47 protein-coding genes and 1 pseudogene (1 of these 48 only partly in view) are annotated in these 56,594 nt (G+C 70.5%); 15 read left to right on the top strand and 33 right to left on the bottom strand.

The window, feature by feature from the left end:
- Positions 1-309: 309 nt before the first annotated feature.
- Entirely contained in the window at positions 310-2,115 is a 1,806-nt protein-coding gene (gene lepA / locus ACO2Q3_RS14380; protein ID WP_423307619.1) for a translation elongation factor 4, read from the bottom strand.
- A gap of 550 nt (positions 2,116-2,665) precedes the next feature.
- Between lepA and ACO2Q3_RS14375 the strand changes: the two are divergent.
- A pseudogene (locus tag ACO2Q3_RS14375) lies at positions 2,666-3,154 on the top strand (DUF1134 domain-containing protein); the annotation flags it as partial.
- Between the two features lie 185 nt (positions 3,155-3,339).
- Here ACO2Q3_RS14375 and ACO2Q3_RS14370 read toward each other — a convergent pair.
- The 3 genes from ACO2Q3_RS14370 to ACO2Q3_RS14360 form a co-directional block, all read right to left on the bottom strand.
- Positions 3,340-3,912, bottom strand: coding sequence for a TIGR00645 family protein (locus tag ACO2Q3_RS14370; protein ID WP_423307617.1), 573 nt, complete (start codon positions 3,910-3,912; stop codon positions 3,340-3,342).
- Between the two features lie 100 nt (positions 3,913-4,012).
- A complete protein-coding gene (locus ACO2Q3_RS14365; protein ID WP_423307615.1) occupies positions 4,013-5,635 on the bottom strand; it encodes a DUF4139 domain-containing protein in 1,623 nt (540 codons plus the stop codon).
- Positions 5,635-6,987 carry a DUF4139 domain-containing protein gene (locus ACO2Q3_RS14360; RefSeq protein WP_423307613.1) on the bottom strand — a complete coding sequence of 451 codons (1,353 nt, stop codon included), beginning with the start codon at positions 6,985-6,987 and terminating at the stop codon, positions 5,635-5,637. The genes ACO2Q3_RS14365 and ACO2Q3_RS14360 overlap by 1 nt, the downstream gene beginning before the upstream one ends.
- Before the next feature lie 247 nt (positions 6,988-7,234).
- Here ACO2Q3_RS14360 and ACO2Q3_RS14355 point away from each other — a divergent pair, with 247 nt between their 5' ends.
- Positions 7,235-7,990 carry a PIG-L deacetylase family protein gene (locus tag ACO2Q3_RS14355; protein WP_423307611.1) on the top strand — a complete coding sequence of 252 codons (756 nt, stop codon included), beginning with the start codon at positions 7,235-7,237 and terminating at the stop codon, positions 7,988-7,990.
- 92 nt (positions 7,991-8,082) lie between these two features.
- On the top strand, positions 8,083-8,952 hold the full coding sequence (locus ACO2Q3_RS14350; protein WP_423307609.1) for a dienelactone hydrolase family protein: 870 nt from the start codon (positions 8,083-8,085) through the stop codon (positions 8,950-8,952).
- 9 nt (positions 8,953-8,961) lie between these two features.
- Here the strand turns inward: ACO2Q3_RS14350 and ACO2Q3_RS14345 are convergent, their stop codons facing one another.
- The 15 genes from ACO2Q3_RS14345 to ACO2Q3_RS14275 form a co-directional block, all read right to left on the bottom strand.
- Positions 8,962-9,402 (bottom strand): DMP19 family protein, encoded by a 441-nt coding sequence (locus ACO2Q3_RS14345; RefSeq protein WP_423307607.1) that lies wholly within the window; start codon positions 9,400-9,402, stop codon positions 8,962-8,964.
- Positions 9,403-9,482: 80 nt separating this feature from the next.
- On the bottom strand, positions 9,483-10,157 hold the full coding sequence (locus ACO2Q3_RS14340; RefSeq protein WP_423307605.1) for a spermidine synthase: 675 nt from the start codon (positions 10,155-10,157) through the stop codon (positions 9,483-9,485).
- 52 nt (positions 10,158-10,209) lie between these two features.
- A complete protein-coding gene (locus ACO2Q3_RS14335) occupies positions 10,210-10,536 on the bottom strand; it encodes a hypothetical protein (protein WP_423307603.1) in 327 nt (108 codons plus the stop codon).
- A 1-nt stretch (position 10,537) separates the two neighbouring features.
- Complete coding sequence (gene pheT, locus ACO2Q3_RS14330; RefSeq protein ID WP_423307601.1) at positions 10,538-12,925, bottom strand: phenylalanine--tRNA ligase subunit beta; 2,388 nt, start codon at positions 12,923-12,925, stop codon at positions 10,538-10,540.
- Positions 12,926-13,178: 253 nt separating this feature from the next.
- Entirely contained in the window at positions 13,179-14,291 is a 1,113-nt protein-coding gene (gene pheS, locus ACO2Q3_RS14325) for a phenylalanine--tRNA ligase subunit alpha (RefSeq protein ID WP_423307599.1), read from the bottom strand.
- A gap of 118 nt (positions 14,292-14,409) precedes the next feature.
- Positions 14,410-14,766 (bottom strand): 50S ribosomal protein L20, encoded by a 357-nt coding sequence (gene rplT, locus ACO2Q3_RS14320; RefSeq protein WP_423307597.1) that lies wholly within the window; start codon positions 14,764-14,766, stop codon positions 14,410-14,412.
- A 17-nt stretch (positions 14,767-14,783) separates the two neighbouring features.
- A complete protein-coding gene (gene rpmI / locus ACO2Q3_RS14315; RefSeq protein ID WP_423307595.1) occupies positions 14,784-14,984 on the bottom strand; it encodes a 50S ribosomal protein L35 in 201 nt (66 codons plus the stop codon).
- Between the two features lie 289 nt (positions 14,985-15,273).
- A complete protein-coding gene (locus tag ACO2Q3_RS14310; protein ID WP_423307593.1) occupies positions 15,274-15,792 on the bottom strand; it encodes a hypothetical protein in 519 nt (172 codons plus the stop codon).
- Positions 15,793-15,846: 54 nt separating this feature from the next.
- Positions 15,847-17,103: an MFS transporter gene (locus ACO2Q3_RS14305; RefSeq protein ID WP_423307591.1), complete on the bottom strand. Its 1,257-nt coding sequence runs from the start codon at positions 17,101-17,103 to the stop codon at positions 15,847-15,849.
- Positions 17,104-17,195: 92 nt separating this feature from the next.
- Positions 17,196-19,145 carry an alpha/beta hydrolase family protein gene (locus tag ACO2Q3_RS14300; protein ID WP_423307589.1) on the bottom strand — a complete coding sequence of 650 codons (1,950 nt, stop codon included), beginning with the start codon at positions 19,143-19,145 and terminating at the stop codon, positions 17,196-17,198.
- A gap of 88 nt (positions 19,146-19,233) precedes the next feature.
- The gene (infC, locus tag ACO2Q3_RS14295) at positions 19,234-19,755 is read right to left on the bottom strand and encodes a translation initiation factor IF-3 (protein WP_423307587.1); all 522 of its coding nucleotides are present in this window, start codon (positions 19,753-19,755) and stop codon (positions 19,234-19,236) included.
- Positions 19,756-19,850: 95 nt separating this feature from the next.
- Positions 19,851-20,834 (bottom strand): glycosyltransferase family 9 protein, encoded by a 984-nt coding sequence (locus ACO2Q3_RS14290; protein ID WP_423307585.1) that lies wholly within the window; start codon positions 20,832-20,834, stop codon positions 19,851-19,853.
- Complete coding sequence (locus ACO2Q3_RS14285; protein ID WP_423307583.1) at positions 20,831-22,006, bottom strand: glycosyltransferase family 4 protein; 1,176 nt, start codon at positions 22,004-22,006, stop codon at positions 20,831-20,833. Before ACO2Q3_RS14285 ends, ACO2Q3_RS14290 begins: the two co-directional genes overlap by 4 nt.
- Positions 22,007-22,263: 257 nt before the next feature.
- Positions 22,264-23,715, bottom strand: coding sequence for a bifunctional glutamate N-acetyltransferase/amino-acid acetyltransferase ArgJ (gene argJ, locus ACO2Q3_RS14280; protein ID WP_423307581.1), 1,452 nt, complete (start codon positions 23,713-23,715; stop codon positions 22,264-22,266).
- A complete protein-coding gene (locus tag ACO2Q3_RS14275; protein ID WP_423307579.1) occupies positions 23,712-24,734 on the bottom strand; it encodes a peptidylprolyl isomerase in 1,023 nt (340 codons plus the stop codon). The genes argJ and ACO2Q3_RS14275 overlap by 4 nt, the downstream gene beginning before the upstream one ends.
- A gap of 83 nt (positions 24,735-24,817) precedes the next feature.
- Between ACO2Q3_RS14275 and ACO2Q3_RS14270 the strand changes: the two genes are divergently transcribed.
- Together ACO2Q3_RS14270 and secA are read left to right on the top strand one after the other, a co-directional pair.
- Positions 24,818-25,432 carry a glutathione S-transferase family protein gene (locus ACO2Q3_RS14270; protein WP_423307577.1) on the top strand — a complete coding sequence of 205 codons (615 nt, stop codon included), beginning with the start codon at positions 24,818-24,820 and terminating at the stop codon, positions 25,430-25,432.
- Between the two features lie 350 nt (positions 25,433-25,782).
- Positions 25,783-28,566 (top strand): preprotein translocase subunit SecA, encoded by a 2,784-nt coding sequence (gene secA / locus ACO2Q3_RS14265; protein WP_423307575.1) that lies wholly within the window; start codon positions 25,783-25,785, stop codon positions 28,564-28,566.
- A 151-nt stretch (positions 28,567-28,717) separates the two neighbouring features.
- Here the strand turns inward: secA and ACO2Q3_RS14260 are convergent, their stop codons facing one another.
- The 3 genes from ACO2Q3_RS14260 to ACO2Q3_RS14250 all read right to left on the bottom strand — a co-directional run bounded on the left by ACO2Q3_RS14260 (position 28,718) and on the right by ACO2Q3_RS14250 (position 31,856).
- The gene (locus ACO2Q3_RS14260; protein WP_423307573.1) at positions 28,718-30,382 is read right to left on the bottom strand and encodes a methyl-accepting chemotaxis protein; all 1,665 of its coding nucleotides are present in this window, start codon (positions 30,380-30,382) and stop codon (positions 28,718-28,720) included.
- A gap of 3 nt (positions 30,383-30,385) precedes the next feature.
- Positions 30,386-30,724 (bottom strand): hypothetical protein, encoded by a 339-nt coding sequence (locus ACO2Q3_RS14255; RefSeq protein ID WP_423307571.1) that lies wholly within the window; start codon positions 30,722-30,724, stop codon positions 30,386-30,388.
- Positions 30,725-30,806: 82 nt separating this feature from the next.
- Entirely contained in the window at positions 30,807-31,856 is a 1,050-nt protein-coding gene (locus ACO2Q3_RS14250; RefSeq protein ID WP_423307569.1) for a phosphotransferase, read from the bottom strand.
- A 90-nt stretch (positions 31,857-31,946) separates the two neighbouring features.
- Here ACO2Q3_RS14250 and ACO2Q3_RS14245 point away from each other — a divergent pair, with 90 nt between their 5' ends.
- Positions 31,947-32,753 carry an enoyl-CoA hydratase/isomerase family protein gene (locus ACO2Q3_RS14245; protein WP_423307567.1) on the top strand — a complete coding sequence of 269 codons (807 nt, stop codon included), beginning with the start codon at positions 31,947-31,949 and terminating at the stop codon, positions 32,751-32,753.
- Between the two features lie 41 nt (positions 32,754-32,794).
- On the opposite strand, the gene ACO2Q3_RS14240 is transcribed toward ACO2Q3_RS14245, so the two are convergent.
- The 6 genes from ACO2Q3_RS14240 to ACO2Q3_RS14215 all read right to left on the bottom strand — a co-directional run bounded on the left by ACO2Q3_RS14240 (position 32,795) and on the right by ACO2Q3_RS14215 (position 38,911).
- Entirely contained in the window at positions 32,795-33,256 is a 462-nt protein-coding gene (locus ACO2Q3_RS14240) for a copper chaperone PCu(A)C (RefSeq protein WP_423307565.1), read from the bottom strand.
- Between the two features lie 26 nt (positions 33,257-33,282).
- Positions 33,283-33,864 (bottom strand): YcnI family protein, encoded by a 582-nt coding sequence (locus ACO2Q3_RS14235; RefSeq protein ID WP_423307563.1) that lies wholly within the window; start codon positions 33,862-33,864, stop codon positions 33,283-33,285.
- Positions 33,865-33,872: 8 nt separating this feature from the next.
- On the bottom strand, positions 33,873-36,167 hold the full coding sequence (locus tag ACO2Q3_RS14230; RefSeq protein WP_423307561.1) for a TonB-dependent receptor: 2,295 nt from the start codon (positions 36,165-36,167) through the stop codon (positions 33,873-33,875).
- Positions 36,168-36,257: 90 nt separating this feature from the next.
- Positions 36,258-36,602 carry a hypothetical protein gene (locus ACO2Q3_RS14225; protein ID WP_423307559.1) on the bottom strand — a complete coding sequence of 115 codons (345 nt, stop codon included), beginning with the start codon at positions 36,600-36,602 and terminating at the stop codon, positions 36,258-36,260.
- A 120-nt stretch (positions 36,603-36,722) separates the two neighbouring features.
- Positions 36,723-38,168: a protein adenylyltransferase SelO gene (locus tag ACO2Q3_RS14220; RefSeq protein WP_423307557.1), complete on the bottom strand. Its 1,446-nt coding sequence runs from the start codon at positions 38,166-38,168 to the stop codon at positions 36,723-36,725.
- A 269-nt stretch (positions 38,169-38,437) separates the two neighbouring features.
- On the bottom strand, positions 38,438-38,911 hold the full coding sequence (locus ACO2Q3_RS14215; RefSeq protein WP_423307555.1) for a MarR family winged helix-turn-helix transcriptional regulator: 474 nt from the start codon (positions 38,909-38,911) through the stop codon (positions 38,438-38,440).
- A 97-nt stretch (positions 38,912-39,008) separates the two neighbouring features.
- On the opposite strand from ACO2Q3_RS14215, the gene ACO2Q3_RS14210 reads away from it, so the two are divergent.
- Positions 39,009-39,896: a branched-chain amino acid aminotransferase gene (locus ACO2Q3_RS14210; RefSeq protein WP_423307553.1), complete on the top strand. Its 888-nt coding sequence runs from the start codon at positions 39,009-39,011 to the stop codon at positions 39,894-39,896.
- A gap of 34 nt (positions 39,897-39,930) precedes the next feature.
- On the opposite strand, the gene ACO2Q3_RS14205 is transcribed toward ACO2Q3_RS14210, so the two are convergent.
- The 3 genes from ACO2Q3_RS14205 to ACO2Q3_RS14195 form a co-directional block, all read right to left on the bottom strand.
- Complete coding sequence (locus ACO2Q3_RS14205; protein ID WP_423307551.1) at positions 39,931-40,362, bottom strand: DUF4870 family protein; 432 nt, start codon at positions 40,360-40,362, stop codon at positions 39,931-39,933.
- 70 nt (positions 40,363-40,432) lie between these two features.
- Positions 40,433-40,849, bottom strand: coding sequence for a dihydroneopterin aldolase (gene folB, locus ACO2Q3_RS14200; RefSeq protein WP_423307549.1), 417 nt, complete (start codon positions 40,847-40,849; stop codon positions 40,433-40,435).
- A 1-nt stretch (position 40,850) separates the two neighbouring features.
- Positions 40,851-41,609, bottom strand: coding sequence for an SDR family oxidoreductase (locus tag ACO2Q3_RS14195; protein WP_423307547.1), 759 nt, complete (start codon positions 41,607-41,609; stop codon positions 40,851-40,853).
- Positions 41,610-42,095: 486 nt separating this feature from the next.
- Between ACO2Q3_RS14195 and ACO2Q3_RS14190 the strand changes: the two genes are divergently transcribed.
- From ACO2Q3_RS14190 to ACO2Q3_RS14165, 6 genes are all read left to right on the top strand, one after another.
- A complete protein-coding gene (locus ACO2Q3_RS14190; protein WP_423307545.1) occupies positions 42,096-42,554 on the top strand; it encodes an NUDIX domain-containing protein in 459 nt (152 codons plus the stop codon).
- A gap of 139 nt (positions 42,555-42,693) precedes the next feature.
- Positions 42,694-44,133 carry an aldehyde dehydrogenase family protein gene (locus ACO2Q3_RS14185; protein ID WP_423307543.1) on the top strand — a complete coding sequence of 480 codons (1,440 nt, stop codon included), beginning with the start codon at positions 42,694-42,696 and terminating at the stop codon, positions 44,131-44,133.
- A gap of 110 nt (positions 44,134-44,243) precedes the next feature.
- A complete protein-coding gene (locus tag ACO2Q3_RS14180) occupies positions 44,244-45,791 on the top strand; it encodes a long-chain-fatty-acid--CoA ligase (RefSeq protein ID WP_423307541.1) in 1,548 nt (515 codons plus the stop codon).
- A 25-nt stretch (positions 45,792-45,816) separates the two neighbouring features.
- Positions 45,817-46,230: a GxxExxY protein gene (locus ACO2Q3_RS14175; protein WP_423307539.1), complete on the top strand. Its 414-nt coding sequence runs from the start codon at positions 45,817-45,819 to the stop codon at positions 46,228-46,230.
- A 77-nt stretch (positions 46,231-46,307) separates the two neighbouring features.
- Positions 46,308-47,246: an alpha/beta hydrolase gene (locus tag ACO2Q3_RS14170; RefSeq protein WP_423307537.1), complete on the top strand. Its 939-nt coding sequence runs from the start codon at positions 46,308-46,310 to the stop codon at positions 47,244-47,246.
- A 389-nt stretch (positions 47,247-47,635) separates the two neighbouring features.
- Positions 47,636-52,543, top strand: a complete 4,908-nt coding sequence (locus tag ACO2Q3_RS14165; protein WP_423307535.1) for a beta strand repeat-containing protein — start codon at positions 47,636-47,638, stop codon at positions 52,541-52,543.
- A 55-nt stretch (positions 52,544-52,598) separates the two neighbouring features.
- Here the strand turns inward: ACO2Q3_RS14165 and ACO2Q3_RS14160 are convergent, their stop codons facing one another.
- A complete protein-coding gene (locus tag ACO2Q3_RS14160) occupies positions 52,599-53,900 on the bottom strand; it encodes an adenosylmethionine--8-amino-7-oxononanoate transaminase (RefSeq protein WP_423307533.1) in 1,302 nt (433 codons plus the stop codon).
- A gap of 109 nt (positions 53,901-54,009) precedes the next feature.
- Here ACO2Q3_RS14160 and bioF point away from each other — a divergent pair, with 109 nt between their 5' ends.
- Both bioF and bioD read left to right on the top strand, forming a co-directional pair.
- Complete coding sequence (bioF, locus tag ACO2Q3_RS14155) at positions 54,010-55,179, top strand: 8-amino-7-oxononanoate synthase (RefSeq protein WP_423307531.1); 1,170 nt, start codon at positions 54,010-54,012, stop codon at positions 55,177-55,179.
- Between the two features lie 26 nt (positions 55,180-55,205).
- Complete coding sequence (gene bioD, locus ACO2Q3_RS14150; protein ID WP_423308007.1) at positions 55,206-55,898, top strand: dethiobiotin synthase; 693 nt, start codon at positions 55,206-55,208, stop codon at positions 55,896-55,898.
- On the opposite strand, the gene proC is transcribed toward bioD, so the two are convergent.
- Positions 55,895-56,594 carry the 3' portion of a pyrroline-5-carboxylate reductase gene (gene proC, locus ACO2Q3_RS14145; protein WP_423307529.1) on the bottom strand. 95 nt of this gene lie beyond the right edge of the window, so only the last 700 of its 795 coding nucleotides appear in the window; the start codon falls outside the window, past its right edge — the gene reads right to left on this strand; the stop codon is at positions 55,895-55,897. The two genes, bioD and proC, sit on opposite strands and share 4 nt — an antisense overlap.

The following is a 56,594-nucleotide window of genomic DNA, read 5'->3' as shown; positions in this document are numbered from 1 at the left end:
TATCGCGCCGATGGCCGTAAGGGCGCGATGGGGGAGGCGCGGCGGGGGATAAGCGGGGCGTAAGGGCGGGGCTGGGCGTGCGGCTGGCGTCGTATCTGAACCACGAACCACACGAACGAACTCACCCCCACCCTGTCATCCCGGTGGAGGCCGGGATCCAGGCAAGACTCACCTCCGGCAGGATGTTTGTCCGGGCAGGTTGGACTCAGATCCCGTGAGTTGAAGCTTTTGCCTGGGTCCCGGCCTTCGCCGGGATGAGCAGGATTTGGGGGTGTTCGTGGGGTTCGTGGTTCAAAAAGAACCTGCCCCTCAATCCCCATCCATCTTCAACGCCGCAATAAACGCTTCCTGCGGGATCTCGACCTTGCCGAACTGGCGCATGCGCTTCTTGCCCTCCTTCTGCTTGTCGAGGAGCTTGCGCTTGCGGGTGGCGTCGCCGCCGTAGCACTTGGCGGTGACGTCCTTGCGCAGGGCGCGGACGGTCTCGCGGGCGATGACCTTGCCGCCGATCGCCGCCTGGATCGGGATCTGGAACAGGTGCGGCGGGATCAGGTCCTTCATCTTCTCGACCATGCCGCGGCCGCGGGTCTCGGCGCGGGCGCGGTGCACCAGCATCGACAGGGCGTCCACCGGCTCGGCGTTGACCAGGATCGACATCTTCACCAGGTCGCCGACCTTGTAGTCGGTGATCTGGTAGTCGAACGAGGCGTAGCCCTTCGAGATCGACTTCAGCCGGTCATAGAAGTCGAACACCACCTCGTTCAGCGGCAGGTCGTAGACCACCATGGCGCGCGAGCCGACGTAGCTGAGCTCCTTCTGCTCGCCGCGGCGGTCCTGGCACAGCTTGATCACCGCGCCGAGGTACTCGTCGGGCGTGAAGATGGTGGCGCGGATCCAGGGCTCGGCGATGGTGTCGATCTTCACCGGGTCCGGCAGGTCGGCCGGGTTGTGCAGGTCGATGACCTCGCCGTTGGTCAGGGTGATCTTGTAGACCACGCTGGGGGCGGTCGCGATCAGGTCGAGGTTGAACTCGCGGCTGAGCCGCTCCTGGATGATCTCCAGGTGCAGCAGGCCTAGGAACCCGCAGCGGAAGCCGAAGCCGAGGGCGGCGCTGGTCTCCATCTCGTAGGTGAACGAAGAGTCGTTCAGCCGCAGCTTGCCCACCGCGGCGCGCAGGTCCTCGAAGTCGGCGGCGTCCACCGGGAACAGGCCGCAGAACACCACCGGCTGCACCGGCTTGAACCCGGGCATGGCCTCGGCTGTCGGGCGGCGCTCGTCGGTGATGGTGTCGCCGATGGCGGCGTCGGCCACGTCCTTCATCTGGGCGGTCATGAAGCCCATCTCGCCGGGGCCAAGCTCGCCCATTTCGGTCTGCTTGGGGCGGAACACCCCCAGCCGGTCGATCTTGTAGCTGGCGCCGGTCTGCATCATGCGCACCTGCTGGCCCAGCTTGATCACCCCGTCGAACACCCGGATCAGCACCACGACGCCCAGGTAGGGGTCGTACCAGGCGTCGACCAGCAGCGCCTTCAGCGGGGCGTTGCGGTCGCCCTTGGGGGGCGGCAGGCGGTGGACGATGGCTTCCAGCACCTCGTGGATGCCCTGGCCGGTCTTGGCCGAGGCCTCGATGGCGTCGGAGGCGTCGATGCCGATGACATCTTCGATCTGCTGGCGCACCCGGTCCGGCTCGGCGGCCGGCAGGTCGACCTTGTTCAGGACGGGGACGATCTCGTGGTTGTTGTCGATGGCCTGGTAGACGTTGGCCAGGGTCTGGGCCTCGACGCCCTGCGAGGCGTCCACCACCAGGATCGAGCCCTCGCACGCGGCCAGGGAGCGCGAGACCTCGTAGGCGAAGTCGACGTGCCCGGGGGTGTCCATCAGGTTCAGCACATAGTCCAGCCCGTCGTCGGCCCGGTAGTGCAGCCGCACGGTCTGCGCCTTGATGGTGATGCCGCGCTCGCGCTCGATCTCCATGTTGTCGAGCACCTGCTCCTTCATCTCCCGCGCCGTCAGGGCGCCGGTTTCCTGGATCAGGCGGTCGGACAGGGTCGACTTGCCGTGGTCGATGTGCGCCACGATGGAGAAGTTGCGGATACGGGAAAGCTCAGTCGTCATGGCGCGGGCTGTATAGGGTTTTTCGGTCCGAGGCGAGTTGGCGCGGTGGCGCGGCCGGTTCTCCGCTGGAGCCCCCTACCCCCGCTTCGCGGGTACTTCCCCCAGAGGGGGAAGAGAGCCGAAGGTGCGGCCGCAATTCTCTTCCCCCTCTGGGGGAAGTACGGCCGAAGGCCGGGATGGGGGCTCCGGCAGGCGCGGCCCCCCCGCCGATTCACCCCCGGTTCATGCGCCTGGCCGCAAAGCGGCCTAAGGTCCGGCTTACGATTCGCCGGTCGGTTGTCTGGAGCATGCCATGGATCGTCGTACGCTTATCGTCTCGGGCCTGATCGGCATGGTGGGATCGCCTGCCCTGGGGCAGTCCAGCGACGACCAGCCCTACCATCCGTCGAACGGCGGCCAGGGCTATCCGCAGGACAACGGATCCCGGGACGGCGGCTATCGCGACGGCGGCGGTCGCGACAACGGCGGCTATCGCGACAAAACCTACGACCATCCGGACGACAACGGCTATCCGGTGCGCGACGACCGCAACGGCCGCCCGCAGGGCAGCCGCGCGGAGACCTACAGCCACGACGAGATGGTCAACAAGGTCTCTGACTTCATGGGGGTGACCGCCGAGGCGGCCGGCGGCGCCATCGAGCACATCTTCAAGGACAACGGCCGGCCCACCGGCTACATCGCCGGCGAGGAAGGGGCGGGCGCCATCGCCGTCGGCCTGCGCTACGGCCGCGGTCTGCTGTACATGAAGCAGCGGCCCACCCAGGAGGTGTTCTGGCAGGGTCCGACCATCGGCTTCGACGCCGGCGGCAACGCCAGCCGGGTGTTCACCCTGTGCTATAACCTGCAGTACCCGGACGCCGTCTATCGCCGCTTCCCAGGGGTCGAGGGCTCGGCCTACCTGATCGGCGGCCTGGGCATCCAGTACCAGCGCGCCGACGACATCACCCTGGCCCCGATCCGCGCCGGCGTGGGCCTGAGGTTCGGCGCCAATCTGGGCTACCTGAGCTACAGCCGAAAGCGGCGCGTGCTGCCGTTCTAGGGGGGGCGCACGTTTCGCATCCTCCTTACTGTCATCCCGGAATTCGCGAAGCGGATATCCGGGACCGCGGCAGACGCCGGCGTCCGCTACGGCTGGCCATCTTCAGCGCTTTCGGCGGTCCCGGATAAGCCGCTCGCGCGGCTTTCCGGGATGACAGTGAAATGAGGGCGCGGCGAGCGCTCCCCTCAGTGCCGGTGCGCTTCGGCCTCGATCTTCTCGGCCAGGCAGTGCAGCCAGTCCATCAGCGCCAGCAGCACGCCGGAGACTACGAAGGTCAGGTGGATCACCACCTGCCAGAGCAGGGTGTCGCGCGGCACGGGCGCCTCGCCCAGCAGCATGAAGGTCTTCAGCAGCGAGATCGCCGAGATGGCGACGATCGAGGCCAGCAGCTTCAGCTTCAGGCCGGAGAAGTCGACCTTGCCCATCCAGTCGGGGCGATCGGCGTGGTCGCCGGTGTCGATCTTGGAGACGAAGCTCTCGTAGCCTGAGAACACCACGATCAGCACCAGGTTTGCCGCCAGGCTCAGGTCCACCAGCGACAGCACCAGCAGGATGGCGTCCTCCGGCTTGCCGTCGTCGGCGAACACCCTGGGCGCGGCGTGGACGATGTCCTTGCCGAACGCCCACAGCAGGATCGGCAAGGCCACGATCAGGCCGACGTAGAACGGCGCCATCAGCCAGCGGCTGCCGAACAGCCCCGCCTCCAGCCAGCGTTCGAGGCGGGGGCCGCCTGGGCTGGGCGCGGCGGTATCGGGCATGGGAGCTCCTCGAAGCATATTGCAGGATTGCAAAAATTGGCGCGCGCGGCGGCGAGCGCAAGAGCGGCGGCCGGCATTTTCACCCCGGCGCGGGGCGGGTCTAGTTCAGGCGTTCCAGGGTATAGCGCAGCGGCGCCTCGGCGTGCGCGGGGACCGGCAGTCGCCAGATGGGGTCGCCCGCGCGGCTGCCATGAGGCTGGCTCTCGGCGACGATCCGGGCGCCGCGCCATCCCGAGATCGGCAGCCGCACCTCGGCGGTCACGGGCGCGCGGCTGGCGTTGCTGGCCGTGAGCTCCAGCGAGGCGCGCACGCCGCGTCGCCCGGCGCGCGAAAACGCCTCGCTCTTCACCACCCGCCAGGCCAGGCGCACGTCGGACGCCTCGCCCAGCTTCAGTTCGAAGGGGGCCCCCACCGCGACATCGTCAAGCGATGCCTCGCCGATCAGCCGCTCGGCGCCGCCCTGGCTCTGCCGCAGCGAGATGTCGCCAGCGGGCAGGGCGCGCCCCAGCCCGGTCACGGGCTTGTTCTCCAGGCGCAGGACGATCTCGCTCGCGCCTTCGCCGGGCGGCTGCTGGTCGGCCACCGGCGAGAGCTCGAACACATAGTCGGTGTCGAAGTCGACCTTGGCCTGCTGCAGGAACATCACCTGCTTGGTCTGCCGCGCGGCGACCGTGGTCGGCTCGGCGAGGGTGTAGAGCTTGTAGTCGCCCAGGTCGCTTTGCTTCGGCGGCGGCGGCGGTGGTGGCGGCGCAAAGGCGGTGACCGCGGTCGGCACATTCTGAAGTCTCTCGGATCTGCGTTCGGCGGTCACCACCACCTCGCCCAGCCTCTCGGACAGGTCCTCGGCCTCGGCCAGGTACAGCCGCTCGCCGCGCGGATGGTGCGAGTTCCCCATCGGCCAGCAACCGGGGGCGCGGCGCGCGACCAGGCCTTGGGCCAGGATCACCGCCTGGCGGGCCAGGTTTCCGGCGACCACCGAGGTCTCGGCGTCCGGGAAGCTGGCGCCGTCGTGGTTGGCCAGGGTGATCCAGCCGGTGAGGTCCAGCGTGCGGCCGTCCGGCGCGATGCGGGCGACATAGTCCGTCTTCCAGGCCAGGCCCACGGTCAGATAGGCCAGGGTCAGGCGATAGCGGCCGGCCTGGGTCACGCGCACGCGGGTGGACAGGGCGGCGAGGCCGGTCAGACCGGACGGGACCTGATCGAACACCAGCCGCTCGGGCGGGCCGCCGCACTGCAGCGCCTCGACCCGGTCGCCGAAGTCCAGCACCGCGCCGTCCGGTCCCGACTTCAGGACGGCGTCCTCGGCCGTCTCCCTGCCGGTCCTGGGATTGGTGCGCACCACCTGCACCCGGCCGCCGACCGAGCGCTGGATCAGCGAGCCGGGGCTCAGCAGGTCGAAGTCGAAGTTCTGCTCGACGATGCGGCCGGGCAGGTCCTTCAGGGCGGCGGTCTGCGGCAGGGTTCCGTCGGCGACGCCCTGGAAGACGATGCGCGAGTCCCCGGCAGGCAGGTCGACGGTGCGGGTCTCGCGGATCATGGCCAGGCCGTAGCCGCCCCAGGTCGCCGCCGCGGGCTCGGGCACCCCGTCGTCGCGGTAGACCGTCACCGCCACGGCCTCGGCGCGCGGCGAGACCACCTCCGCCGCGAGGACGCGCGCGCTGGTGAACGCCGCCGCAAGCGCGGCGGCCAGCAGCAACGCCAGGCCCGGCGGGCGGGCGGCCATCACCAGCCGGTCTCGACCTGGGCGGTGAGGATGGTCTCGCCGTTCGCGGCCACCGGCACGGACCAGCCCAGGGTGAAGGCGTCGATCTTGCGGCTGGCCAGGCTTTCCTTGAGCACCGTGGTGTTTCGGCCCCAAAGCCCGCCCTGGCGCAGCTCCACCGTCACCGGCGCGCCGCGCGCGTTGTGCAGCCGATAGCTCATCGTGTAGCGGGTGCGGTGCTTGCCGGCCGCCTCCGTGGCCACCAGGGTCGGCTGCACGGTCACGTCGAAGGCGTCGCCGATCTTCACCGCCAGCTCCGAGCCCTGTGGCGTGTGGCCGATCTGGTTCTCGCCGACGAACTTGGCGTCGCCGCCGACATCACGCTGGTAGACCCGGATGACACCGGCCGGCAGGCCCGCGCCCAGGCCGCCGGCCTGGCTGTTGGCGAAGTCCACGACCACGGCGGCGCTGGAGGGCTGTTCGGCGCTGGCGAAGCCGGCCAGGTTGAACTGATAGACCTTGTGCGCGGTGACCCCGGCGGCGTCCAGGAAACTGACCTGCTTGGTCTGGTTCTGGGCGATCGTGGTCCGCTCGGGCAGGCTGTAGATGTAGAAGTCGCCCAGCGCCTCGCCCGGGCCGGTGTGCGCCTCGGTCCCCGCCTGCACGAGCCGGCCCGTGTCGTCGTCGCCGCCCGCATACTGCCACTGGCCATTCAGCCGCACCGCCCCGGCCACCAGCTGGGTGCGCGCGTCGGTGAAGCTGGTGCCGGACTGGTTGGTCAGGGTGATCCAGCCCTGCAGGTCCAGCTTGCCCGCCTTCTCGTCGAACAGCGCCACATAGTCGGCCCGCCAGGCCAGGCCCGTGGTCAGGTAGCTGAGGTCGGCGACGCGGGCGCCGGCGTGGGCGCTCTGCACCGTCACCGACAGGGTCGGCCGGGCGCGCAGGTTCTCGGGCACCTTGTCGAAGATCACCCGGGTGGGCACGCCGTCGTCGCGCAGCACTTCGATGCGGTCGCCGATCTTCAGCACCACGCCCTCGTTGGCGGCGAGCACGGTGGCGGTCTCGGTCACCTCCTGGCCGGTGCCGGGGTTGGTGCGCACGATCTTCACCTGCTGACCCACAGCCTTTTCCATCAGCTTGGACGGGGTCAGCAGGTCGTAGTCGAAGTTCTGCTCGACGATGGCCGCGCCCTCGACGTTGAGGCTGACGGTCTCGGGGCGGATGGCCGAGGAGACGTCCTTGAACTCCAGCCGCTGGCGGCCTGCGCCGATGTCCATCGTGCGGGCGTCGTCCACCAAGGCCTGGTTGTTGTTGTAGATCGTCACCGACAGGCCGGGGGCGTCCGCGGCGCGGGCGGCGGAGGCGGCGGTCATGAGCGACGCCGCGAAAAGAAGCTTCCTGAACATCACGCCTCCGGTTGTTTGCCGGACAGGGTGTCACGGCCGCCGCGGCGAAGCGAGGTCGCTTCGCCGGCGTGCGGACCGCGGCGCGCCGCCGGGTCTGCCGAGGGATACGGAGCGTGCGACGCCACAGGGTCGAGGCGAGAAGAATATTCTGCGCCGGAACGGTTACGGCGCGCGCGGCCAGCCCTATAGCTGGGCCGCCGCGCCGGAGCCCGCCATGACCTCGATCCTCGCCATCCATGCCCATCCCGACGACGTCGAGACCCTGGGAGCGGGGACCCTGGCGATCCTGGCGGCCAAGGGCCACCGCATCGTCATCGCCACCCTGACGGCGGGCGACTGCGGCTCGGCGGAAGCCGGGCCGGAGGAGACCGCGGCGGTGCGGCGGGGCGAGGCGGCCAGGGCGGCGGGGATGATCGGCGCGGAATATATGTGCGTCGGCCTGCCGGACCTCGGCGTGTTCAACGACGACCCCACGCGGCGCAGGGTCACCGAGGCGGTGCGGTCGGCGCGCCCGGACCTGGTGATCACTTCTGCGCCCGCGGACTACCATCCCGACCACGAGGCGACGAGCATCCTGGTGCGCGACGCCTGCTTCGCCGCCTCGGCCCCCAACTACCGCACCGGTCCGGCCGCTCCGCTGGGGGCGATCCCGCTGCTGTACTTCATGGACCCGATCGGCGGGCGCGACCGCGAGGGCCGCGCCGTGCCGCCGGAGTTCGGCGTCGACATCGGCTCCACCTTCGAGACCAAGCGGGCGATGCTGGCCGCGCACGAGAGCCAGGCCGGCTGGCTGCTCAAGCAGCACGGCATCACCGACTACGTCGGCTCCATGGTCGGCTGGACGAAGCGCCGCGGCCGCGACCTGGGCGTCGACTACGCCGAGGGCTTCCGCCAGTACCGCCACACGCCCTATCCCAAGGACCCGGTGCTGCAGGGACTGGTGGGCGAGGCGCTGATCGCGGTGGGCTGAGGCCGGCCGCTCATTCCGAGTGGCGCCGGCTTGGCTTGGGCGCACGGCGCTCTAGGGTGGGACCGGCCACCGGAGGGCGTGGAATGCGAGCGATGCGTGTAGTGCTGGCCGCCATGGCGCTTGCGGGCCTCGCCGCGACGGCCCTGGCCCGATCCGTGGCCGGTGACGGCGACGTGCAGCGCGTGAGCTTCGCCAGCGCCGACGGGCACACCCAGCTGGTGGGCTATCTCGTCGAGCCCGAGGGCCGCAGCGCGCCGGAGCCGGCGATCGTGCTGATGCACGGGCGGTCGGGCGCCTATTCCAAGGGCGCGGACGGCGACTATTCGGCCCGCACCCTGCGCCGGCGCGACATCGGCTGGGCGCGGTTCTGGCGCGACCGCGGCTATGCGGTGCTGCTGGTCGACAGCTTCGGCCCGCGCGGCTTTCCCCAGGGCTTCGCCGCCGGCACGCACGACGAGCGGCCGGCCTCGGTGGACGAGGTGACCGTGCGCCCGTTCGACGCCTACGGCGCGCTCACCTATCTGCGCCGCCGCCCGGAAGTCGCGGGGGACCGGGTCGGGCTGATGGGCTGGTCCAACGGGGCCAGCGCGACCCTGGCGACGATGGCGGTCGACGGCGCGGCCTCGGGGGGCCGGGCGGGCGGCCGTGGCTTTCGCGCTGCGGCGGCCTTCTATCCGGGTTGCGGGCTGAATGACGCCTTCGCCGGCGGCTATCGGCCCTACGCGCCGGTGAAGCTGTTCATCGGCACGGCCGACGAGGAAGTCTCGCCGGAGGCCTGCCGCAAGCTGGCGGCGCGCAACGCCCGCCTCGGCGGTGGGGTCGAAATCACCGTCTATCCGGACGCCACCCATGATTTCGACGACCCGGCCAACCATCGCCAGGACAATCCGGCCAATGTGTCGGCGCGCGCCGATGCGACCAGCCAGATGGAAGCCTTCTTCCAGGCCCGCCTGCGGCCGTGAGCTCGGCCTTCAGGCGGAGGCCAGCGCCTCGCGGGTGAAGGCCTGGGGATTGGCGTCGGCGAAGGCGGCGAGCCGGTCGGCCAGGGGCTCGGCGCTGGCGTGCAGGCGGTCGTCCAGCGCCTCCAGCTCGTCCTCGATGTCCTCGTCGAGGTCACCCATGTGATCCTGGCGCTGCTCGTCGTCGCTCCAGTCCAGGTGCGGGGCGTCAGCCGCGCCCACCGCCTCGGCGACGATCTCGGCGGCATCCTCAGCCCCGATCGCCCGTAGCGCCGCCGCCGCCTCCCGGCCCCCGGCGCTGTTCATGAAATACTGGTGCAGGCTGCCCGCGCTGACCTCGGCGTCCAGCTCCCAGGCGATGGCGAAGGTGCGCTGCGCGGGCGTCAGCGCATCCGCGGGCTTAAGCATCAACGCCTCGGCGATACGCTGCAGGCGCTCGTTGGAACTGGACATGGCCGCTGTCTACCACCGGCGACGGCGAAGCGCCGCCGTCCACACCCTTCGCGGGAGCGCGGACCCGCGGCGGTAGTCCTCTAGCGGCTTCGGGTCGCCAGCCAGACTACGTGCCGCGCGCCCTTGGCGCCCCGAGCCCGCGGCCGGGTCTCTTCCACCGCGAAGCCGGCGTGCTGCAGACGCCGGGCGAAGGCCGGGTGCGGGGCGGAGGACCACACCGACAGCACGCCGCCGGGCTTCAGCGCCGCATGCGCCTCGCGCAGGCCGTAGCTGTCGTAGAGGTCATCGTTGGCCCGGCGCATCAGGCCTTCCGGCCCGTTGTCGACGTCCAGCAGGATGGCGTCGTAGCGTTCCCGCACCGGATTGATCAGCTTGGCCACGTCGCCCTCGAACACGGTGACCCGGGGATCGTCCAGGCTGTCGCCGTGGATGTGCGCCAGCGGGCCCCGGGCCCAGGCCACGACCGCCGGAACCAGCTCGGCCAGGGTGACGGTCGCCCCGGGACCCAGGGAGGCGAGGGCGGCGCGCAAGGTGAAGCCCATGCCGAGGCCGCCGATCAGCAGGTGCGGCTTCGCCCGCCCGGCCAGCTTCTGGCAGGTCAGCAGGGCCAGCGCCTCCTCCGAGCCGCTGAGCCGGCTGCCCATCAGCTCGATCGCCCCGGCCATGATCGAGAACTCGTCGCCGCGCTGCATCAGTCGCAGCACGCCGCCGTCGCCGGGAACCTGAGCGACGTCGAGCTCGACCCAGGGCCTCATGGGGTGAAGCGCCCATTTGGCTTCGCAGCCCTAGCCTCAACGCTCCCGGTGGTCACGCTTCGCCCTCGGCCGCATAGCAAAACAGTTCGCCCCACGCGGTCCGCCTGCCAGCTTTGAGCGTCCGCATGTTCGCTGCCAGATGTTCGTCAACCCCAGAAACCTCATCTGCATCGACGACCGGCTGCAGGTCTTCGACATCCATCAGCCGAAGTCCCACGGCGCTCATGTCGGCCTCGATCCGCTTGCGTGCGGCGTCTTCATCTGGCGCAAGGGCGGCGACCCACCCGCATGCGCCAAGCGCCCAATCGGGAAGGATCTCCTGATCCCGGTTCAGCCGCTCGATCGTCACCATCGCGATCCACCACGGATCGGCCGTCATCCTAACCTCTCAGCACCGCGCCGACCTTGCCCGCCGCGGCGATGATCCTGGAGGACAGGGCCTCGATCTCGGCGTCGGTGAGGGTCTTTTCGCGCGGCTGGATCAGGACCTCGACGGCGACGGATTTCTTGCCTTCCGGCACGCCGGGGCCTTCGTAGACGTCGAACACCCTGGCGCCGGCAATCAGCACCTTGTCGGCGCCCTGCACCGCGCGCACCAGGTCGCCGGCCGCCTGGGCGCGGTCGACCACGAAGGCGAAGTCGCGCGACAGCGGCATCAGCGGCGACAGGCTGAGCGCCGGCCTGGTCTTGGTCGCCTTCTTCTTCGGCTCCGGGATGGCCTCCAGCCAGAGCTCGAAGGCGTAGACCGGGCCGTCGACATCGAGCGCCTTCAGGGTCGCCGGGTGGATCTCGCCGAACTCGGCCAGCACCGCCTTGGGGCCGAGCTGCAGGCGCGCGGAGCGGCCGGGATGCCACCAAGGTGGCATTGGGGGCGAGGCCTGGCCCTGGGCCACCTGCAGGTTGGCCACCGGGGCGCCCAGTTCGTCCAGCAGGGCCATCAGGTCGGCCTTGAGGGTGTAAAGATCTTCGCCCGCCGTCTTGCTCCAATGGCGCGGCGCGTGCGGGGCCAGCACGGCGGTCACCGCGGTGCGCTGGTCGCCGGGTTCGTCGCCGGCGAACACCGGGCCGATCTCGTAGAGGGCGCAGTCGGGGAAGCCGCGCTTGGCGTTGCGGCCCACCGCCTCGATCAGCGGCGGCAGCGCCGAGGGGCGCATGCAGTCGAGATCGGCGGCGATCGGGTTGGACAGCACCAGCCGCGCGTCGCCGCCACCGAACAGCTGCGCCGCCTTGCGGGCGATGAACGACCAGCAGATCGTCTCCTCGTAGCCGGCCGCGGCCAGGGCGCGGCGGGCGATCCGCACGCGGTTCTGGCGCACGGTCAGCACCCCGCCGGCCGGCGTCGGTACGTGCGGCAGGGGGTCGGCGGGCAGGGCGCCATAGCCCTCGATGCGCGCCACCTCTTCCACCAGGTCGGCCTTGCCCTCGACGTCGCGTCGCCAGGACGGGGCCTGGACCTTCGATCCGTCACGCTCGAAGCCGAGCGCCTCGAGGATCGACCACACCCTGGCCTCGCCAACATCCAGCCCGGACAGCTTCTTCACATAGGCCGGGTCGAAGTCGAACGCCGGGCGGCGGCCGGGGATCTCGCCGGCCAGGGTCACCTCCGACGGCTCGCCGCCGCAGAGGTCCAGGATCAGCTTCGTCGCCAGCTCCAGGCCGGGGACCACGAACTCGGGGTCCACGCCGCGGGCGAAGCGGTACTGGGCGTCGGAGACGATGGTCAGGGTGCGGCCGGTCTGGGCGGTGCGGATCGGGTCGAACCAGGCGCTCTCGACGAACACGTCGACGGTGTCGTCGGAGCAGCCGGTGCTCTCGCCGCCCATCACCCCGCCCAGGCCGATGGCGCCGGAGCCGTCGGCGATCACGCAGACCTCCGGCGTGGCGGCATAGGTCTTGCCGTCCAGGGCCTCGACCGTCTCGCCCTCGCGGCCCAGGCGCGCCTCGAGGAAGCCGCCGGTCAGCTTGCGCGCGTCATAGACGTGCAGCGGCCGGGCGCGGTCGTAGGAGATCAGGTTGGTGACGTCGACCAGGGCGTTGATGGGCCGCAGGCCCACCGACTTCAGCCGCTGCTGCAGCCAGGCCGGCGAAGGGCCGTTCTTCACGCCGCGGATCAGCCGGCCGGAGAAGGCGGGGCAGGCGTCCGAGCCGTCCAGGCGGATGTCGATCGGGTTGGGGTACTGGCCCTTCACCGGCGTGACCGACAGGTCCTTCAGCCTGCCCAGGCCCGCGGCGGCGAGGTCCCGGGCGATGCCGGCGACGCCCAGCCAGTCGGGACGGTTGGGGGTGACCTCGAAGTCGATCACCGCCTCCAGGCCCAGGGCCTCGGCGGCCGGGGTCCCGACGGCCAGGGCGCCGTCCAGCTCGACGATGCCGTCGGACTCCTCGGCGATCTCCAGCTCGGCGGCCGAGCACAGCATGCCGTTGGAGACCACGCCGCGCACCGGCCGCGGCTCCAGGGTGATGCCGGAGCCGGGGATGTAGGTCCCGATCGGCGCGAACACGGTGGTCAGGCCGGCGCGGGCGTTGGGCGCGCCGCAGACGATCTCCAGCCGGCCCTGCGCCGTATCGACCTGGCAGACCCGAAGGCGGTCGGCGTTGGGGTGCTGTACCGCCTCGACGATCTTGGCCACCGAGAAGGCGGCCAGCTTCGAGGCGGGGTCTTCCACGTGCTCGACCTCGAGGCCGGCCATGGTCATCGCATCGACCACCTGGGCGGCGCTGGCCGTGGTGTCGAGGTGCTCCTTGAGCCAGGAGAGGGTGAATTTCATCGTTGGGGTGTCCGGTGCTGGGCGGGGACGGCCGGGCTCCTGGCGGCGCCGATCGGGCGCTGCGCACCTCTCCCACAGGGAGAGGGAGGGGCCCGGTCGCGAAGCGAGCGGGAGGGTGAGGGGTTCAGGCGGTCGGGATTGACGGCGGCGCACCCGGCGGCGAGGGGGTAGCCCCTCACCTTCCCACGCCCTGCGGGCGCGGGCCCCTTCCTCTCCCTGTGGGAGAGGTGAAGGTTGGCGGACGCCGCGCCCATCAGCTCAGGCCCGACGCCGGGTTCGGCGTGGCGAAGGCGGAGAAGCCGTAGTGCGACAGCCAGCGGGTGTCCGAGGCGAACATGTCGCGCAGGTCCGGCATGCCGTACTTCAGCCGGCCCAGGCGGTCGATGCCGAAGCCGAAGGCAAAGCCCTGCCACTCGTCGGGATCGAGGCCGCACATGCGCAGGATGTTCGGGTGAACCATGCCGCAGCCGACGATCTCGGACCACTCGGTCCCCTGGCCGACCTTCACTTCGCCGCCGGAGGTGTCGCACTGCACGTCCATCTCCGCCGAGGGTTCGGTGAATGGGAAGTGGTGCGGGCGAAAGCGCGTGACCACGCTCGGCAGCTCGAAGAACCGGGCGATGAAGGTGTCGATGGTCCACTTCAGGTGGCCCATGTGGATGTTCCGGTCGATCACCAGGCCTTCCATCTGGTGGAACATCGGCGTGTGGGTGGCGTCGCTGTCCTGGCGATAGGTGCGGCCGGGCACGATCACCCGGATCGGCGGGTCCTGGCCGGCGGCGATCCACGACGCCGGCGGCGGCGTGTTGGTCTTCTGCATCACCCGCACCTGCACCGGGCTGGTGTGGGTGCGCAGCAGCTTGCGCTCGCCGTCGGGGCCCGGGTTGAAGAAGAACGTGTCGTGCATCTCCCGCGCCGGATGCCGCGGCGGGAAGTTCAGGGCGGTGAAGTTGTGGAAGTCGTCCTCGATGTCCGGACCCTCCGCCAGGGCGAAGCCCATGTCGGCGAAGATGGCGATCATCTCGTCCATCACCTGCATGGTCGGGTGCACGGCGCCCTTGCGGCGCGGCGTGGCCGGCAGGGTCAGGTCCAGGCGCTCGGCGGCCAGGCGCGCGTCGAGCTCGGCGGCTTCCAGGGCCGCCTTGCGTTCGGCCAGGGCCGCGGAGACGCGGTCGCGCAGGCCGTTGATCGCCGGGCCGGCGGTCTTGCGCTCGTCCGGGCTCATGGAACCCAGGGACTTCAGGAGGCCTGAAATCGAGCCGGACTTGCCGAGGGCGGCGACGCGGAGCGCCTCCAGCGCCGCGGCGTCCGGGGCGGCGGCGATCTGGGCGGAGAGGTCCGCCTCGAGTTGGGCGTGGTCGGTCATGAGACTCTGATCTGGAAATGGCGTTGCGGTGTTTAGGCGTAACGGCGCGCAGCAAAAAGCCCTCCGGCGGTCTCGCCGAAGGGCTTTTCGAAAGCTGGGACGTGAAACGTCCGCGAACTTAAGCCAGCGCGGCGATGACCTTCTGCGCGATGGCCTTGAACGCGGCCGGGTCGTTGCCCGCGATATCCGACAGCACCTTGCGGTCGATATCGATCCCGGCCAGTTCAAGGCCGTGGATAAATCGGGAATAGGTCAGGCCTTCCAGGCGGGCCGCGGCGTTCAGGCGCTGGATCCACAGGGCGCGGAACGAGCGCTTGCGCACCTTGCGGTCGCGGTAGGCGTACTGGCCGGCCTTGTCCACCGCGGCCTTGGCGGCGCGGATGGTGTTCTTGCGGCGGCCATAGAAACCCTTGGCCTGCTCCAGAACCTTCTTGTGCTTGGCGTGGGCGACGACGCCGCGTTTGACACGAGCCATGGTCTATCGTCTCCCGATCACAGGCCGTAGGGCAGGTAGGTGCGGATGATCTTGGCGTCGGCCTCGCTCATCACCTTGGTGCCCCGGTTTTGACGGATGTACTTGGCGCTGTGGCCGATCAGGCGGTGGCGCTTGCCCGCCACGCCAGCCTTCAGCTTGCCTGTCGCCGTGATCTTGAAGCGCTTCTTGGCGCCCGACTTGGTCTTCAGTTTCGGCATTTTGCATCGGAGCCCTTGCGGGTCCCGTCCTCTTGGATCGCATGATGAGCCGCCATGGCATGCCATTTGGCCAGGCGGTTCGACGAAGCCGGCGCTTGTAGGGGAACTGCGCGCGAAACGCAAGGTGGCGCGGTGACTTGGCTTGACGCCGCCGGCGACCTCTTTCTCTTCCCCCTCTGGGGGAAGTACCCGCGAAGCGGGGGTAGGGGGCTCCCGCGGAGTGCTCGGGCGCCAATTGGAGCCCCCATCCCGGCCTTCGGCCGTACTTCCCCCAGAGGGGGAAGAGACGCTAGGCGCAGCCCTCGATGAAGCCGATGGAGTCGCCGCCGGCGTCGATGTTGGTGATCTTGCGGCTGGAGTCGGTGGTGAACTTGATGCCGTGCGGACCGGGGCCGCGCACCGTGTAGTAGGCTGCGGGCGGGTCCTCGTAGGCCGAGCGGGTCTTGTGCGCCGCCGCACCGTAGGCCTTGCGGATGGCGGCGTCGGTGTCGCCGACCTTGACCCCGCCGGCCGTCTTCCACGTCGCCCCTTCGGAAAAGTCGATGCTGTCCAGCTTGCCGTCCATGAACAGCAGGCTCAGCGACTCCAGGCCCTCCACCTCATAGGGCCGGCAGCTGGCGTCGAAGCTGTTGTCGGTGGTCACCTTGCGGCCGAGGGCGGCCTGGGCCTGCTTCGGCGTCATGCCGATCTTGAGCGGGCCGAGCCCGTCGGGCGTGATGACCCAGGCCGGCGCGGCTGGCGGCGCCGATGTCGCCGAGGTGGCGGCGAGAGCGAGCGCGAGGCTGGCGAACAGGGCAAGGCGCGACATGAACAGCTCCGAGGGACCGACGGGGGGGCCGGCAGCTTAGCCGATCAATGTTCTCTAATGCGAGAAGTGGTCGACCACGGCCGCCGCGCTCTGCGCGCCCATGCGGCGGACGGCGCGGCCGGCGCCGATGGCCAGCAGGATCGCCGGCGCGACGATCAGGGCGCCGGTGAAGAACGGCGCGTTGACGCTCATGCGCGAGAAGGTGAAGCCGGCGATGCTGGGGCCGATGAAGCGGGCGAACGAGCCCATGGCGTTGTTCAGGCCCATCACCTGACCCTGGTGGTCCGGGTCCACGGCGCGCGACATCATCGCCCCGGAATTGGGGAAGGCGACGGACTGCGACAGCGCCATCATCGCCATCACGGCCACGGTCAGGGCCGCGCCGTCGGTGAACGGCTGGGCGGCGGTGCACAGCACCGTGCCGACCATCCCCACCGCCAGCATCGTCGCCTCGCCGAAGCGGCGCGACATGTAGCCGGTGATGAAGAACTGGCAGACCGACGAGACGATGCCGGTGACCATGAAGCACACGCCCACGTCCTTGGGCTGCCAGGCGAAGCGGTGCTGGGCCCACAGGCCGAAGGTGCTCTCGATGCCGGTGAAGGCCACGCCGACGAAGAAGGTCAGCAGCATCAGGCGCCGGATCACCGGGTGGCCGGCGGAATAGCCGATCATCGCCCAGCGGCTGGGCTGGTTCTCCAGGTTGCGCACCCGGGTGCGGCTTTCCTTGACGAACACCAGGATGCCGATCGCGGCGCAGGCCGCCAGAGCGGAGGCCGCCAGCAGCGGGATCTGGTAGCCGATGGTGCCGGCCGAAGGCTTGGCCAGCAGGCCGCCGGCGGCCGGGCCGAGGATGAAGCCGATGTTGTAGGCCGCGCCCAGGCGCGACATCCGCCCGGCCCGCTCGTCCGGCGGGGTGACGTCGGCGATATACCCCTGCACGGTCGAGCCGTTGCCCGCCGCCATGCCGCCGAAGAAGCGGATGATGAAGGCGATGTAGACATTGGGGGCGAAGGCCAGCAGGCCATAGCAGAGGCAGTTGGCCACCAGGGTGGAGATCAGGATCGGCTTGCGGCCGATGCGGTCCGACAGCCGGCCCCAGAACGGCTCGCCGAAGAAGCCGCCCATGGAATAGGCCGAGAAGATCAGCGCCACCGCCTCGGGTCCGGCGTGGAACGAGGCGCCATAGAAGGGCAGCAACGGCACCACGATGCCGAAGCCCAGCATGTTGATGAACATCACCGACAGCAGGGTGTAGAGGGCCGCTGCGGAGGATCGCGCGGCCGGGGGCTGGTTCTCCTCCCGGGTCATGTGACCGCTGATAAGCGGCGTTGCCCCGCGGCTCAACCCGCCAAGCGTGACAAAAGCGCGGAGCGTGGCTACGCGTCGCGGCCAAAATCCGCTCAGCCCGGCGGATTGTTCTTCTGCAGGAAGTCGATCACCGCCTGCAGCATCTGCAGCCGCGTCTCGCCCCGCGACAGCCAGTGGTCCTCGGCCTTCAGCACCACCAGATCGTAGGGCTTGCCGGCCCGCTTCAGGGCGTCGGCCATGATCTGCGACTGGCTGAATGGCACCACGGTGTCGTCCTTGCCGTGGATCAGCAGCACCGGCCCCTTCACCTGGTCGGCATGGTCGGCCGGCGAGATGTCCTCCAGCCGCACGTCGTGCAGGCCGTCGGCGCCCATGAACTTCAGCCAGTAACGCTGGGCGGAGATGTCATGCTGATCGCGCGACCAGGCGACGAACTTGCTCAGTTCGGCGGGCCCGGCGACGGAGGCGGCGCAGCGGTAGACGTCCGGCTGCAGCGTGGCGCCGGCCAGGGCCGCATAGCCCCCGTAGCTGGCCCCGACGATGCACACCCGCTTCGGGTCGATCTTGCCCTGCACCGCCAGCGCGCGCACGCCGTCCGACAGATCGGTCTGCATCGCCCGGCCCCACTGGCCGAAGCCCGCCTTCAGGAACTTCCAGCCGAAGCCGTCGGAGCCGCGGTAGTTGACCTGCAGCACCGCATAGCCGCGCGTGGCCATGGCCTGGGCCCACCAGTCATATGACGGCTCGTCGCGCGCGGCCGGGCCGCCGTGGGGGAACACCACCAGCGGCAGGTTGCGCGCCTCGCGGCCCGGCGGGGTGAACAGGTATCCGGTCAGGGGCGTGCCGTCGCCGGCCTTGAAGGCGAAGGGCGTGCGCGGGGCGATCAGCTTGGCCGCCTCGGGATAGACGTCGCCGAGCCAGGTCGCCTTGTGCGTGGCCAGATCGACATAGGCGTAGGCCGCCCCGTCCTCCGGCGAGTCGACCAGCACCACGATCCGCCGGTGGTCGGCCGACCAGTCCTGGAAGAGAACCCGCGCGTCGGCGGGATAGGCCTTCACCACGGCGTTCCACACCGCCTGGTCGTGGGCGTCGAAGAAGCGGTACTCGTCCTTGTCGCCGACCAGGGCATGCACGCCGATCGCCCGCGCGTCGCCGGGATCGAACAGCACCTCCTGGCCGTCCTGGCTGGCGATCACGTCGCCCCAGCCGGTCTCGCCGACCGTCAGCTCGCGCAGCGCCGGCTTGTCGTCCACCCAGTCATTGAACAGGATCGTCTTGCCGTCGCGGCCCAGGCCCATGATGTCGGGGTCGCCGTTGCCATCGCCCAGCTTGACCAGCTGCCAGCTGTTGCCCCGGTGCACCCTGACCTGGGTGACGTCGCGGCGGGCGTCGTGCTCGCGCTGGGCCAGCAACTGGCCGGACTGGTCGACCAGCCAGTCGTCGGTGTTCTCGACGCCGGCGTCCACCAGGATGGCCACGTCGCGGTCCAGGTCGACCTTGAAAAGGGCGATGTGGCCGCGGTTGTCGACGAAGTACTCGCCCTGGATGAACGCGAAGGGATGGCCGTTGATCGTGCGGATCATCGGCTTGCCAAAGGTGATGTTCATCGCCTCGTCGATGCCGGCGATCGCCGGCTTCAGCGAGCCCTTGTCGAGGTTGTAGTCGGTGGTGACGAACCACTCCGACTTCGGGGCGATCACATCGACCACCGTGGTGGCGTGGCTGACGGTCAGCAGGATGTGGTGCGGTCCGGCCCACTGGATGGTGCGCAGCTTGTTGGAGCCGGCGTTCAGCACCCGGATGATCTTCTGGTCCGGGAGGCTCAGCACGACCAGCTTGCGCGCGTCGCCATCGGTGTAGATCGCCGCCAGGGCGCTGCCGTCGGGGGCGATGGCCACCTGTTCGATGGTCGGCAGCCGGCCGTACGCGGCCAGGGCCGGCGGGCCGGCCGCGGCCTGCGGTTCCGCGGCCATGGCCGAGGTCGCAGCCGCAATTCCGCCGAGGACGGCGATGGCCGCCGCCCGCAAACGCCTGGAAATCATCGAACACCCCCACAACTGCGGGGTATCTAGGAAGCCGCCAGCGCGCGCGTCAAGGCTGTGCCGATGGCGCGCGCCCGGCGTCCGCGCCTCAGCGCGGGGCGAGGATCATGATCATCTGCCGGCCTTCCATGCGCGGCTCGTATTCGACCTTGGCCACCGGGTCGAAGTCCGCCTTGACCTGCTGCAGCAGCTTCATGCCCAGCTCGGGGTGACGCATCTCGCCGCCGCGGAACCGCAAGGTCACCTTGACCTTGTCGCCTTCCTCGAAGAAGCGGTGCATGGCCTTGGCCTTCACCTCGTAGTCGTGAATATCGATATTCGGGCGAAGCTTGATTTCCTTCACCTCGACGAGTTTCTGCCGCTTGCGCGCCTCGTTCTTCTTCTTCTGTTCCTGGAACTTGTACTTTCCGTAGTCCAGAATCTTGCAAACCGGCGGATCGGCGGTCGGCGAGACCTCAACCAGATCGAGACCCGCTTCCTCAGCCGCTTCGAGCGCGGAGGAGGTCGGCATGATCCCCTGCTTCTCACCGTGCTGATCGATCAGCAGAACGCGGGGGACACGAATCTCATCATTGATGCGCGGTCCGTCCTTGGACGGTGGCGCGGGCATGGGACGACGAATAGGCTTTGCTCCTGGCCTGTTGGGACACGAGGCGCGCCGAAGCGACCCCTCACCTTAGTATATGACCAAGGCGCCTTATACGATCAAGGGTTAGCGCCAGCCAAAGACAGCGCGGTCTGCGCGACTGTCTCCGGCGCCACACTCGCCAGGTCGTCGGCCTGGAACACCGTGACGTGGCCGCGCGGCCCGGAAATCGCCGGGTCGGAGGCGGACGAGAACAGGGCGATGGTCGGCGCCCCGGCGGCGGCGATCAGGTGCACGGGCCCGGTGTCGTTGCCGATCGCCAGCGCCGCGCGGGCCCCCAGGGTGGCCAGGGCGGCGAAGTCGGTGCGGCCGGTCAGGTCGCGTGCGCGGGTCGCCTTGCGCTGGATGGCGTGCGCCAGGTTGCTCTCCTGCAGCGAGCCGATGATGACGATGTCCAGGCCTTTCGCCGACAGAATCTCCGCCAGCCTGGCGTAATGCTCGATCGGCCAGCGCTTCTCGGTGCGGTGCGCCGACGAGCCCGGGATCAGCAGCACCACGGGGCGCGGGTTGGTGGACGACATCGGCCGCGCGGCGGGCGAGCGGGCCAGGATCCAGGAGATGTCCGGCGGGGCTGCCGACAGCGGCCGGGTCGGGGCGTCCGGCCAGATGCCGGCGACCTCCAGCTGCTGCGCCTGCCGCTCCAGGGCGTGCATCTTCATGCGATCCGGGTTGCGGTGCCGGTGCGACGCGCCGGCGGCGACGCCCGACCACTGCGGCGGGAAGGGACGCAGCGCCTGGAAGATCAGGTTGGTGCGGCCGGAGTTCTGCAGGTCGTAGACCCGGGCGTACTTCTCCCCCCGCAGGCGCAGCACCAGCCCCAGCCAGGCCACCGGGTTCGACGGGCGCCCGTCGGTCTCCACGCGGTCGAAGAACGGGCTGGAGCGGCCCAGGCTCTCGAACGGCGGGGTGGTCAGGAGGGTGATGTGCGCGTCCGGATGCGCCGCGCGGATCCGCTCGAACGCCGGGAAGGCGAGCACGAAATCGCCCAGGGCGGACAGCTTGATGACCAGGATCTTCGTCTGGCCCTTCTTGGGCGGCTTCATTCCCGGGCTTCCAGCAGGCGTCGGTACACGTCGCCCGTGGCCTCGCACATGGCGCGCAAGGAATAAAGCTGCTTCACGCGCCGGCGGGCGGCGGCGGCCATCGCCGCGCGGCGCTCCGGCGAGGTGGCGAGGGCCTCGGCGAGGGCCGCCGTCCAGGCGTCGCCGTCGCCGGGGCGCGCCAGCCAGCCGGTCTGCCCGGGAACGACGATCTCCGCCGGGCCGCCGTGGGCGGCGGCCAGCACCGGCCGGCCCATCGCGCCGGCCTCCGCCACCGTCCGGCCGAAGCTCTCCGGCTGGGTGGAGGGCGCCACCACCAGGTCGGCCGCCAGATAGGCGGCGGGCATGTCTTCCACCGGACCCACCAGCCGCAGGTTGTCGCCCAGGCCCGTCACGGCCGCGGCCGCCAGGATCTCGTCGCGATATTCGGGACTGCCGCCGCCGCCGGCCAGCACCAGCATCATCTCCTCGGAGCGCCCGAGGCGCCCGGCGGCCTCGACCAGCAGCCGCTGGCCCTTCAGCCGGGTCAGCCGCCCGGCCAGAAGGATCACCGCGCGCGGTTCGGGGTCGCGCAGGCCCCAGGCCTGGCGGATCGCCGCCACGCGCGCGGCGCTCACCCGCGCGGGATCGAAGACGTCGGTGTCGACGCCCTCCGGGATCACCGCCACCTTGCCGGGATCCACCGCATGCTCGGCCAGGACGTGAGCCTGGGTGAAGGCCGAGTTGGCGATCACCAGGTCGCCGCGGGTCATCACCGCGTTGTACCAGCGCTTCAGCGCGCCATCGGCCCGGTAGATGCCGTGATAGGTGGCGACCAGCGGAACCCGGGTCCGCCGCGCGGCGGCAAGCGCGCTGAACGCCGGGGCGCGCGAACGCACATGCACCAGGCTGACCCGCTCGCGGCGGATCAGCCGCTCCAGGCGGATGGCGTTGAGCGCCAGCGTGAGGGGGTTCTTCGACTGCACCGGCGCCCGGAACAGCTGCGCGCCGGCCGCCGCGAGCCGCCCCTCCAGCGCCCCGCCGCGCGAGGCCACCAGCGAGCGTCGTCCGGCCGCCGCCACCGCCGCGGCCACGTCCAGCGTCACCGCCTCAACGCCGCCGCCGTCCAGTTCCGGCGTGACCTGCAGCAGGGTGAAGCTGTCGGGCAGCGCCGAGAAGGCGGGCGTTTCGGCCATGCCGGCACCCTAGTGGAAATTGCGGCGGGAGTCAGACGGGGGGGAATTCCACATCTCAACCGTCATCCTCGGCCTTGTGCCGAGGATCCATGAACACGGGAGTGCGAATGGCGCGCTTCGAAGGGCGCGCCACGGCAGGGCGCCGGCGGTCAATTCTCGCAAGCCTCTGCGACGCTTCGCTGCCGCTCGCGAGGGCGCTTCACGTGTTCATGGATCCTCGGGACTGACGCCCGAGGATGACGGTGGGGGGCTAGTTCCTAGCTTCGGTAGTCGCCGTTGATCGCCACGTACTGCTTGGTCAGGTCGCAGGTCCACATCACCGCCGAGCCGCGGCCCACGCCGACGTCGACGCTGACCTCCAACTCGGCCTTCTTCATGTACGCGCTCATCTTCGCCTCCGAGTAGTCGGAGGCGACCAGGCCGTCGCGGGCGGCGGTCAGGGGGCCGAACTTCACCGACAGGCGCTCGCGGTTCATCGGCTCGTCGGCGCGGCCCACGGCCATGACGATGCGGCCCCAGTTGGCGTCCTCGCCGGCGAAGGCGGTCTTGACCAGCGGGCTCTCGGCGATGGTGCGGGCGATCTTGCGGGCCGACGCCTGGCTCTCGGCGCCGCTGACGGTGATCTTGACGAACTTGCTCGCCCCTTCGCCGTCGCGCACCAGCTGCAGCGCCAGGTCCAGCAGCACCTGTTCCAGCTTGGCGCGGAAGTCGGCCAGGCGCGCGTCGCCGGCGCGGGAGATGCGCGGGGCGCTGGACTGGCCGGTGGCGAACAGCAGCAGGGTGTCGTTGGTCGAACGGTCGCCGTCCACCGTCACGCTGTTGAAGGTGTTGCGGGTGTAGAGCCCGGCCAGGGTCTGCAGCGTGGCCGGGGCGATGTTGGCGTCGGTGGCGACGAAGGCCAGCATGGTGGCCATGTCGGGGGCGATCATCCCTGAGCCCTTGCAGATGCCGGCGATCCGCACCGGATGGCCGTCGATCTGCGCCTCCGCGTAGGCCCCCTTCGGGAAGGTGTCGGTGGTCATGATCGCCCGCGCGGCGTCGGCCCAGGCGTCGGCGCTGAGCCGGCGCTCGATCTCCGACAGGCGGGCGGTGATCTTGGCGTCGTCCAGCAGCACGCCGATCACGCCGGTGGAGGCCAGCATCACGTCGCGCTGGCGGCAGTCGAAGCGCTTGGCCACCGCCGAGGCGACCCGGCGCGCGGCGTCCGCGCCCGGCCGGCCGGTGAAGGAATTGGCGCAGCCGGCGTTGACCACCAGGGCGCGGGCGTCCTCGCCGCCGGAGGCGATCAGCTGGCGCTTGCACCAGTCCACCGGCGCGGAGCCCACGCCGTGGCGGGTGAACACCCCGGCGACGCTGGTCCCCTCGGCGAAGCGCATCAGCAGCACGTCGTCGCGCTCATGCTTGTAGAAGCCGGCCCGGCCGATGCCGAGCTCGACCCCGGCGATCGGCGGAATCTTCGGGAAGGGCACGGCCAGCGGCGAGATCGCCAGGCCGGGCTTGCCCGCCGGCGCGGCGGGCGCGGGCGTGCTGGGAAACTGGCGGCTCTGGCGGTCGGCGCGGTTCAGGGCGGCGCGCTTGAGCGCGCTCGCCAGCGGGTCGAAGGCCCGCTCGATGGTGTGGCCGACGAGCTCGGCCGGCTTGACGGCGGCTTCCAGCGCCTTGGCGGCCGGGGTTTTGCCGGAGGACTTGGGAGAGGGTTTGCGGGTCATGGCTTCTTCGTCGAAACGTTCGGGGCCGAGGCCGGCGCGGCGCCGGCGGGGCCTTCGGCGGAGGGCGGCGCGCCCGCGGGGGCTTCGCCGCCGGGGATGGCGAGCGGGGGCGGGGCCGAGGCGGGTTCGCGCGGCGTCCCCGGCACGTCCGCCGGCGGGCCGATCAGCGTCTTCACCGCGGCCTTGCTTCGCAGCTTCAGGATCAGGTCCTTGACCTGATCGTAGGTGAGAAAACGCACGATCTGGGGCCGCGCGGCCTCCAGCGTGATGGGCGCCTCCTGGCGGCGGTCGTCGACGCGCGCCACCACGAAGCCTTCCTCGGTCTTGAACGGGCCCACCACCTGGCCGGTCTTGGCGTCCTTCAGGGCGGCGGCGTAGCCTTCCGGCAGCATGTCGGTGGTCAGCGGCTTCAAGAGGCCGCCGGAGAAGCGGGTGGTGTCGTCCTTGGAGCGCTGGGCGGCCAGGGTGTCGAACGAGGCGCCGCCCTTCAGCAGCTTGACGATCTGGTCGCCCTCGGCCTGGCTGGCGACGACGATGCGGCGCAGCTGGATCTGCTCGGTCGGCGTCTGGGTCTTCAGCATCTCCTGGTAGAGGCCGTTGATGGCGTCGTCATTGACCGCCTTGCCGACAGAGTTCTCCAGCAGGATGTCGCCCAGGATCCGCTCGCGCGCGGCGGCCAGGCGGCGCTGGGCCGCCGGATCCTTGTCGATCTTGCGCTTGATCGCCTCGGCGGCCAGCAGCTTCTGGTCGATCACCTCGTCGAGCACCTGGTGGAACAGGTCGGAAGAGACGTCCAGCGGCTCGCCCTGGCCGATCAGGCCCTGGGCCACCGCCTCGCGCTTGACGTCGGAGGCCCAGACGGTCTGGCCGTTGAGGGTCGCCACCGCCTTGTCGTTCGGCTCCGGCGCCTGCTGGACGGTGTTCTTCGGCGCGCAGGCGGCCAGGGCCAGGCTGAGCGCCACGGCGCACGCCAGGCGCGCCGCGAGCCCCGCCTTCCCCTCGGTCAGCCTTGCCTTCATGCCATCCCTTGCCTAGGCCTTTGAGAAACTAAGGCGCCATGGTCGCGAAATACCGGCGCGTCAAGCCAAACGGGAGGCCTGCCATGAAGTTCTACAACTCCGTCGGACCCAATCCGCATGTGGTCAAGATGTTCATGGCCGAGAAGGGCCTGGAGATCCCGCGTGAGGAGATCAACCTGATGGCCGGCGAGAACCGCCAGCCGCCGTACGTCGCCAAGAACCCCACCGGTCAGATGCCGGCGCTGGAACTGGACGACGGCGTGGTGCTGTCCGAGATCACCGCCATCTGCGAGTATCTCGACGAGAAGCACCCGAACCCGCCGCTGATCGGCGCGACGCCGGAGGAACGGGCCGTGACCCGCATGTGGGCGCGCCGCATCGACCTCAACATCCTCGAGCCGATGGCCAACGGCTTCCGCTATTCGCAGGGGCTGGCGCTGTTCCAGAACCGCATGCGTTGCATCCCGCAGGCGGCCGACGACCTGAAGGCGATCGCCGCCGAGAAGCTGGCTTGGCTGGACGGCCAGATGGCGGGCAAGACCTGGATCGTCGGCGACCGCTTCACCCTGGCCGACATCCTGCTCTACTGCTTCCTGCAGTTCGGCGCCCAGGTCGGCCAGCCGCTGGACCCGGCCAACAAGAACATCGCCGCCTGGCTGGAACGGGTGAAGGCCCGCCCGAGCGCCGCGGCGGCTTGAGGACAGAGTTCCGCTGGAGCCCCCATCCCGGCCTTCGGCCGTACTTCCCCCACGGGGGGAAGAGAACGGACGGCGCCCCTCTCTTCCCCCTCCGGGGGAAGTACCCGCGAAGCGGGGGTAGGGGGCTCCAGCCGGGAACTGCTCGGCGCCTAACCCTACCTCACCCCAACGGAACGAATTCTTCGCTGCGCCCTTGAGTCCCGGGGCGCGGCGACCGCCTTTCGTTGACACTGGGGGGTGCGCTGCTTAAGTCAGCGGCGCGCCCTGATGCGGTTATCGATCAGGCGGACGGGGCCGTATGTTGCGGCCGGCTCGGGCGCCAGGGCCTCTAAGCGGACTTTCAATACCCTATGGTCGATCTGACGAAGATTTTCGGCTCATCCAATGACCGCAAGGTCAAGCAACTGATGGGCCGAGTTGCCAAGATCAACGCGCTTGAACCGCAGATGGCGGCGCTCAGCGACGATCAGTTGCGCGCCAAGACGGATGAATTCAGGGCGCGGCTGGCCAAGGGCGAAACCCTGGACGCCATCCTTAACGAGGCCTTCGCGGTGGTCCGCGAGGCCGCCAAGCGGGTGCTCGGCCAGCGCCACTTCGACGTGCAGATGGTCGGCGGCATCGTGCTGCACCGGGGCGGCATCGCCGAGATGCGCACCGGCGAGGGCAAGACCCTGGTGGCCACCCTGCCGTGCTACCTGAACGCCCTGGAAGGCAAGGGCGTGCACCTGATCACGGTGAACGACTTCCTGGCCCGCCTGCACGCCGACTGGATGGGCCGGGTGTATCGCTTCCTCGGCCTGTCGGTGGGCGTGATCGTCAACGGCCTCAGCCAGGGCGAGCGCCAGAAGGCGTACAATTCCGACATCACCTACGGCACGAACAACGAGTTCGGCTTCGACTACCTGCGCGACAACCTGGTCTATGACGCCGGCGAGATGGTGCAGCGCGGGCACAACTTCGCGATCGTCGACGAGGTGGACTCGATCCTGATCGACGAGGCGCGCACCCCGCTGATCATCTCCGGCCCGACCGAGGACCGTTCCGACTTCTACCGGATCATAGACGGCCTGGTGAAGGAACTGGTCAAGGATCCCTCGACCTTCGAGCACGACGAGAAGCAGCGCCAGGCGCTGCTGACCGAGCACGGCTCGGAGATGATCGAGGAGATCCTGCAGGAAGCCGGCCATCTGGCCGAGGATTCCGCCGGCCTCTACGATCCGGCCAACATCTCGGTGGTGCACCACGTCAACCAGGCGCTGCGCGCCAACGTGCTGTACCAGCGCGACAAGGACTACATCGTCCGCAGCGGCGAGGTGATGCTGATCGACGAGTTCACCGGCCGGATGATGCACGGCCGGCGGCTGTCGGAAGGCCTGCACCAGGCGATCGAGGCCAAGGAAGGCGTCGATATCCAGCCCGAGAACCAGACCCTGGCCTCGGTGACCATCCAGAACTACTTCCGCCTCTACGCCAAGCTGTCGGGCATGACCGGCACCGCGGCGACGGAAGCCCAGGAGTTCATGGACATCTACAAGATGGACATCGTCGAGATCCCCACGAACCGCCCGGTTCAGCGGATCGACGAGGACGACGAGGTCTATCGCACCGAAGCCGAGAAGAACGCCGCCATCGTCGCCCAGATCGAGGACTGCTACCGCCGCGGGCAGCCGATCCTGGTGGGCACGGTGTCGATCGAGAAGTCCGAGCACCTGGCCGAACTCCTGAAGGCGCACACCTTCGAAATGGACGGCAAGACCGTCAAGGGCGTGCCGCACAACGTGCTGAACGCCCGCTACCACGAACAGGAAGCCTATATCGTCGCCGACGCCGGCGTGCCGGGGGCGGTGACCATCGCCACCAACATGGCCGGCCGCGGCACCGACATCCAGCTGGGCGGCAACATCGACATGCGCCTGGCCCGCTGGCGCCAGGAGCAGGAAGGGCTGGGCATCGAGCCCACCCGCGAGGACGAGGAACTCCAGACCGAGGAGTTCGCCGCCGAGATCGAGAGCCGCAAGGCCAAGGCCCTGGCTGCCGGCGGCCTCTATGTGCTGGGCACCGAGCGGCACGAGAGCCGGCGGATCGACAACCAGCTGCGCGGCCGGACCGGCCGCCAGGGCGACCCCGGCAAGTCCAAGTTCTTCCTCAGCTGCGAGGACGACCTGCTGCGCATCTTCGCCGGCGACCGGCTGGACGCGATCATGCGCACCTTCGGTGTCCAGGAAGGCGAGGCGATCACCCACAAGTGGCTGAACAGCGCCATCGCCACCGCCCAGAAGCGCGTCGAGCAGCGCAACTACGAGATCCGCAAGAACCTGCTGAAGTACGACGACGTCGCCAACGACCAGCGCAAGGCGGTGTTCGAGCAGCGCAAGGAGTTCATGGACTCCGAGGACCTGTCCGAGATCATCGTCGAGATGCGCCAGGACACCGTCGCCGACCTGGTCCAGCGACACCTGCCGCCCAAGGCCTACGCCGACCAGTGGGATGTCGAGGGCCTGGACGAGCGCGTGCAGTCGATCCTGGGCCTGACCCTGCCGATCCGCGAATGGGCGGCCGAGGAAGGCATCGCCAACGAGGAGATCGAGGAGCGCATCCTCAAGGCGGCCAACGCCCGCGCCGAGGAGCGCGAGCAGATGCTGGGCGCCGAGCGCCTGCGCCAGGTGGAAAAGAACTTCCTGCTGCAGATGGTGGATCTGCAGTGGCGCGAGCACCTGATGCACCTCGACCACCTGCGCAACGTCATCGGCCTGCGCGGCTACGGCCAGCGCGACCCGCTGAACGAGTACAAGACCGAGGCCTTCTCGCTCTTCGAGAAGCTGATCGGCGACCTGCGCCAGAACGTGACCCGCTGGATCATGACGGTGGAGATCCAGTTCACCGAGCCGCCGGCCGAGCCGGACCCTGGCCAGTTCACCGAGATCCACGTCGACCCGACCACCGGCGAGAACGAGCGGGCGCTGGCGCTGGAGCTTGGCGGCCTGGGCGCCGGCCTGAACTTCCAGGACGCCGCCGCCCGCGAGCGCCTGCCGCTCAGCGCCCTGCCGGAAGGCTTCGAGCGCACGGGTCGCAACGCCCCGTGCCCCTGCGGCTCAGGCAAGAAGTTCAAGCACTGCCACGGCGTGCTGGTCTAGGCTCATCCACCCTCCCCTTCATGGGGAGGGACAGGCGGCGAAGCCGCCAGGGTGGGGAACGCCTGCCGATCCGCAGGCCAGCGCGCGGTATCTCATTTCCCCACCCTGATCGCTGCGCGATCTTTCCCTCCCCATGAAGGGGAGGGTGAACTTAGAACTCCTCCCATCCGTCGGCGCTGACGCCACCGCCACCGGCGGCGTGCAACTTCCGCGCGGCGACGGGCGCGGTCTTCGCCGGGGCGGCGCCGGCCGGCATCGACGACAGCCGGAAGCGGGCCACCTGGGCGCGCAGCTCGGCGGTCTCGCCGTGCAGGGAATGGGTGGCGGCGGTGGATTCCTCGACCATGGCGGCGTTCTGCTGCACCACCTGGTCCATCTGGTTCACCGCGCCGTTGACCTGCTGCAGTCCGGTGGACTGCTCCTGGGCCGAGGCGGCGATTTCGGCCACCAGGCCGTCGATCTCGGCCACCCGGGCGACGATCGACTGCAACGCCTTGCCGGTCTCGCCGACCAGCGACACGCCCTGTTCCACCTGGCCGGTGGAGGCGTTGATCAGGCCCTTGATCTCCTTGGCCGCTTCGGCAGAGCGCTGGGCCAGGGCCCGCACCTCCTGCGCCACCACCGCGAAGCCGCGGCCGGAATCCCCGGCGCGGGCGGCTTCGACCCCGGCGTTCAGGGCCAGCAGGTTGGTCTGGAAGGCGATCTCGTCGATCACGCCGATGATCTGGGTGATCTGCTGCGACGAGCTTTCGATCTCACCCATGGCGGCAACCGCGCGGCTGACCACGGCCGAGGAGCGCTCGGCGTCGGCCCGGGCCGCGGTGACCAGGCTGTTGGCCTGCCTGGCGCCGGCGGCCGACTTGGCGACCGTGGCGGTGATCTCGTCGAGGGCGGCGGCGGTCTCCTCCAGGCTGGCGGCCTGCTGTTCGGTGCGGCGCGACAGGTGGTCGGAGGCCTGGGCGATCTGGTCGGCGCCGGCGCCGATGCCGCTGGTGTTGACCGCGACCCGCCCGAGGGCTTCCTCGAGCTTGGCGATGGCGGTGTTGAAGTCGGCGCGCAGGCTTTCGTAGTCGGGCGCGAAGGGTTGCTTTAGGCGCACGCGCAGGTCCCCATCGGCCATGTCGCGCAGGGCGCCGGCCAGGCCCTGGACCACAGCCTGTTGTTCCATCTCGGTCTGCAGCCGCTCCAGCCGGCGCTCCTCGGCGCGCTGCGCCTCCAGGCGCCCGGCGGCCTCGACGGCGCGGGTGGCGTCCTCGGCCGCCGTTCGAGCCGTCTCGGCCTCGCGCACGTTGCGGCTGGAAATGGCAAAGAGACCGGTGACGCTGTGGCAGGTCCAGATCAGCGCGGCCGCTTCGACCACCAGGATCACGGCGTGCATCACCACCCGCAGCAGGCCCCCGGCCCCCGGGAACACCGCCGCCGGCAGCAGGAAGTTCAGCACCAGGTGGTGCACGGCCACCGCCGCGGCGCCCACCAGGATCGCCTTCCAGTCACAATAGACCACCAGCAGGGCCAGGGCGGCGAAATAGGCCATGTGGGCGTCGGCCTGCCAGGCGTTGCCGCGGAAGGCGGCGACGAACAGCGACACCGCTCCCATCAGCGCCAGGCCCACCGCCATGCGCGAGCCGCCGCCATGCGGGTCGGCGCGCCAGGCGAAGGTGGCTCCGGCCGCCAGCCCTGCGGTGGCGCCGGCCAGGCCTATCCAGGGGCTGTGCAGGATCAGGCCGGCCAGGCCGACCACCGGGACCATGGCCCACAGCAGGCCGACCAGCAGGCGGCTGCCGAATTCCCTCTGTTCGTCGAGGTTGGCGAACATCGATCAGGTCTCCTTCAGGCTGCCGCAGGCGCGGGCCAGGCCGGGGTCGAGGATCAGCCAGGCGCCGGCGCGCCGCAGCCGCGCGGCCACGTCGCCCTGCGGCGCGCGCACCACCACCACGAACGGCTGGCGGCTGGCCGCCGACACGGGTCCGGCGGCGGAGGCGGCCGCGATCACCCGCGCGGGCGACCACCACGGCGGGAACACCCCAGCCGCCTCATGGCTGTCGCGCGGACCCAGCCCGAAGCCGCAGGCGGCCACGAGACTGGCAAGTCCGATCAGGATGGCGGGCGCGATGGTTACGGAACGCTCGCGGCCGTGGAGCGACGTGGTCCTCAGCATGACGCCTTGATGGCCGCGCGCCGGGTTTACGCGTCCCTAACGCTGTCGTCTGAAGCGCAAGGCGCGACGATCGGGCGCAAACCTAGCGTTGCAGGACCGCCCAGGCCGTTTCCGCCAACGTGTGGGCGCCGCTGTTGTCGGCCCCCGCATCGGCGTTGCCGATGCCGTCGAGATTGCGCTTGAACACCCCCTGGCCGATCGAGGCGAGCCGGAACAGCGAGAACCCCAGGTAGAAGCCGAAGTCGCCGATCTCGCGCCCCGTGCGGTTCTGGTAGGCGGCGACGTATTCCTGCTCGGTGGGGATGCCGCTGCTGGCCAGGTCGATGCCGTCCAGCGTGCCCCAGCTCTCAGAGCGCGAGTGCCAGAGGATGCAGTTGTAGGCCAGGTCCGCCATGGGGTGGCCCAGGGTCGACAGCTCCCAGTCCAGCACCGCGATGATCCGCGGCTCGCTCGGATGGAACATCACGTTCTCCAGCCGGTAGTCGCCGTGGGCGATGGTGGTGGTGTCGTCGGCCGGCATGCGCTGGGGCAGATACTCGATCAGCTTTTCCATCGCCTCGATCCGCTCGGTCTCGGCCCCGCGGTATTGCTTGGTCCAGCGGTCGATCTGCCGGGCGAAATAGTTGCCGGGCCGGCCGTAGTCGCCCAGGCCGATGGCCTGGTAGTCGACGCCGTGCAGGCGCGCCATGACGGCGTTCAGCTCGTCGTAGATCGCCGCGCGCTCGGCCGGCGTAATGCCGGGCAGGCGGGCGTTGCGGAAGATCCGCCCCTCCAGGAAGTCCATGACGTAGAAGGTGGTGCCGATGATGCTCTCGTCCTGGCAGAGGGCGCGCATCACGGGGACCGGAAAGCCCGTGGTCCCCAGCGCCTTCATCACCCGGTATTCCCGGTCCACCTGGTGGGCGCTGGCCAGGAGCTGGCCCGGTGGCTTCTTGCGCAGCACGTAGCGCCGGTCGCCGGCGGTCACCAGGAACGTCGGGTTCGAGGCCCCGCCGCGGAACTGGCTGACGCTCATCGGCCCGGCGAAGCCCTCGACGTTGGCGGTCAGCCACGCCTCCAGCCTGCCCTCGTCGAAGCGGTGCGCCGCGCGCACCTCGCCCACCGCGACCGCCGCCGGATCCTGATCGGCCATTGCCTTCCCCATGGTGACGGGGCGCGCACTCCGCCCCGGTTGGACACCCCATAACAGCATGACGCGGGGGCCACCTAAGAGGAGACGCACATGGCGCTGATCGCCGCCGCCGACTTCACCTGCGTGCTCTACCGGGTGGAGGAGCATATTGCCCGCATCACCTTGAACCGGCCCGAGCGGCGCAACGCGCTGAACCCGCGCGCCTATGCCGAGATCGAGGCCGCCTTCCGCCACGCCGACGCCGATCCCGAGGCCCGCTGCGTGCTGGTCACGGGGGCGGACCCGGCCTTCTGCTCCGGCGAGGACGTCAAGGAGATGATGACCGGCGAAGCGCGCGCCGCGCCGGCCCAGCGCCGCATCCGTTTCGAGCCGACCCCGGCGGCCATGGCCGCCATCGAGTGCGACAAGCCGGTGATCGCGGCGGTGAACGGCGCGGCGGTGGGCTGGGGCATGGAGCTGGCGCTCTACGCCGACATCCGCATCGCCTCGGAAAAGGCGGTGTTCGCCGAGCTGTTCATCAAGCGCGGCCTGGTCTGCGACGTCGGCGGCTTCTGGAAGCTGCCGGCCATCGTCGGCCAGGCCAAGGCCGCCGAGCTGCTGTTCACCGGCGATCCGGTGGACGCCGCGGAGGCGGGGCGCATCGGCCTGGTCAGCCAGGTGGTGCCGCACGAGACGCTGATCGATACGGCCATGGCCCTGGCCCGCCGCATCGCCGTCAATCCGCCGCTGGCCCTGCGCTACATGAAGGACGGCCTGCGCCGCACCACGCCCGGCGACCCGCGCGAGATCGGCGCCTGGGCGATCGAAACCATCTACACCCTGTTCGCCACCGAAGATCACCGCGAGGGGGTCAAGAGCTTCCTGGAAAAGCGCGCTCCGGTGTTCACCGGCCGGTAGCAGCGTCCCTTTCCCCGTCTGCGATGGGGAGAGGGCTGAGACTACATCTTCATCCCGGCCATGCCGTCCGGGGCGGCGTTGCTGACCGGGGCCTCGACGGTGATGACGCCCGCGCGGGCGAAGCGCAGCACGACGGTGACGTGGCCGCCCAGCTTCAGCGGGGCCTTCAGGCCCACCAGCATGATGTGCGCCGCGCCGGGGTCGAAGCGCAGGGCGACGCCGGGCTGCAGCTTCTGCGGGCCGGTGACCGCGTTCATGTGCATCACCCCGCCGGTCATCGTCATGCTGTGGAACTCGACCTTGGCGGCCTCGGGGCTGGTGGCCGACAGCAGGGCGTCGGCGATCGGCTGGCGATTGGTCAGGGTGGCGTAGACCGCGCCAGTGGTGGCGCCAGGCGGGGTCGGGCGGGCCCAGGCGTCCGAGACGGCGATGGCCGGGGCGGCGGCCTGGCTGGCGGTGGCGACGGCCGCGGCGGCGGCGACGGCGAGGATCAGCGGCTTCATGGCGGAACGGCTCCTTGGCGGCGGTGTCACTGGTGGGACATGTCCATGCCGGCCATGCCGTCGTCGGCCTTGGGCAGGACGGTCAGGGTCGGTGCGGGATGGGTCGGGCGTGGCTGGCCGGGCGCCGCCGGCGGCTCGGTCCAGCGCGTCTCGCCCTGTTCGCAGGTCTGCACGACCGGGAACGCCAGCACGCCGGGCGCGGCCGGCAGTCGGGCGGCTAGGCCGAACTCGTCGAACTCGTCGTCCGGCAGGCGTCCGCGCCAGGTGATCGCCTTGGCTCGGGTGGCGACGGTCTCGCCGCCCTCGCCCCGGTGCGGCGAGGCCAGCGGTTCGCGCTCGATTTCCAGCGTCCAGCCCGGCTTGGGCTGCGGCTTGGCGTCGTCGACGCCGGCGGGGATCTCGACGCGCAGGGCGGTGGTCGCCGATCCGCCGCAGCCGTGCCCGACGTGCAGGGCGCCTGTGTAGAACGCGCCGACGCTGGCCTGGCGGACCGTCAGCACGACATGGGCCTGGGCCGCCTGGCCCGCGAGCAACGCCAGGGCCGTGGCGATGGCGGCGCGGCGGGCGGTCCGGATTCGTCGCTTGGACCAGGTATGTGGCTTGGACATGGGAACCCTCAAAGCGTCCACTTCAGCTCGGCGAGCACCGTGCGCTGCGGGAAGGGGTGGAACAGGAAGTAGTTGTCGGAGCCCAGGTTATCGATCCCCACGGCGGCGGTGACGTGATCGTTGAGCCGCCAGGTCGCGCGCAGGTCGCCGACCAGGTAGCCGTCGAAGCCCTGGTAGGTGTGGGTGACGGGGTCGGAATTGTCGATGGTGGCGAACACCCGCGAGGCATAGCGGACCGCGGCGCTGAGCGTCAGGCGCGACGTCGCCGCATAGCTGGCCTGGGCCGTGGCGCGCCAGCGCGGGACCTGCGGCAGCCGCTTGCCGACCGCGGCGGCGAAGGCGGGGTCGCTGAGCGTTCTGGCGTCGACGTAGACGGCGCTGCCCGACAGGGTCAGGCCCTTCACCAGCACGTCCTGCTGTTCGGCGACCGCCTCGAGGCCCAGGGCCCGGGTGCGGCCGATGTTCTGGACGTAGCTGAACAGCTGGGTCGATCCGGCGACCAGCGGCGCCGTCTGGGAGATCAGGGCGTCGTCCACCCATTCGCCGAAGGCCGAGACCCGGGCGTGGCCCCCGGTCCAGCCGTGCTCGAGCGACAGTTCGCCGGAGCGGGCATGTTCCGGCCGCAGGTTGGGATTGGGCGTGCTCAGCACCACGCCGGTGGTGATCGCCTGGTAGAGCTCCTGCACCGTCGGAAAGCGGTACGCGTCGCCATAGGAGGCGGTCACTCGCCAGTTCAGCGACGGCGTCCAGGCGAGGGACGCCTTGGGAGAGACGTGGGTCGCTGTCACCTCAGGCTGGGCGACATTCAGGGCCGGGGCGGCGGAATAGTTCAGCCCGTCATAGGCGCGCCAATGCTCCAGGCGGGCGCCGACAGTAAGCTTCCAGTCGGAGGCCAGGGACCAGGCGTCCTGCGCCCAGACGCCCACGGTCCCGGTCCTGCCCAGGGAGGCCGCCGCCAGCGCGCTCGCCGACCCATGGATCCAGTCGCTGGTGTTGTACCGATCGCTGACCAGCCGGTAGCGGTCGCCGTGGAAGCCGAAGCTCAGTTCGTTGGACGGCAGCCGCCAGACCCCCTTCAGGTCGAAGGTGGCCCAGCCGGTCCCGGCCATGTCGGTGATGCTCCCCGCGTCGCCCGCCTGGGCCGCCGGGAGCGCCGTCGTGGGGGTGCGCTGGCGGTCAGTGTCATAGTCGTAGACGCTGGCGATGGCTTCCCAGTCGAAGGCGCCGCCCTTGTGCGAAGCCAGCTTGAAGGCCTGCATCACATGCGTCTCGTCGTAGCGGTAGACGCCGTTGGAGAAGGCGCTGGCGGCCACTGTGTAGAGCCGGCCGCCGATGTTCAGCGCGCCGGCGTAGACCGGGGCGCCGGCGGCGTCGGTCAGATAGCTCTGCGCCGTGGCGTCCACCCGGTTGGAGAACAGTCCCACCTGGTAGCTGGCGGTGATGTCGTGGCCCAGGTCGAGGGCCAGCTTGATCTTGCCGTTGTCCTGCAACTGGTGCTCGATCGAGCCCGCGCCGAGCACCTGGATCGCCGCGCCGGTGCGATTGAGATCGGCGATCGCGCCCGTGACCGGCGTCCCCGAGGCGCTGGTCCCGGACGGCTGGGTCACGGTGACGAAGCTCAGCGGCTGGCCGGTGGTGTCCAGGTGGTTGGCGCTGACCCAGACCGACAGCCGGCCGAAGCGGTCGCCGACGTAGCCGCTGACCTGTCCCGAGCCGAGGTCGCGGTGCGTGGCGTACTGGTTGAAGGCCTGCCAGGCGCCGGTGACATCGAGGCCGGCCGCCAGGTGGTCCGGCATGCGGGTGGTGATCTCCACCACCGAGCCGATCGCATTGCCCGGGTACGCCGCGGCGAACGGGCCGTAGCTGAGGTCGATGCGCGCGATCTCCTGCGGCGCCACCATGCCCCAGCGCGGCGAGGCCGTGGTATTGTTGTTGCCGATCAGCGCCGACAGCAGCACGCCGTCGGCATAGATCAGGCTGCGCGCGGACGAGCCGACGCCCGAGGTCCGCGTGGCCAGCGGCGCCTGGGTGTCGCCGATGTGGCGTTTGCGGATCAGCACTCCGGGCAGGTACTTCAGCGCGTCCTCGGTGTTCACGGCGTTGACCGTGGCCGTGATCGTCGAGGCGGTGATGCTTTCGGTCTTCACCGGCCGTTCGGCGCGGTCGACCGAAGGCGGCGCGATGACCTCCACCGGCGCGACCGGGGTGTCGAGGGCGGCGTCGGCGTCGGCGGCCAAAGCCGGCCCCGCCAGGCCCGCGGCCAGCGCAGCGGCGCCGGCGGCGAGCAGGAATTTCGGTGACATGATTGAGAAGCCCCAGGTGGCGCGCCCGCACGTGGCGGCGGCCAGGCGAAACGGAAGGCGCGGCCCGTCGGGGCGCGCCGGCTCGGTTCGTCAGGCGAGGGTGGGGGGACCGCGGGCGACCGGCGGCCGGTCGGGCGGCCCGCGCGGCCCGAGGCTGTGGCGGCCGGCGGCATAGCGGGTGCGCGCCTGCGTCGGCCAGGCGATGGCGACGCCGCTGTCCTGCATCGGCGCGATGGCGGCGAACGCCTGGGCGCAGGCGGCGGCGCAGCAGTCGTGCGTCTGGTGGAGCGGCGCCTTCCTGTCGTCCGACGGGCTTTGCACGCCGTCGCCCGAGCAGATCGGCTGGCCGAAGGCGTCCAGGCGCATGCTCGCCGCGCGCGCGGGGCTCAGGCCCTGCATCGCCATGGCGACCACCAGCAAGGAAAGGGCGATCAACCGCCCGAACCGCCCCATCGTCCTCCCCGTCACCCCTCTGCCGACCGCCCGTCCTCATAGGCGCGGAGGAGACGGCGGGAAAGCGCGGAATATTCCGCATGGGACGAATTGACCGCGGCCTCAGGCGCTAGCCGCCACCCCCCAGCCCACCCGCGCCCGTTCGATCGCCGCCAGCTTGGCCTCGAACGCCGACCAGTCGTCGGCCTCGGTGATCGGGGCCCACAGGGCCTCGATCTGGTCGTAGAGCAGCTCTTCCGGATCCGGGGCGGCGAAGTACGGGTGCGCCAGCCGTTCGGGGCGCTCGGCCTGGAAGTCCGCCAGGCGGGCGCGGAACTCGGCGAACGCCTCGCCGGCGTACAGGGCCTGGCGCGGACCGGCCAGGGCGCGGGCTTCGGAGGCGGTCCCGCCGAACCAGTCGAAGAAGAACGGCTCCCAGCGCAGTCCCTCGCCGCCCTCGGCCAGGGCCTTGAAGGCGGCGTTGACCAGGGCGACGTCGGCGTCGTCGCCGGCGGACTTCAGGCCAAGCCGGTCCAGCATCGCGGTCCGCAGGGCGTCGCGGTAGAGGGCGGAATAGCCGTTGAGCACCTCCACCAGCGGGTCGGCCTCGGCGACCAGGGTGAAGGTCCCCGCCAGCTGGCGCAGGTTCCAGAACACCGCCTCGGGCTGGCGTCCGAAGCTGTAGAGCCCGGACTGGTCGAAATAGGCGGCCACGAAGTTCGGGTCGTTGCGCGGCAGGAAGCGGTAGGGCCCGTAGTCGAAGCTCTCGCCGGTGATGTTCATGTTGTCGGTGTTGAGCACGCCGTGCACGAAGCCGGCGGTCATCCAGCGGGCGGTGAGCGTGGCCGCCTTCTCGGCGACGGCGCCCAGCAGGGCGACGGCCGGCTGGGCCGCATTGTGCAGCTGCGGATAGTAGCTCTCGATGACGTGCTCGATCAGCGCCGTGATCAGCGCCGGCTGCTCGTTGAAGGCGTGCCGCTGGAACGATCCGAAGCGGATGTGGCTGTGCGACAGCCGGGTCAGCACCGCCGAGCGCGTGGGACTGGGTTCGTCGCCCCGGGTCAGGGCCTCGCCGGTCTCGACCAGGGAGAACGAGCGGGACGTGGGCACGCCCAGGGCCTCCAGCATGGCGGTGGCCAGCACCTCGCGCACCCCGCCCTTCAGCGTCAGCCGGCCATCGCCGCCGCGCGACCAGGGGGTCTGGCCCGAGCCCTTGGTGGCCAGGTCCAGCAGCCGCCCGTTCGCGGCGTCCTCGCTCGCGGCTTCGCGCAACTGGGCGAACAGGAAGCCGCGCCCGTCGCCGAGGTCGGGGTTGTAAACCCGGAACTGGTGGCCGTGGTAGCGCAGCGCCAGCGGCTGGGGGAGGTTGTCCGGCAGGGGCTGGAAACGGCCGAAGTGGGCGATCCACTCGGCGTCGGTCAGCGTCTCCAGGCCCACCGTGGCCGCCGCCCGGTCGTTGCGGAACCGCAGGATCGTCTGCGGGAAGTCCGCCGCCGCCACCGGGTCGTAGAACTCTCCGCCAAGAGCCGGCAGGCGAGGGGTGGGGCGGTAGGCGCTGGAGACGGGCATGGTCGCCAGATGCGCGTTCCGGACGGCGGCGGCAAGGGCGCCCACGGGGCATGTGGTCCGGTGGCGGGCGGCGAAACCCCTCACCTTCCCAAGCTCCGCGCTGTCGCGCCGACCTTGGGCCCCTTCCTCTCCCTATGGGAGAGGTAATTTCCTCCGTGTGGGCAAAGGTTTAGCTCACCTCTCCCGGAGGGAGAGGGAGGGGCCCGCGCGCCTTGCGCAAGCAAGGGGCGTGGGAAGGTGAGGGGGTCCGCCCTTTGCCGCGAAGGCCTCTATCCTTCCCGCCGCCCGGTCAGGCGCGGCCCGGCCACGGCGGCCAGCACCTTTCGGGCGCCCAGCACGGCTTCGGCGCCGCCGGCCCGGTAGGCGCCGGCGATGCGCGCTCGCAGGCGCTCGGCGATGCGGGCCTCCAGCGTCTCGCCCGCCAGGGTCAGCACCGCCCCCTTGCGCCGCCCGTCCAGGTCGCCGCGCGGCTTGTCGGCGAGGCCCGCGTGCTCCAGCTCGCCCAGGGTCTTGCTGGCTGACTGCTTGGAGAGGCCGGTGAGCGCCGCCAGATCAAGCACGCCCAGCCCCGGCCGGCGGCGGATCAGGAACAGGGCCCGCCAGTGCGATCGATTGAGGCCGTCGGACTCGGCGGCCAGCGCCGCGTCGACCTCCAGCCAGATCGCCGTCTCGGCCAGCAGGATCAGCTCCAGCCCCAGGTCCAGCTCGTCCTCCCGGAGGATCAGGCGGGGATCGGCGTTCATCGCGTGGCGCTCATGATCTGGGGGTCCAATTCGTTTGACGGGCGAGGGGCGGGAGCGTCTAAGGAGCGCTTCCTTTCCAAAGGAGGTTTTTGGAGCAATGTCACTCGTTCCCTACGATGATCGCGACGGTTGGATCTGGCTGGACGGCCAGTTCGTGCCCTGGCGCGAGGCGAAGGTGCACGTACTGACCCACGCTCTGCACTACGCCTCGGCGGTGTTCGAGGGCGAGCGGATGTATGGCGGCGAGATCTTCAAGCTCGACGAGCACACGCGCCGCCTGTTCAACTCCGCCGAAATCCTGGATTTCCAGATCCCCTGGACCGTCGAACAGATCAACGAGGCCAGCCTGGCGGTGTGCGCCAGGAATGGCCTGACCGATTGCTACGTGCGTCCGATCGCCTGGCGCGGCTCGGAGACCATCGGCGTCTCGGCCCAGGCGTCCAAGATCCACGTGGCGATCGCCGCCTGGGAGTGGCCGAGCTACTTCAAGCCGGAAGAGAAGGCCAAGGGCATCCGCCTGACCTGGGCCAGGTACAGCCGCCCGGCCCCCAACACCGCCCCGACCGCCTCCAAGGCGGCCGGCCTCTACATGATCTGCACCATCTCCAAGCACGCGGCCGAGCGTGAAGGCTATGCCGACGCCATGATGCTGGACTGGCGCGGCTACGTGGCCGAGGCCACCGGCGCCAACGTGTTCTTCGTCCGCGACGGCGTGCTGCACACCCCCGAACCGGACTGTTTCCTGGACGGCATCACCCGCCGCTCGGTGATCGAGCTGGCCCGCAGCAAGGGCTTCGAGGTGGTGCAGCGGCACATCACGCCGGACGAACTGCCCACGTTCAGCGAATGCTTCATCGTCGGCACCGCCGCGGAGGTGACGCCGGTGTCGGAGATCGGTGAGCATCGCTTCACGCCGGGCAACATCTCGCTGAGCCTGATGGACGACTACGCCCGCATGGTGCGGCGCGAGCTGGCGCCGGCCTGACCGGCGCCGCGCGGGCGCGCCTGCGCCCGGCCCCTTACAGCAGCCAGTTGTCGGGGGTCGGGTAGGCCTCGCCGTTGCCGATCCGCACCAGGCCGACGATCGAGCGCACCACCACGTACAGCGCCGCCAGGCCCCAGATCAGGAAGGCGAACTTCAGGAAGAAGACGCCCACCAGGATCAGCAGCAGCGGCAGGCCGACCAGGAACACCAGGCTGCCGAGCACGGCCATGGCGAAGGCGACCGCGCCGGTGCGGATCTGGAAGCGATAGTGCGTCTCGGCCAGCGGCGGGGCCGCGGCGCGGCTGCCCATGGCGATCACCAGGCCGACCAGGGTGGTCAGCCCGCCGGTGAACAGGCCGGCGAGGTACAGCACATAGACGATGATCGGCAAGGTCCGCTCGTCAGTGCTCGCCATCGGCGGCGGCGCCGGCTGCGGCGGTTGCGGATTGATCGGGACGTCGCTCATGCCTTCGAAGCCTTCTTCGAAAGGAAACCGCCGGCCTAAGGGAAAGGGTCCCGGCCTGCGGCGCAGGGCCTCAGGCTCGCACAGCCGTGATCTCGACGCCAGCGGCGGCGGCGTGCGGCGCGAGCGCCTCGGGCTTTTCCACCCGCACGCGGGCGCGCAGCACCCGGGGCTCATCGAAACAGGCCTCGGCCAGGCGCTGGGCGAAGCTCTCCACCAGGCCGATATGGCCCGCCGCGGCGATGGCCTGGGCGGCCTGCACCACCCGCTCGTAGTTGACGGTGTCGGCCAGGTGGCGCCAGCCGCCCGCGGCCACATCCAGTTCCACATCGACCACCAGCGGCTGGCGGCGGTGCATCTCGTGGTCGTAGACGCCGATCTCGGCGTCGACCTTGAGACCGCGGACGAAGACCTTGGTGACCAGGATCTTCAGCGCCGGGTCGGGCGTGGCGGCGTGGGGTTCGGCGGCGGCCTCCTTGGGAACGGACATGTCAGTCGCCCTGGACGTCGGGCGTGCGCCAGGCCAGGTGCTGGCCGCCATCGACGGCGATCATCTGGCCCGTCACGGACGTAGCGTCAATCAGATAGGCCAGGGCCGCGGCGATCTCGTCGGGATGCGGGCCGCGGCCGAGCAGAACCGCCGAGGCCTCGTCGGCGAAGGTGTCGTCCGACTGGTGGATCGAGGCCAGGGTCGGCCCGGGGCCGATGGCGTTCACCCGGATGCGCGGGGCCAGCGCCTGGGCCAGGGTGCGCGTGGCGGTCCACAGCGCCGACTTGCTGAGCGTGTAGCTGAAGAACTGCGGGGTCAGGCGCCAGACCCGCTGGTCGATGATGTTGACGATCTGGCCGTGGCGATCGGCTGGCAGGGCGGCGGCGAAGGCCTGGGCCAGCAGCACCGGCGCGCGCAGGTTGGCGGCGATGTGGGCGTCGAAGCTCGCGGCGGTCAGGCTCTGCGGGCGGTCGTCCTGGAACAGGGAGGCGCAGTTGACCAGCAGGGTCACCGGCTCGTCCGCGGCGCCGATCAGGCCCGGCAGGGCCTCGGCGTCGGAGAGGTCGGCGGCGGCGATATGGCTGCGCCGGCCCAGCCGGACGATCTCGGCGGCGGTGTCCTGTCCGGCCTCCGGATCGGCGCGGACGTGGACGACCACGTCATAGCCGGCGCGCGCGGCCTGGATGGCCAGCGTCCGGCCGATCCGCCGGCCGGCGCCGGTGACGAGGGCCCAGCCTCGGGTCCCGGCGCGGTCCGGCATCGAAGGCTAGTCGACCCGCTTGAATTCGTAGAGGTTCAGGGCCGCGAGGGCGATGATGAACAGGGCGATCGTGCCGATGGCGGCCATTGCGGGCTCCAAGCCTTAGAGAGACGCCCGGCTTTAGCGAGCGCCGCCGACCGCCGCAAGGGCGGGGGGGCCAGCAGCTTCCGCCTTTGGAACCACGAACCACACGAACCACACGAAAGGGTCCCCCAAAATTCCGCCTATCCCGACGAAGGTCGGGACCCAGGCAAGAGCTTGAAATTGCTGGGCTTGGGCCCAGTCTGGCGCCGAAAGCTCCTGCCCGTGGCGAGTCGTGCTTAGGCCCCGGCCTTCGCCGGGGTGAGCGGTGAGCGTGGGGTCGAATACGGCTCTGTTCGTGTGGTTCGAGTGGTTCGTGGTTCAAATATAGGCCCGCGACGCCGCAGCTCGCGGCGGCGCCATACGCCACCGAACCGCGCTATCCTCGGCGCCATGTCCTGGCGCATGCGTTTCGAACCCATCCTGCGGCCGCTGTACCGCGCCGCCGCCCGTCGCACCCGCGCCATGACCCTGGGCGTGCGGGGGCTGGTGACCGACGCCGAGGGGCGGGTGCTGCTGATCCGGCACACCTATGTGAAGGGCTGGTACATGCCCGGCGGCGGGGTCGAGCGCGGCGAGACGGCGGAAGAGGCGCTGGAGCGCGAGCTGCTGGAGGAGGCGGGGGTGCGCATGACCGGGCGGGCGCGGCTGCTGTCGTTCCACTCCAACCACGTGCGGTTTCCCGGCGACCATGTGCTGATCTACCGGGTGGAGGCCTGGGAGGCGACGACCCCCACCCAGACCGGCGAGATCGCCGAGATCGCCTGGTTCGCGCCCGACGCCCTGCCGGACGGCGTCACCCCCTCCACGCGCCGGCGGATCGAGGAAGCGCTGGATGGCGAGGCGCCGCATCCGCACTGGTGAACGCCCTCGCGCCGCTCAGTTCGTTGTTTTCCGCAACGGCAGTCTTCCCCTCTGAACCGCGATCACTAATATGCGCCGCCGAACGGCTCCCCGGCCGCGAAGGCCGGGGGCGATAAGGATGGGGCCCAAGGAGCAGCGCATGCGCGAATACATGAAATTCTACATCGACGGCGAATGGGTCGACCCGGTCACCCCGAAGAGCCTGGACGTGATCAATCCCGCGACCGAGGAAGTCAGCGGTCACATCTCCGCCGGCTCGGCCGCCGACGTGGACAAGGCCGTCGCCGCCGCCCGCAAGGCCTTCGAGACCTACTCGCAGACCACCCGCGAAGAGCGCATCGAGCTGCTGCAGCGCGTGCTGGCGGAATATCAGAAGCGCTTCCCCGACGTGGCCGCCGCCATCACCGAGGAAATGGGCGCCCCGGTGTCGCTCGCCCAGCGCGCCCAGGCCCCGATCGGCATGGCGCACATCGCCACCGGCATCGAGGTGCTGAAGAACTACAAGTTCGAGGAAGACCGCGGCCCGACCCGGATCGTCAAGGAGCCGATCGGCGTCTGCGGCCTGATCACCCCCTGGAACTGGCCGATCAACCAGATCGCCTGCAAGGTGGTGCCGGCGCTGGCCACGGGCTGCACCATGGTGCTGAAGCCGTCGGAAGAGTCGCCCTATTCGGCGATCATCTGGGCCGAGGTGATGCATGCCGCCGGCGTGCCCAAGGGCGTGTTCAACCTGGTCAACGGCACCGGCCCGGAAGTGGGCGCGGCGATCTCCAGCCACCCGGGCGTCGACATGGTGTCCTTCACCGGCTCGACCCGCGCCGGCGTGGAAGTGGCCAAGGCGGCCGCGGCGACGGTGAAGCGCGTGGCCCAGGAGCTGGGCGGCAAGAGCCCGAACATCATCCTCGACGACGCGGACTTCAAGTCGGCGGTCGGCGGCGGCATCCGCTCGGTGATGAACAACTCCGGCCAGTCGTGCAACGCCCCGACCCGGATGCTGGTGCCCTCCAAGCGCATGGGCGAGGCGATCGCCATCGCCAAGGAAGCCGCCGAGTCCACCACCGTCGGTGACCCGAACGGCAACGCCCAGCTGGGCCCGGTGGTCAACAAGACCCAGTGGGAGAAGATCCAGCGCCTGATCCAGGCCGGCATCGACGAAGGTGCGACCCTGGTCGCCGGCGGCGTCGGCCGTCCGGAAGGTCTGGACAAGGGCTACTATGTGAAGCCGACGGTGTTCGCCAACGTGAACAACGAGATGACCATCGCCAAGGAAGAGATCTTTGGCCCGGTGGTGTCGATCCTCGGCTACGAAACCGTCGACCAGGCGGTGGAGATCGGCAACGACACCGAGTACGGCCTGGCCGCCTACATCTCCGGCACCGACATGAACAAGGTCCGCGAAGTGGCCTCCAAGCTGCGCGCCGGCCAGGTGTCGATCAACGGCGGCGGCGGCGACATGACCGCGCCGTTCGGCGGCTACAAGATGAGCGGCAACGGCCGTGAGTGGGGCGACCACGGCTTCACCGAATACCTCGAGCTGAAGGCGGTGCTGGGCTACACGCCCAAGCAGGCGGCGGAATAATCCGCTTCCAGCCTTCGTAGGCTTTCAAGACCCCTTCCCGACACGCTCGGGAGGGGGTTTTTCTTTGCCTGAAGATCCAGAACGCCAACGAGCCCAGGGAGGGCCGCCCCGTGATCGACATTCGCTGCGTCGCCGACATCGCGCGCATCCAGGGCCGCGAGCGGCCGGACGCCGAGGCCCTGTGGTTCGAGGGGCGCTCGACGAGCTATGCCGAACTTGACGCAGCGTCCAGCCGTTGCGCCCACGCCCTGATGGACGCCGGGGTGAAGCCGGGCGACCGGGTGGCGGTGCTGGCCAAGGGCAGCGACGACTTCTTCGTGCTGTGGATGGGCTGCCTGAAGGCGCGGGCCTGCCTGACGCCGGTGAACTGGCGCCTGGCGCCGCCGGAGATCGCCTTCATCCTGCGCGACGCCGGCGCCCAGGTGCTGGTCTGCGGCGAGGCCTTCGCCGGCGTGGCGGCCAGCATCCTGGAGCACACCGAGGTGCATCACCTGGTCCAGATGGAGCCCGGCCATCCGCGCTGGCCGGACTTCCGCGCCTGGATCGCCGGCTATCCGGCGACCGACCCGGACCTGCCGCCGGACCTCTCCGACGACGTGATCCAGCTCTACACCTCCGGCACCACCGGCCTGCCCAAGGGGGTGCAGCTGACCGAGGCCAACTATCTGGCGGTGTTCGACTCCGCCACGCGGCAATGGGCCAGGTTCGAGGCCGGGGACGCGGCGCTGGTGGCCATGCCGCTGTTCCACGTGGCGGGGGCCAACATGGGCATGCTGGCCCTGCTGCAGGGCGCGCGCGCCGTGGTCATGCGCGAGGCGGACCCGGCGGCGATCATGGCCCTGATCGCCGAGCACCGCATCAAGCAGGCCTTCCTGGTGCCGGCGCTGATCAACATGATCCTGCAGCATCCGGACGCCGACCAGGCCGACTTCGGCCCGCTGGAAAAGGTCTACTACGGCGCCTCGCCGATCTCGGAAGAGGTGCTGACCCGCGCCCAGGCCCGCTTCGGCGCCAGCTTCACCCAGCTCTACGGCCTGACCGAGACCATCGGCATCGGGACGTACCTTTCGCCGGAGGCCCACGCGGAGGGCCGGCTGCGTTCGTGCGGCGTGCCCTCGCCGGGCGTCGAGCTGCGGGTGATGACCGAGGGCCGGGCCGCGGCCGTCGGCGAGGTGGGCGAGATCGAGATCCGCTCGGCCGGGGTGATGAAGGGTTACTGGAACCGCCCCGACGCCACCGCCGAGGCGATCGACAAGGACGGCTGGTTCCGCACCGGCGACGCCGGCTTCCTGGACGCCGACGGCTACCTGTACATCCACGACCGGGTGAAGGACATGATCGTCTCCGGCGGCGAGAACGTCTATCCGGCCGAGGTGGAGAACGCCTTGTTCAGCCACCCCGCCGTCGCCGACGCGGCGGTGATCGGCGTGCCGGACGAGCGCTGGGGCGAGGCGGTCAAGGCGGTGGTGGTGCTCAAGCCCGGCGCGGACGCCGACGCCGCGGCGATCATCGCCCACTGCCGCCAGCGCATCGCCGGCTACAAGACCCCCAAGTCGGTGGACTTCGTCCCCGTCCTCCCCCGCAACCCCTCCGGCAAGGTCCTCCGCCGCGAACTGCGCAAGCCCTACTGGGAAGGCAAGGGGCGCCTGGTCGGGTGAGGAGCGGCAAAGCTGGCGCGCGGCGATGCAGGATGATTTGAACCACGAACCACACGAACCACACGAACGGGTGCTGTTCCGCGAGGAAGTCTTTCGGATCCAGGGCGCGGTGTTCGAGGTGAACAGGGTGATGGGCGGCGGCTTCCTGGAGGCGGTCTATCAGGAGTGCCTCGCTATTGAGTTCGCTGCGCGGGCCATCCCCTTCAAGGCGAAGCCCGGCTTGGCGATCGTCTACAAGGGGGTGACGCTGGCTCAGGCCTACGTCCCCGATTTCCTGTGCTTCGATGGGATCATCGTGGAGCTGAAGGTCGCGCGTGACCTCGCGCCCGAGCATCGGGCGCAAGTGATCAATTATCTGAAAGCGACCGGGCTTCGCCTCGGATTGCTGGTAAACTTTCCGCCGGGATCGAAAGCGCGCATCGAGCGGCTTGCGGTCTAGTTTGTTCGTGTGGTTCGTGTGGTTCGTGGTCAAACAAGAAACGATCGGTCGCAGCGGCCGTAGCCCAGGAGTCTGAGATGTCCATGGATCCGCACATCAAGGCGATGCTCGACGAGCAGGCCGCCGCCGCGCCGGCCGAGGCGCCGCCGCTTTCGGCGATTCCGCCGGAGATGGTGCGCATGGGCTATCGCATGCAGCGCCAGGCGCAGAACCAGGCCAGCGCGCCGCAGGATGTCGAGGCGAAGGATCTCAAGGTCGCCGGCGCCGCGGGCCCGATCGCGGCGCGGCTCTATACCCCGCCGGGCGCCGAGACGCCGGGCGCCCTGCTGGTCTATTTCCACGGCGGCGGCTTCGTGATCGGCGACCTGGAAACCCATGACGGCCACTGTCGCCGGCTGGCGTCGTTCTCCGGCGCCCGGGTGCTGGCGGTGGACTATCGGTTGGCGCCAGAGCACCCTTTCCCGGCCGGCCACGACGACGCCCTGGCAGCGACCCGCTGGGCCTTCGACCACGCCGCCGAGCTCGGCGTCGACCGCAATCGCATCGGCGTCGGCGGCGACAGCGCCGGCGGCAACCTGGCGGCGTCGGTCTGCATCGACCTGCGCGACGACCACACCCGGCCGCTGAAGTTCCAGCTGCTGCTCTATCCGGCGGTCTGGCCGCACACCTGGACGCAATCGCGCGAAGACCGCGACGGGCCGGTGCTGACCAAGGCGGCGATGGCCTGGTTCGAGACGGCGCTGGCCGCCGCCGGCCACCCGTGCGAGCTGCGCATGGCGCCGGCGCGCCAGGACGACCTCTCCGGCCTGCCGCCGGCCTTCGTCGCCACCGCCGGCCACGACCCGCTGGAGCACGAGGGCCGCGACTACGCCGCCGCGCTCAGCGCCGCCGGCGTGCCGGCGCACCACGCCAACTATCCGGCGCTGGTGCACGACTTCTACATCATGGGCGATGTGTCCCCGGCGGTGATCGACGCCGCCCGCGAGGCGGCCGAGGCGATTCGCGCCGCGCTGTAGGCAGGCGGAGCGGGCGGTGCCCGCTCCGTCACACACGCGCCCGGCGATGCTGGACGCGTGGGGCGTTTCCTCTCCGGGGGGCGGCGAGCGCCAAACCTGCATCGGCCGCTGCACTCGGCAGGCCGGGGCGGCGTAGGGGCGTATCGCGCTCCAGATCCGTGGCGTTCCGAACACGGACGAAGCGCCGTCGAACCAACCGAAGCCGGCGCTTTCGCCAAGCTCCATTCAGGGTTGACGGCCGCCTGTTCGCCGACATCAATATTGCGGGATCGTAGGGGGCGTAGCGTGCTTCGTAACAATCGACATCGTCCGGCGGTTCGCCGGCGTGTCGCAGTTGCGTGTCATCTCGTCGGCAGATGCCCCTTCGCCAGCGCCCGGGAGACACCGCAGTGACCAGCACGCCCACCTCGATCTTCATCGCTGACGACGGTGTGCACGGTCGCGAGCTGTGGCGCACGGACGGCACGGCTGCGGGCACCGTGCTGCTGGCCGACATCAATCCCGGGTCGGCCAGCTCGTCGATCAGCATGGTCGCCAATATCGCCGGGGTCGAATACTTCATGGCCAGCACCGGCTCCGCTCAGGAGCTGTGGCGCACTGACGGCGCCAGCTCCGGCACCTACGCCCTGACCACCGGGAGCATGACGGTGTCCGGGGTCCTGGCGGTGGCCGGCAACACCGTGGTGATGACCGGCGGCCTCAACGGCCAGACCAGTGGGCTTGTGGTCAGCGACGGCACGGCGGCCGGGACGCGATTCATCGCCGCGCCGTTCAGCTTCTCGGGCGCCGCCGTGTTGGGCCACAAGGTCATCTATGAGGGCTCGGACGGGGTCAACAGCGGCATGTTCTCGGTGGACATGACGACCGGCCTCGTCACCTTCCTGGGCGCGGCGTCGCGCGTATTCGTCTCGGCTGTCACCCCCACCGAGGTGCTGTTCGCCAGCGCCGACGACACCAGCCACCGCCTGTGGGCCACCGACGGCACCGTGGCCGGGACGGTGGCGCTCGGCCCGCCGCAGGCGATCAGCGTCCTCAACAGCAACCCGATCCCGGTCACGGCGCTCAACGGCAAGTACTATTTCACCGGCACGGACGCCGCCCACGGCGCGGAGCTGTGGGTCACCGACGGGACGGCGGCGGGCACGAGCCTCGTCTCCGACATCCAGGCCGGATCGGGCTCGTCGGCCCCGCACATCCTGGGGGTGGTGAACGGGCGGCTGATCCTGGAGGCGGCCGGCGACAGTTCCGGAAACCAGCAGCTGTGGTCGTCGGACGGCACGGCTGGGGGGCTGGTGGAACTGACCGCGCTGGACCATGCCATCGCCAGGGCGACCATCGCCGCGACCGGCGACAAGCTCTACTTCACCTACCAGGGCGCGCACGCGGGCGACGGCACGTTCATCACCGACGGCACGACGGCGGGCACGACCCAGATCGCGAACGTCACGGCCGACGGCTTCCACAACATCTTCCAGGCCGGCGCCGGCTACGTGTTCGAGTCCAACGGCGCCGTCTACCTGACGGACGGCACGCCCGCCGGCACGCACCAGCTGGCCACCGGCGACCTCTCGGGCGCCGTCGCGGTGATCCTCGGGGGCAAGTCATACTTCTCGCTGGCCGGCGAGCCCTGGGTCAGCGACGGCACGATGGCCGGCACCCACCTGATTGCCGACATCAATCCAAACGGCGCCTCCAACCCCAGCTTCAGCCTCCTGGAGGGGCAGGTGCTGTTCACGGCCGACGACGGGAGCACCGGGGTCGAGCTGTGGACGACCGACGGAACCGCGGCCGGCACGCACCAGCTCAAGGACATCAACCCGCCCTCGCCGAGCGGCTCCCTGGCCATCGACCAGTCCCAGCTGGTCCAGGGTGGGTACGGGTCCAGCGTGGCGGCCTGGGGCGCCGAGCTGCTGTTCGTCGCCAGCATCAACGGCCAGGCCCCCAAGCAGCTGTTCCTGAGCGACGGCACGCAGGCCGGCACGATCGACCTGTCGCCGATCTCCGACAACGTCGGCGGCGAGCCGATCACCAGCCTGGCCGTGGTCGGCAACGAGTTGTTCTTCACCAGCGCCACGGCGGCCAACGGCCGCGGCCTGTGGGCCACCAACGGCACGGCGGGCGACGCCCACCAGATCGCCGGCGGCCGCCCCATCGACCTGGTCCCCTTCGCGGGCAAGCTGTTCTTCGTCGGCTCGACCTCGGCCGGCAGCGGCCTGGTCACGGCCGACGGCGTGGCGGCGGATACGGCTCTGTTCTACTCGGGCGACGTCCAGCGCGCGCCCGTGGTGCTGGGCAACCAGTTGATCTTCTTCGGCGGCTCCAACGGCCAGGACACGCTGATGGCGACCACCGGCGCCCCGGGCTCGGTCACCACCCTGGGCCCGGCCGGCGCCACGTTCGACTTCTACAATCAGCTGGACCTGGTGGTCTCCGGCAGCCACGTGTTCGCGGCCATGACCAGCGCGTCCGGCGATGAGCTGTGGGTCACCGACGGCACCGCGGCCGGCACGCACCAGGTGGCCGACATCGCCGCCGGCTCGGCCAGCGGCAAGCCCACGGGCATCGTCGCCTTCAACGGCGGCGTGCTGTTCATGGCCAACGACGGCGTGCACGGCCAGCAGGTCTGGTACGCCGATAGCACGGGCGCGAACGCCTTCGCCCTGAACGGCGGCCTGACCGGCGCCTCGACCATCAACGGCTTCGCGGTCGTCGGCGGCGTGGCCTATTTCGCCGGCACGGACGCGACCCACGGCACGGAGCTGTGGAGCTTCGACGGCACATCGAACGGCGCACACCTGGTGGCCGACCTGGCCGCCGGCGGGGGCAGCACCTATCCGTTCGGCCTCGTGGCCTTCAACGGCGCGGTCTATTTCGCCGCGACCACCGGCGGCGTGAACCACATCTGGCGCAGCGACGGCACGTCCGCCGGCACGACCCAGCTGAGCACCGCCACAGTGGGCACGGGCCTGGCGCAACCTCAGCCGCTGACGGTGGCCGGGGGCAAGCTGTTCTTCTTCGGCACGGACCAGGCGCACGGCGCGGGCCTGTTCGTCTCGGACGGGACCAGCGGCGGCACCACCTTCCTGCACGCCCTGACCACAGCCGACAGCTTTATCGCGGTGGGCGGCGAGCTCTACTTCGAGGCCTCCGACCCGGTGAACGGCCAGGAGTTGTGGAAGTCCGACGGCACGGTGGCCGGCACCGTGGCGGTGACCAACACCGTCCTCGACGCCGGTTCGTCGCCGCAGCCTGTGCTGCCGCTGAGCAACAGCCGGCCGCTGACAGGCACGGCCGGGGCAGACGTGCTGATCGCCGGCGCGGGCGACCACCTGCTGCAGGGGCTGGCGGGCGCCGACACCCTGTACAGCGGTCCGGGCAACGACACACTGGATGGCGGCGCGGGGACGGACACCGCGGTCTATGCCGTAGCCTCCACCGCCGCGACCCTGACCCACAACGCCGACGGGACCTGGACGGTCAGCAGCAGCGTCGACGGCGTCGACACCCTGCGCAACATCGAGAAGGTGCAGTTCACCGACCAAACCGTCACCCTGGGCCCGCCCACGCCGGCGGCCGGGGACTTCAACGGCGACGGGGTTTCCGATGGGCTGTTCCGCAACTCGGCGGGGGGCCTGGCCAACTGGCAGCTCTCCGACACGGCGATCACCGCCGGCGGGACGATCGGCAATCCCGGAACGGGCTGGTCCGAGGCGGGCCTGGGCGACTTCAACGGCGACGGGACGAGCGACGTGCTGTTCCGCAACCTGTCCGGACAGATCGCCGCCTGGACGATCTCCGGGACCACGGTGACCGGCAGCGGCAATATCGCCAACCCGGGCGCGGCCTGGAACGTGGCTGGCGTCGGCGACTTCAACGCCGACGGCCACGCCGACATCCTGTTCCGCAACAACGACGGCACGCTGGCCACCTGGGACCTGTCGGGCACGCATATCACCGGCGGCGGCACGCTGGGCAATCCCGGCGCGGGCTGGATGGTCAAGGCCGTGGGCGACTTCAACGGCGACGGCCACGCCGACGTGCTGTTCGAGAACACCGCGGGCCTGTTCGCCACCTGGCAGCTGAACGACGCGGCCATCACCGGCGGCGGCAACATCGGCTCGCCCGGCCAGGCCTGGAGCTTCGTCGGGACCGGCGACTTCAACGGCGACGGCAAGAGCGACCTGCTGTTCCAGAACGTCGACGGAACCCTGGCCACCTGGGACCTGTCGGGCACGGCGATCGTCGGCGGCGGCACGCTGGGCAATCCGGGCGCCGCCTGGAGCCTGGTGGCGATCGGGGACTACAACGGCGACGGCAAGAGCGACCTGATGTTCCGCAACGTCGACGGGACCATCGCCACCTGGGACCTGAACGATACGGCGATCATCGGCGGCGGGACCGTCGGCAACCCCGGCTCCGGCCAGACGCCGCTGGGCCTGACGCACGAATTCACCTTCCCGACTTTGGTGTTCCACAACACCAACGGGACCCTGGCCACCTGGGACGTGAACGGCGCCGCCATCGTCGGCGGCGGCGCGCTGGGCGATCCGGGGTCCACCACCCTGAAGGTGGCCGGCGACTTCAACGGCGACGGCGAAAAGGACCTGGCCTTCCAGGCGGCGGACGGGAGCGTGGCCACCTGGCTGACCGACGGATCGCACGAGATCGGCGGCGCCAACCTGGGCAACCCGGGCGCGGGCTGGGGCCTGGTCGGCGCGGGCGACTTCAACGGCGACGGCGCCTCGGATCTGCTGTTCTTCAACGCCTCAAACGGCCAGTACGCCACCTGGGACGTGCACGGCCTGGCCAAGGTGGGCGGCGGCAACCTGGGGACGCCCGGCGCGGGCTATACGTTCGCCGGCGTGGGCGACCTGGACGGCGACGGCAAGGCCGACATCGTCTTCAAGGCGGCCGACGGCAGCTATGCCGCCTGGCTGATGGACGATACCCACATCCGGTCCGGCGGCGCGATCGGCAATCCGGGCGGGACCTGGACGCTCAAGGCGATCGGCGACCTCAACGGCGACGGCAAGGCCGACATGCTGTTCGAGGACGCCAGCGGCGAATACGCCAGCTGGGACCTGAACGGGACCCAGATCATCGGCGGCGGCGACATCGGCAACCCCCATGGAACCTGGGCCTTTGCCGGCCTTGCCGACCTGAACGGCGACGGCCGCGCCGACATCCTGTTCCAGGACGCCAGCGGCAATCTCGCCTATTGGGCCCTGAACGACGCCCACATCATCGGCGGCGGGACCATCGGCAACCCGGGCTCCGGCTGGACGCTGGTGGGCTAGGCGGCCGGCGATCCACGGCGCTTCACGGGGCGGAGGAGTTCCGCCCTCGCTCGCCTTACCCTGCCACCACCTTGCGGATGGCCCCCGTCAGCAGCGCCAGGTCCTCGTCACCGATCACGAACGGTGGGGTCAGGTACACCACCTTGCCCATCGGCCGGATCCAGGCGCCCAGCTCGGCGAAGCGCCGGCACAGGTCGCCGGACTCCACGGGCCGGTCGAACTCGACCACCCCGATGGCGCCCAGCACCCGCACGTCCACCACGCCCGGCGCGCCGCGGCAGGGCTCCAGTCCGCGGGCCAGGGCGGCGGCGATGTGGGCCACCTGGCCCTTCCAGGCGCCCGTCTCGAACAGGTCGAGGGAGGCGTTGGCGGCTGCGCAGGCCAGGGGGTTGGCCATGTAGGTCGGCCCGTGCATCAGCGCCGCGCCGGCGTCGTCCGACCAGAAGGCGTCGAAGACGCGGCGGCTGGCGATCGCCGCCGACAGGGGCAGGGTCCCGCCGGTCAGCGCCTTGGACAGGGTGACGATGTCGGGCGTCACGCCCGAGCCGGCGCAGGCGAACAGGTCGCCTGTGCGGCCAAAGCCGGTGAAGATCTCGTCGAACACCAGCAGCACGTCGTGCGCATCGGCGAGGCGGCGCAGGGTGGCGAGCACAGCGTCGTCGTGGAACAGCATGCCGCCGGCGCCCTGCACCCGCGGCTCGACCAGGATCGCGGCGATGCCGGCGCCGTGCTCGGCGAGATAGGCGTCCAGCGCGGTAGTGGAGGGGCCGTCGACGGGCAGAGCCACGACGTGCTGGGCCGGCATCACCCCGGCGAACAGGCTGTGCATGCCCTCTTCCGGGTCGCACACGGTCATAGTGCCCAGGGTGTCGCCGTGATAGCCGCCGAGGAACGACAGGAAGCGGCTGCGGCCGGCCACGCCGCGGTTGATCCAGTACTGCAGCGCCATCTTCATGGCGATCTCGACGGCGACGGAGCCGGACTCGGCGAAGAACACATGATCCAGGTCGCCCGGCAGCAGGGCCGCGAGCCGCGTCGCGAGGCGGTAGGCCGGCGCGTGCGCCAGCCCGCCGAACATCACGTGCGCCACCCTGCCCAGCTGCTCCTCGACCGCCGCCCGGATGTGCGGATGACCGTAGCCGTGACAGGTGGTCCACCACGAGCTGATGCCGTCCACCAGCTCGCGGCCGTCCTCGAGCACCAGCCGGCAGCCTTCCGCGCGGGCCACCGCCAGGGGCGGCGGCGCGGTCTTCATCTGGCAGTAGGGCCGCCAGACGTGGGGCGCGCCGGCGTCCAGCCAGGCGGGCGAGGCGGCCGGGCGGCCGGTGTGGGCGGCGGCGGAGATGTCGTCGGGCATGGTTGTCCTTTCCGAGGCGGCGCCTCTCTAACGCGACTGACCCTGCGTGCGGTGTGAGAAAACTTGCGCCGACCCCCAGCGTGCGGGGCCTTGCGCCGGGACGCCCCAGATGCTGCAACCCGCGGCCGTGACCGACACCCTGACCGCCTTCGCCGAATCCAAACTGGCCGCCCTGGACGCCCAGAGCCTGCTGCGCCGCCTGCAGCCCACCCGGCGCGAGGACGGCCTGTGGGTGGAGCGCGGCGGGCGGCGGTTGCTGAGCTTCTCGTGCAACGACTACCTGAACCTGTCGCATCATCCGGCCGTGAAGGCGGCGGCCGTGGCGGCGATCGAGGCGCATGGCGCCGGCGCGGGGGCCTCGCGGCTGGTCACCGGCGATCATCCGCTGCTGGCGGCGCTGGAGGCCCGGCTGGCGCTGCTGAAGGGGACCGAGGCGGCGTGCCTGTTCGGCTCCGGCTACCTCGCCAACACCGGCCTGATCCCGACCTTAGTGGGCCCCGAGGACGTGGTGTTCGTCGACGCCCTGGCGCATTCCTGCATCTGGGCCGGCGCGCGGCTGTCCGGCGCGATGGTGATCGCCTTCGAGCACAACGACGTCGAGGACCTCGCCCGACGCATGGTCGAGGCCCGGCCCGGGGCCCGCCGCGCCCTGGTGGCCACCGACGGAGTGTTCTCGATGGACGGCGACCTGGCGCCGCTGCAGGCCCTGAGCGACCTCTGCGCGGCGCACGACGCCTGGCTGATGACCGACGACGCCCACGGGGTGGGGGTGCTGGGCGACGGCGCGGGCTCCGCCGCCCTGGCGCCGGACGCACGCATCCCTCTGCAGATGGGCACCCTCTCCAAGGCCCTGGGCAGCTACGGCGCCTATGTCTGCGCCAGCGGCCCGGTGGTCGACCTGCTGAAGAGCCGGGCGCGCACCCTGGTCTACTCCACCGCCCTGCCGCCGGCGAGCGCGGCGGCGGCGCTGGCGGCGCTGGACGTGATCGAGACGGACCCCGACCTCTGCGGCCGGCCGGTGCGCAAGGCCCGCGCCTTCACCCGCGCGCTGAACCTGCCGGACGCCGCCAGCCCGATCGTGCCGATCCTGCTGGGCGACGCCGAGCGCGCGCTGGCGGCGGCGCGGGCGCTGGAGGACCAGGGCTTCCTGGCGGTGGCCATCCGCCCGCCCACCGTCCCGGCCGGGACCGCACGCCTGCGCCTGGCCTTCACCGCCGGACATTCCGACGAGGCCGTGGCCGAACTGGCCGGGGCCGTTCGCCGCCTGCTGGCCGCCTGATCGGGCGCCGCCAAGGAGTTCGCATGATGCCTGCCCTGTTCGTCGCCGGCGCCCACACCGACGTGGGCAAGACCTATGTCGCCTGCGCCCTGATCCGCGCGGCGCGCAAGCGTGGCCTGTCGGTGGATGCGCTCAAGCCCGTGGTCAGCGGCTTCGACGACGACGACTGGGACGCCAGCGATCCGGGCCGGCTGATCGAGGCGCTGGGCTGGCGGCGCACCGCCGACACCCTGGCGGCGCTGTCGCCCTGGCGCTACCGCGCGCCGCTGTCGCCGCCGATGGCCGCCAGCCTGGAAGGCGCCAGCCTGGATTTTCATGACGCCGTGCGCGCCTGCCGCCGGCGGCTGTTCGACACCACCGCCGAGCTGATGATCGTCGAGGGGGTCGGGGGGCTGATGTCGCCGGTCACCCATGATCACACCGGCCTGGACCTGATGGCCGCCCTGGCCGCGCCGTCGGTGATGGTCGGCGGCTCCTACCTCGGCGCGATCAGTCACACCCTGACCGCCCTGGCGGCGGCGCGGGCGCACGGCGTCGACATCCGCGTGGTGGTGGTCAGCGAGAGCGCCACGGGCGACGCCCCGTTCGCCGAAACGGTCGAGAGCGTGGCCCGGCTGGCGAAGGACCTGCCGGTGGTGGCGGCGCCGCGCGACGGCGGCTTCGGGTTCGCCGACCGCGTGCTGGACGAGTGCCTGGGCGAAACGCCCTCGGCGCGTTAGCCGCCAAGTTCCTTCGATCGCGCCACGGCGGCGGCCACCGCGCGGTCGAGCAGGGGGCCGAAGCCGGCCTCGCCCATCAGCACGTCCAGCGCCGCCTGGGTGGTGCCGCCCGGCGAGGTGACCTGCCGACGCAGTTCCGCCGGATCCTCGCCGCTCTGGGCCAGCAGGGCCGCGGCGCCGGTGATCGTCGAGCGCGCCAGCGCGCGGGCGGCGTCCGGGGCCAGCCCAGCGCGGGCGCCGGCGGCTTCCAGCGCTTCGATGAAGGCGTAGAGATAGGCGGGGGACGATCCGGAGACGGCGGTCGCCGCGTGCATCAGCGCCTCGTCGTCGAGGTCGACCACCATGCCCACCGGCGCGAACAGGCTGTGCGCCCGGGCGCGGGCGACCTCGCTGGCGGCGTAGATGCTGGCGGTGCCCATGCCGATGGCGGCGCCCGTGGTCGGCATCACCCGCGCCACCGGCCGGCCGCCGAACGCCTCGCCGATCGGCCCGGCGCCGACGCCGGCGGCGATCGACACGACCACCGCGTCGGGCGCGAGCAGCGGCGCATAGGCCTCGGCCGCCGCCTTCCACATCTGCGGCTTGACCGCCAGCAGCACGGTCTGCGCCTGGGCCAGCACCTTGTCGGGCGGGTTGAGCTGGGCGCCCGCGGCGCCGGCGGCGCGCGCCTCGGGCGGCGCGGCGGGATCGACGATG

The sequence above is a fragment of the Caulobacter sp. KR2-114 genome (assembly GCF_049446115.1).
GTDB lineage: Bacteria > Pseudomonadota > Alphaproteobacteria > Caulobacterales > Caulobacteraceae > Acaudatibacter.
Note: the sequence above shows the minus strand (reverse complement) of the source record. Positions and strands in the feature narration are given on the sequence as shown.

Coding starts and splice junctions, on each gene's coding strand:
- ACO2Q3_RS14190 (WP_423307545.1), top strand. CDS start 42,096: ATGCGTTTCGAACCCATCCTGCGGCCGCTGTACCGCGCCGCCGCCCGT.
- ACO2Q3_RS14310 (WP_423307593.1), bottom strand. CDS start 15,792: ATGTCGCGCCTTGCCCTGTTCGCCAGCCTCGCGCTCGCTCTCGCCGCC.
- ACO2Q3_RS14205 (WP_423307551.1), bottom strand. CDS start 40,362: ATGAGCGACGTCCCGATCAATCCGCAACCGCCGCAGCCGGCGCCGCCG.
- ACO2Q3_RS14235 (WP_423307563.1), bottom strand. CDS start 33,864: ATGTCCAAGCCACATACCTGGTCCAAGCGACGAATCCGGACCGCCCGC.
- bioF (WP_423307531.1), top strand. CDS start 54,010: ATGCTGCAACCCGCGGCCGTGACCGACACCCTGACCGCCTTCGCCGAA.
- lepA (WP_423307619.1), bottom strand. CDS start 2,115: ATGACGACTGAGCTTTCCCGTATCCGCAACTTCTCCATCGTGGCGCAC.
- ACO2Q3_RS14170 (WP_423307537.1), top strand. CDS start 46,308: ATGTCCATGGATCCGCACATCAAGGCGATGCTCGACGAGCAGGCCGCC.
- ACO2Q3_RS14220 (WP_423307557.1), bottom strand. CDS start 38,168: ATGCCCGTCTCCAGCGCCTACCGCCCCACCCCTCGCCTGCCGGCTCTT.
- pheS (WP_423307599.1), bottom strand. CDS start 14,291: ATGACCGACCACGCCCAACTCGAGGCGGACCTCTCCGCCCAGATCGCC.
- argJ (WP_423307581.1), bottom strand. CDS start 23,715: ATGACCCGCAAACCCTCTCCCAAGTCCTCCGGCAAAACCCCGGCCGCC.
- ACO2Q3_RS14260 (WP_423307573.1), bottom strand. CDS start 30,382: ATGTTCGCCAACCTCGACGAACAGAGGGAATTCGGCAGCCGCCTGCTG.
- ACO2Q3_RS14275 (WP_423307579.1), bottom strand. CDS start 24,734: ATGAAGGCAAGGCTGACCGAGGGGAAGGCGGGGCTCGCGGCGCGCCTG.
- ACO2Q3_RS14285 (WP_423307583.1), bottom strand. CDS start 22,006: ATGGCCGAAACGCCCGCCTTCTCGGCGCTGCCCGACAGCTTCACCCTG.
- ACO2Q3_RS14335 (WP_423307603.1), bottom strand. CDS start 10,536: ATGACGGCCGATCCGTGGTGGATCGCGATGGTGACGATCGAGCGGCTG.
- ACO2Q3_RS14345 (WP_423307607.1), bottom strand. CDS start 9,402: ATGTCCAGTTCCAACGAGCGCCTGCAGCGTATCGCCGAGGCGTTGATG.
- ACO2Q3_RS14250 (WP_423307569.1), bottom strand. CDS start 31,856: ATGGCCGATCAGGATCCGGCGGCGGTCGCGGTGGGCGAGGTGCGCGCG.
- infC (WP_423307587.1), bottom strand. CDS start 19,755: ATGCCCGCGCCACCGTCCAAGGACGGACCGCGCATCAATGATGAGATT.
- ACO2Q3_RS14240 (WP_423307565.1), bottom strand. CDS start 33,256: ATGAAGCCGCTGATCCTCGCCGTCGCCGCCGCCGCGGCCGTCGCCACC.
- ACO2Q3_RS14195 (WP_423307547.1), bottom strand. CDS start 41,609: ATGCCGGACCGCGCCGGGACCCGAGGCTGGGCCCTCGTCACCGGCGCC.
- ACO2Q3_RS14355 (WP_423307611.1), top strand. CDS start 7,235: ATGACCTCGATCCTCGCCATCCATGCCCATCCCGACGACGTCGAGACC.
- ACO2Q3_RS14185 (WP_423307543.1), top strand. CDS start 42,694: ATGCGCGAATACATGAAATTCTACATCGACGGCGAATGGGTCGACCCG.
- ACO2Q3_RS14305 (WP_423307591.1), bottom strand. CDS start 17,103: ATGACCCGGGAGGAGAACCAGCCCCCGGCCGCGCGATCCTCCGCAGCG.
- ACO2Q3_RS14160 (WP_423307533.1), bottom strand. CDS start 53,900: ATGCCCGACGACATCTCCGCCGCCGCCCACACCGGCCGCCCGGCCGCC.
- ACO2Q3_RS14210 (WP_423307553.1), top strand. CDS start 39,009: ATGTCACTCGTTCCCTACGATGATCGCGACGGTTGGATCTGGCTGGAC.
- ACO2Q3_RS14290 (WP_423307585.1), bottom strand. CDS start 20,834: ATGAAGCCGCCCAAGAAGGGCCAGACGAAGATCCTGGTCATCAAGCTG.
- ACO2Q3_RS14340 (WP_423307605.1), bottom strand. CDS start 10,157: ATGAGGCCCTGGGTCGAGCTCGACGTCGCTCAGGTTCCCGGCGACGGC.
- ACO2Q3_RS14215 (WP_423307555.1), bottom strand. CDS start 38,911: ATGAACGCCGATCCCCGCCTGATCCTCCGGGAGGACGAGCTGGACCTG.
- ACO2Q3_RS14370 (WP_423307617.1), bottom strand. CDS start 3,912: ATGCCCGATACCGCCGCGCCCAGCCCAGGCGGCCCCCGCCTCGAACGC.
- rpmI (WP_423307595.1), bottom strand. CDS start 14,984: ATGCCGAAACTGAAGACCAAGTCGGGCGCCAAGAAGCGCTTCAAGATC.
- ACO2Q3_RS14245 (WP_423307567.1), top strand. CDS start 31,947: ATGGCGCTGATCGCCGCCGCCGACTTCACCTGCGTGCTCTACCGGGTG.
- ACO2Q3_RS14365 (WP_423307615.1), bottom strand. CDS start 5,635: ATGGCCGCCCGCCCGCCGGGCCTGGCGTTGCTGCTGGCCGCCGCGCTT.
- ACO2Q3_RS14350 (WP_423307609.1), top strand. CDS start 8,083: ATGCGTGTAGTGCTGGCCGCCATGGCGCTTGCGGGCCTCGCCGCGACG.
- ACO2Q3_RS14230 (WP_423307561.1), bottom strand. CDS start 36,167: ATGTCACCGAAATTCCTGCTCGCCGCCGGCGCCGCTGCGCTGGCCGCG.
- rplT (WP_423307597.1), bottom strand. CDS start 14,766: ATGGCTCGTGTCAAACGCGGCGTCGTCGCCCACGCCAAGCACAAGAAG.
- ACO2Q3_RS14300 (WP_423307589.1), bottom strand. CDS start 19,145: ATGATTTCCAGGCGTTTGCGGGCGGCGGCCATCGCCGTCCTCGGCGGA.
- secA (WP_423307575.1), top strand. CDS start 25,783: ATGGTCGATCTGACGAAGATTTTCGGCTCATCCAATGACCGCAAGGTC.
- ACO2Q3_RS14360 (WP_423307613.1), bottom strand. CDS start 6,987: ATGACCGCCGCCTCCGCCGCCCGCGCCGCGGACGCCCCCGGCCTGTCG.
- ACO2Q3_RS14255 (WP_423307571.1), bottom strand. CDS start 30,724: ATGCTGAGGACCACGTCGCTCCACGGCCGCGAGCGTTCCGTAACCATC.
- ACO2Q3_RS14270 (WP_423307577.1), top strand. CDS start 24,818: ATGAAGTTCTACAACTCCGTCGGACCCAATCCGCATGTGGTCAAGATG.
- pheT (WP_423307601.1), bottom strand. CDS start 12,925: ATGAAATTCACCCTCTCCTGGCTCAAGGAGCACCTCGACACCACGGCC.
- bioD (WP_423308007.1), top strand. CDS start 55,206: ATGCCTGCCCTGTTCGTCGCCGGCGCCCACACCGACGTGGGCAAGACC.
- ACO2Q3_RS14175 (WP_423307539.1), top strand. CDS start 45,817: ATGCAGGATGATTTGAACCACGAACCACACGAACCACACGAACGGGTG.
- folB (WP_423307549.1), bottom strand. CDS start 40,849: ATGTCCGTTCCCAAGGAGGCCGCCGCCGAACCCCACGCCGCCACGCCC.